Origin of the sequence: Flavobacterium azooxidireducens (assembly GCF_023195775.1) — a bacterium.
Lineage (GTDB): Bacteria > Bacteroidota > Bacteroidia > Flavobacteriales > Flavobacteriaceae > Flavobacterium > Flavobacterium azooxidireducens.
This window is the reverse complement of record NZ_CP096205.1, coordinates 1499461-1557131: the sequence shown is the minus strand read 5'-3', so window position 1 is coordinate 1557131 and position 57671 is coordinate 1499461. Positions and strand designations below refer to the sequence as shown.

General features: G+C 31.4%; 55 protein-coding genes and 1 pseudogene (2 of these 56 only partly in view). 14 read left to right on the top strand and 42 right to left on the bottom strand.

Annotation, left to right across the window (positions count from 1 at the left end; genetic code table 11):
• From porW to M0M57_RS06830, 8 genes are all read right to left on the bottom strand, one after another.
• A protein-coding gene (gene porW / locus M0M57_RS06865; protein WP_248436448.1) for a type IX secretion system periplasmic lipoprotein PorW/SprE crosses the window boundary here: on the bottom strand, nucleotides 1-1354 show its start. 1499 nt of this gene lie to the left of the window's left edge; only the first 1354 of its 2853 coding nucleotides appear in the window; it begins with the start codon at nucleotides 1352-1354; the stop codon falls past the left edge of the window.
• A gap of 163 nt (nucleotides 1355-1517) precedes the next feature.
• A complete protein-coding gene (locus M0M57_RS06860) occupies nucleotides 1518-2213 on the bottom strand; it encodes an ABC transporter ATP-binding protein (RefSeq protein WP_112085185.1) in 696 nt (231 codons plus the stop codon).
• Between the two features lie 38 nt (nucleotides 2214-2251).
• Nucleotides 2252-3724: a DUF5687 family protein gene (locus tag M0M57_RS06855; protein ID WP_248436447.1), complete on the bottom strand. Its 1473-nt coding sequence runs from the start codon at nucleotides 3722-3724 to the stop codon at nucleotides 2252-2254.
• 278 nt (nucleotides 3725-4002) lie between these two features.
• Nucleotides 4003-4143 carry a hypothetical protein gene (locus M0M57_RS06850; RefSeq protein ID WP_248436446.1) on the bottom strand — a complete coding sequence of 47 codons (141 nt, stop codon included), beginning with the start codon at nucleotides 4141-4143 and terminating at the stop codon, nucleotides 4003-4005.
• Nucleotides 4134-4763 carry a hypothetical protein gene (locus tag M0M57_RS06845; RefSeq protein ID WP_248436445.1) on the bottom strand — a complete coding sequence of 210 codons (630 nt, stop codon included), beginning with the start codon at nucleotides 4761-4763 and terminating at the stop codon, nucleotides 4134-4136. The genes M0M57_RS06850 and M0M57_RS06845 overlap by 10 nt, the downstream gene beginning before the upstream one ends.
• A gap of 19 nt (nucleotides 4764-4782) precedes the next feature.
• Entirely contained in the window at nucleotides 4783-5457 is a 675-nt protein-coding gene (locus tag M0M57_RS06840) for a hypothetical protein (protein WP_248436444.1), read from the bottom strand.
• On the bottom strand, nucleotides 5454-6089 hold the full coding sequence (locus tag M0M57_RS06835) for a hypothetical protein (protein ID WP_248436443.1): 636 nt from the start codon (nucleotides 6087-6089) through the stop codon (nucleotides 5454-5456). Before M0M57_RS06835 ends, M0M57_RS06840 begins: the two co-directional genes overlap by 4 nt.
• A 1-nt stretch (nucleotide 6090) precedes the next feature.
• Nucleotides 6091-6426 carry a PadR family transcriptional regulator gene (locus tag M0M57_RS06830; RefSeq protein WP_112085181.1) on the bottom strand — a complete coding sequence of 112 codons (336 nt, stop codon included), beginning with the start codon at nucleotides 6424-6426 and terminating at the stop codon, nucleotides 6091-6093.
• Between the two features lie 124 nt (nucleotides 6427-6550).
• On the opposite strand from M0M57_RS06830, the gene M0M57_RS06825 reads away from it, so the two are divergent.
• Together M0M57_RS06825 and M0M57_RS06820 are read left to right on the top strand one after the other, a co-directional pair.
• A complete protein-coding gene (locus tag M0M57_RS06825) occupies nucleotides 6551-7603 on the top strand; it encodes a ferredoxin--NADP reductase (protein WP_248436442.1) in 1053 nt (350 codons plus the stop codon).
• 98 nt (nucleotides 7604-7701) lie between these two features.
• Nucleotides 7702-8010: a hypothetical protein gene (locus tag M0M57_RS06820; RefSeq protein WP_248436441.1), complete on the top strand. Its 309-nt coding sequence runs from the start codon at nucleotides 7702-7704 to the stop codon at nucleotides 8008-8010.
• A 27-nt stretch (nucleotides 8011-8037) separates the two neighbouring features.
• On the opposite strand, the gene M0M57_RS06815 is transcribed toward M0M57_RS06820, so the two are convergent.
• The 4 genes from M0M57_RS06815 to M0M57_RS06800 all read right to left on the bottom strand — a co-directional run bounded on the left by M0M57_RS06815 (nucleotide 8038) and on the right by M0M57_RS06800 (nucleotide 11556).
• Nucleotides 8038-9081 (bottom strand): glycosyltransferase family 9 protein, encoded by a 1044-nt coding sequence (locus M0M57_RS06815; protein ID WP_248436440.1) that lies wholly within the window; start codon nucleotides 9079-9081, stop codon nucleotides 8038-8040.
• Nucleotides 9082-9256: 175 nt separating this feature from the next.
• Complete coding sequence (darG, locus tag M0M57_RS06810; RefSeq protein WP_248436439.1) at nucleotides 9257-10288, bottom strand: type II toxin-antitoxin system antitoxin DNA ADP-ribosyl glycohydrolase DarG; 1032 nt, start codon at nucleotides 10286-10288, stop codon at nucleotides 9257-9259.
• A gap of 3 nt (nucleotides 10289-10291) precedes the next feature.
• A complete protein-coding gene (gene darT / locus M0M57_RS06805) occupies nucleotides 10292-10915 on the bottom strand; it encodes a type II toxin-antitoxin system toxin DNA ADP-ribosyl transferase DarT (protein ID WP_248436438.1) in 624 nt (207 codons plus the stop codon).
• Between the two features lie 35 nt (nucleotides 10916-10950).
• Nucleotides 10951-11556: a DUF4254 domain-containing protein gene (locus tag M0M57_RS06800; RefSeq protein ID WP_248436437.1), complete on the bottom strand. Its 606-nt coding sequence runs from the start codon at nucleotides 11554-11556 to the stop codon at nucleotides 10951-10953.
• A gap of 69 nt (nucleotides 11557-11625) precedes the next feature.
• Between M0M57_RS06800 and upp the strand changes: the two genes are divergently transcribed.
• Complete coding sequence (gene upp / locus M0M57_RS06795; protein WP_248436436.1) at nucleotides 11626-12279, top strand: uracil phosphoribosyltransferase; 654 nt, start codon at nucleotides 11626-11628, stop codon at nucleotides 12277-12279.
• Here upp and M0M57_RS06790 read toward each other — a convergent pair.
• Nucleotides 12274-13215 (bottom strand): hypothetical protein, encoded by a 942-nt coding sequence (locus tag M0M57_RS06790; protein WP_248436435.1) that lies wholly within the window; start codon nucleotides 13213-13215, stop codon nucleotides 12274-12276. The two genes, upp and M0M57_RS06790, sit on opposite strands and share 6 nt — an antisense overlap.
• A 46-nt stretch (nucleotides 13216-13261) precedes the next feature.
• On the opposite strand from M0M57_RS06790, the gene M0M57_RS06785 reads away from it, so the two are divergent.
• On the top strand, nucleotides 13262-13492 hold the full coding sequence (locus M0M57_RS06785) for a DUF6341 family protein (protein WP_248436434.1): 231 nt from the start codon (nucleotides 13262-13264) through the stop codon (nucleotides 13490-13492).
• A gap of 18 nt (nucleotides 13493-13510) precedes the next feature.
• Here M0M57_RS06785 and purD read toward each other — a convergent pair whose 3' ends face one another.
• On the bottom strand, nucleotides 13511-14782 hold the full coding sequence (gene purD, locus M0M57_RS06780; RefSeq protein WP_248436433.1) for a phosphoribosylamine--glycine ligase: 1272 nt from the start codon (nucleotides 14780-14782) through the stop codon (nucleotides 13511-13513).
• A gap of 155 nt (nucleotides 14783-14937) precedes the next feature.
• Between purD and M0M57_RS06775 the strand changes: the two genes are divergently transcribed.
• Nucleotides 14938-16275: an AMP-binding protein gene (locus M0M57_RS06775; RefSeq protein ID WP_248436432.1), complete on the top strand. Its 1338-nt coding sequence runs from the start codon at nucleotides 14938-14940 to the stop codon at nucleotides 16273-16275.
• Here M0M57_RS06775 and M0M57_RS06770 read toward each other — a convergent pair.
• The 5 genes from M0M57_RS06770 to M0M57_RS06750 are packed head-to-tail and all read right to left on the bottom strand — an operon-like array spanning nucleotide 16272 to nucleotide 21758.
• Nucleotides 16272-17024 (bottom strand): glycosyltransferase family 2 protein, encoded by a 753-nt coding sequence (locus tag M0M57_RS06770; RefSeq protein WP_248436431.1) that lies wholly within the window; start codon nucleotides 17022-17024, stop codon nucleotides 16272-16274. The genes M0M57_RS06775 and M0M57_RS06770 overlap by 4 nt on opposite strands.
• Nucleotides 17024-18391, bottom strand: coding sequence for an undecaprenyl-phosphate glucose phosphotransferase (locus tag M0M57_RS06765; protein ID WP_248436430.1), 1368 nt, complete (start codon nucleotides 18389-18391; stop codon nucleotides 17024-17026). Before M0M57_RS06765 ends, M0M57_RS06770 begins: the two co-directional genes overlap by 1 nt.
• A gap of 3 nt (nucleotides 18392-18394) precedes the next feature.
• Entirely contained in the window at nucleotides 18395-19378 is a 984-nt protein-coding gene (locus M0M57_RS06760; protein ID WP_248436429.1) for a UDP-glucuronic acid decarboxylase family protein, read from the bottom strand.
• Nucleotides 19379-19381: 3 nt separating this feature from the next.
• Nucleotides 19382-20710: an O-antigen ligase family protein gene (locus M0M57_RS06755; protein ID WP_248436428.1), complete on the bottom strand. Its 1329-nt coding sequence runs from the start codon at nucleotides 20708-20710 to the stop codon at nucleotides 19382-19384.
• Nucleotides 20652-21758: a DUF1972 domain-containing protein gene (locus M0M57_RS06750; RefSeq protein ID WP_248436427.1), complete on the bottom strand. Its 1107-nt coding sequence runs from the start codon at nucleotides 21756-21758 to the stop codon at nucleotides 20652-20654. The genes M0M57_RS06755 and M0M57_RS06750 overlap by 59 nt, the downstream gene beginning before the upstream one ends.
• Nucleotides 21759-21925: 167 nt before the next feature.
• Here M0M57_RS06750 and M0M57_RS06745 point away from each other — a divergent pair, with 167 nt between their 5' ends.
• Nucleotides 21926-22702, top strand: coding sequence for a 2OG-Fe(II) oxygenase (locus tag M0M57_RS06745; protein WP_248436426.1), 777 nt, complete (start codon nucleotides 21926-21928; stop codon nucleotides 22700-22702).
• Nucleotides 22703-22710: 8 nt separating this feature from the next.
• The gene (locus M0M57_RS06740) at nucleotides 22711-23871 is read left to right on the top strand and encodes a glycosyltransferase family 4 protein (RefSeq protein WP_248436425.1); all 1161 of its coding nucleotides are present in this window, start codon (nucleotides 22711-22713) and stop codon (nucleotides 23869-23871) included.
• A 4-nt stretch (nucleotides 23872-23875) separates the two neighbouring features.
• Here the strand turns inward: M0M57_RS06740 and M0M57_RS06735 are convergent, their stop codons facing one another.
• The 3 genes from M0M57_RS06735 to M0M57_RS06725 all read right to left on the bottom strand — a co-directional run bounded on the left by M0M57_RS06735 (nucleotide 23876) and on the right by M0M57_RS06725 (nucleotide 27027).
• The gene (locus M0M57_RS06735; protein ID WP_248436424.1) at nucleotides 23876-25114 is read right to left on the bottom strand and encodes a hypothetical protein; all 1239 of its coding nucleotides are present in this window, start codon (nucleotides 25112-25114) and stop codon (nucleotides 23876-23878) included.
• 5 nt (nucleotides 25115-25119) lie between these two features.
• Nucleotides 25120-26370 (bottom strand): oligosaccharide flippase family protein, encoded by a 1251-nt coding sequence (locus M0M57_RS06730; RefSeq protein ID WP_248436423.1) that lies wholly within the window; start codon nucleotides 26368-26370, stop codon nucleotides 25120-25122.
• A 120-nt stretch (nucleotides 26371-26490) separates the two neighbouring features.
• Nucleotides 26491-27027: a hypothetical protein gene (locus M0M57_RS06725; protein WP_248436422.1), complete on the bottom strand. Its 537-nt coding sequence runs from the start codon at nucleotides 27025-27027 to the stop codon at nucleotides 26491-26493.
• A 110-nt stretch (nucleotides 27028-27137) separates the two neighbouring features.
• Here M0M57_RS06725 and M0M57_RS06720 point away from each other — a divergent pair, with 110 nt between their 5' ends.
• Complete coding sequence (locus tag M0M57_RS06720; RefSeq protein ID WP_248436421.1) at nucleotides 27138-28634, top strand: glucosyltransferase domain-containing protein; 1497 nt, start codon at nucleotides 27138-27140, stop codon at nucleotides 28632-28634.
• A 16-nt stretch (nucleotides 28635-28650) separates the two neighbouring features.
• Here M0M57_RS06720 and rffA read toward each other — a convergent pair whose 3' ends face one another.
• Genes rffA through M0M57_RS06705 form a run of 3 tightly spaced genes read right to left on the bottom strand, consistent with a single transcriptional unit; the run spans nucleotide 28651 to nucleotide 31383 of the window.
• Nucleotides 28651-29781, bottom strand: a complete 1131-nt coding sequence (gene rffA, locus M0M57_RS06715) for a dTDP-4-amino-4,6-dideoxygalactose transaminase (RefSeq protein WP_248436420.1) — start codon at nucleotides 29779-29781, stop codon at nucleotides 28651-28653.
• A complete protein-coding gene (locus tag M0M57_RS06710) occupies nucleotides 29778-30458 on the bottom strand; it encodes a GNAT family N-acetyltransferase (RefSeq protein ID WP_248436419.1) in 681 nt (226 codons plus the stop codon). The genes rffA and M0M57_RS06710 overlap by 4 nt, the downstream gene beginning before the upstream one ends.
• The gene (locus M0M57_RS06705) at nucleotides 30442-31383 is read right to left on the bottom strand and encodes a glycosyltransferase family 2 protein (protein WP_248436418.1); all 942 of its coding nucleotides are present in this window, start codon (nucleotides 31381-31383) and stop codon (nucleotides 30442-30444) included. The genes M0M57_RS06710 and M0M57_RS06705 overlap by 17 nt, the downstream gene beginning before the upstream one ends.
• Nucleotides 31384-31594: 211 nt before the next feature.
• Here M0M57_RS06705 and M0M57_RS06700 point away from each other — a divergent pair, with 211 nt between their 5' ends.
• Nucleotides 31595-34948 (top strand): CotH kinase family protein, encoded by a 3354-nt coding sequence (locus M0M57_RS06700; RefSeq protein WP_248436417.1) that lies wholly within the window; start codon nucleotides 31595-31597, stop codon nucleotides 34946-34948.
• 75 nt (nucleotides 34949-35023) lie between these two features.
• Here M0M57_RS06700 and rfbD read toward each other — a convergent pair whose 3' ends face one another.
• From rfbD to M0M57_RS06660, 8 genes are all read right to left on the bottom strand, one after another.
• Complete coding sequence (rfbD, locus tag M0M57_RS06695; RefSeq protein ID WP_248436416.1) at nucleotides 35024-35875, bottom strand: dTDP-4-dehydrorhamnose reductase; 852 nt, start codon at nucleotides 35873-35875, stop codon at nucleotides 35024-35026.
• Nucleotides 35869-36420, bottom strand: a complete 552-nt coding sequence (rfbC, locus tag M0M57_RS06690; protein ID WP_248436415.1) for a dTDP-4-dehydrorhamnose 3,5-epimerase — start codon at nucleotides 36418-36420, stop codon at nucleotides 35869-35871. The genes rfbD and rfbC overlap by 7 nt, the downstream gene beginning before the upstream one ends.
• 39 nt (nucleotides 36421-36459) lie before the next feature.
• Nucleotides 36460-37317: a glucose-1-phosphate thymidylyltransferase RfbA gene (rfbA, locus tag M0M57_RS06685; protein WP_248436414.1), complete on the bottom strand. Its 858-nt coding sequence runs from the start codon at nucleotides 37315-37317 to the stop codon at nucleotides 36460-36462.
• A 1-nt stretch (nucleotide 37318) separates the two neighbouring features.
• The gene (locus M0M57_RS06680; protein WP_248436413.1) at nucleotides 37319-38305 is read right to left on the bottom strand and encodes a hypothetical protein; all 987 of its coding nucleotides are present in this window, start codon (nucleotides 38303-38305) and stop codon (nucleotides 37319-37321) included.
• Between the two features lie 6 nt (nucleotides 38306-38311).
• Nucleotides 38312-40006: a DUF6909 family protein gene (locus M0M57_RS06675; protein WP_248436412.1), complete on the bottom strand. Its 1695-nt coding sequence runs from the start codon at nucleotides 40004-40006 to the stop codon at nucleotides 38312-38314.
• 42 nt (nucleotides 40007-40048) lie between these two features.
• Nucleotides 40049-40924: a carboxypeptidase-like regulatory domain-containing protein gene (locus M0M57_RS06670; protein WP_248436411.1), complete on the bottom strand. Its 876-nt coding sequence runs from the start codon at nucleotides 40922-40924 to the stop codon at nucleotides 40049-40051.
• 92 nt (nucleotides 40925-41016) lie between these two features.
• Nucleotides 41017-42504, bottom strand: a complete 1488-nt coding sequence (locus M0M57_RS06665; protein ID WP_248436410.1) for a GH3 auxin-responsive promoter family protein — start codon at nucleotides 42502-42504, stop codon at nucleotides 41017-41019.
• A 2-nt stretch (nucleotides 42505-42506) separates the two neighbouring features.
• Nucleotides 42507-43376, bottom strand: a complete 870-nt coding sequence (locus M0M57_RS06660; RefSeq protein ID WP_248436409.1) for a M23 family metallopeptidase — start codon at nucleotides 43374-43376, stop codon at nucleotides 42507-42509.
• A 170-nt stretch (nucleotides 43377-43546) separates the two neighbouring features.
• Here M0M57_RS06660 and M0M57_RS06655 point away from each other — a divergent pair, with 170 nt between their 5' ends.
• On the top strand, nucleotides 43547-43744 hold the full coding sequence (locus M0M57_RS06655) for a twin-arginine translocase TatA/TatE family subunit (protein WP_248436408.1): 198 nt from the start codon (nucleotides 43547-43549) through the stop codon (nucleotides 43742-43744).
• A 132-nt stretch (nucleotides 43745-43876) separates the two neighbouring features.
• Here M0M57_RS06655 and M0M57_RS06650 read toward each other — a convergent pair whose 3' ends face one another.
• The 7 genes and pseudogenes from M0M57_RS06650 to rpiB all read right to left on the bottom strand — a co-directional run bounded on the left by M0M57_RS06650 (nucleotide 43877) and on the right by rpiB (nucleotide 50103).
• A complete protein-coding gene (locus M0M57_RS06650; RefSeq protein WP_248436407.1) occupies nucleotides 43877-44116 on the bottom strand; it encodes a hypothetical protein in 240 nt (79 codons plus the stop codon).
• Nucleotides 44117-44355: 239 nt separating this feature from the next.
• A pseudogene (locus M0M57_RS16755) lies at nucleotides 44356-44448 on the bottom strand (S1 RNA-binding domain-containing protein); the annotation flags it as partial.
• A 30-nt stretch (nucleotides 44449-44478) separates the two neighbouring features.
• Nucleotides 44479-45168 (bottom strand): retron system putative HNH endonuclease, encoded by a 690-nt coding sequence (locus M0M57_RS06645; protein ID WP_248436406.1) that lies wholly within the window; start codon nucleotides 45166-45168, stop codon nucleotides 44479-44481.
• On the bottom strand, nucleotides 45165-46469 hold the full coding sequence (locus M0M57_RS06640; RefSeq protein ID WP_248436405.1) for an AAA family ATPase: 1305 nt from the start codon (nucleotides 46467-46469) through the stop codon (nucleotides 45165-45167). Before M0M57_RS06640 ends, M0M57_RS06645 begins: the two co-directional genes overlap by 4 nt.
• A 32-nt stretch (nucleotides 46470-46501) precedes the next feature.
• Nucleotides 46502-48625 (bottom strand): Tex family protein, encoded by a 2124-nt coding sequence (locus tag M0M57_RS06635; RefSeq protein ID WP_248436404.1) that lies wholly within the window; start codon nucleotides 48623-48625, stop codon nucleotides 46502-46504.
• A 51-nt stretch (nucleotides 48626-48676) separates the two neighbouring features.
• Complete coding sequence (locus tag M0M57_RS06630; protein WP_248436403.1) at nucleotides 48677-49582, bottom strand: cation diffusion facilitator family transporter; 906 nt, start codon at nucleotides 49580-49582, stop codon at nucleotides 48677-48679.
• Between the two features lie 89 nt (nucleotides 49583-49671).
• Nucleotides 49672-50103, bottom strand: a complete 432-nt coding sequence (gene rpiB, locus M0M57_RS06625) for a ribose 5-phosphate isomerase B (RefSeq protein ID WP_248436402.1) — start codon at nucleotides 50101-50103, stop codon at nucleotides 49672-49674.
• Between the two features lie 57 nt (nucleotides 50104-50160).
• Here rpiB and M0M57_RS06620 point away from each other — a divergent pair, with 57 nt between their 5' ends.
• Both M0M57_RS06620 and M0M57_RS06615 read left to right on the top strand, forming a co-directional pair.
• On the top strand, nucleotides 50161-50679 hold the full coding sequence (locus M0M57_RS06620) for a DUF1905 domain-containing protein (RefSeq protein ID WP_248436401.1): 519 nt from the start codon (nucleotides 50161-50163) through the stop codon (nucleotides 50677-50679).
• Nucleotides 50680-50919: 240 nt separating this feature from the next.
• On the top strand, nucleotides 50920-52071 hold the full coding sequence (locus M0M57_RS06615) for a lycopene cyclase family protein (protein ID WP_248436400.1): 1152 nt from the start codon (nucleotides 50920-50922) through the stop codon (nucleotides 52069-52071).
• 58 nt (nucleotides 52072-52129) lie between these two features.
• Here M0M57_RS06615 and M0M57_RS06610 read toward each other — a convergent pair whose 3' ends face one another.
• A complete protein-coding gene (locus M0M57_RS06610) occupies nucleotides 52130-53104 on the bottom strand; it encodes an IS110 family RNA-guided transposase (protein ID WP_248436399.1) in 975 nt (324 codons plus the stop codon).
• A gap of 1085 nt (nucleotides 53105-54189) precedes the next feature.
• Complete coding sequence (locus tag M0M57_RS06605) at nucleotides 54190-54426, bottom strand: putative signal transducing protein (protein WP_248436398.1); 237 nt, start codon at nucleotides 54424-54426, stop codon at nucleotides 54190-54192.
• A gap of 132 nt (nucleotides 54427-54558) precedes the next feature.
• Between M0M57_RS06605 and M0M57_RS06600 the strand changes: the two genes are divergently transcribed.
• Entirely contained in the window at nucleotides 54559-56025 is a 1467-nt protein-coding gene (locus M0M57_RS06600; protein ID WP_248436397.1) for a T9SS type A sorting domain-containing protein, read from the top strand.
• Between the two features lie 133 nt (nucleotides 56026-56158).
• Nucleotides 56159-57671: the 5' portion of a ribonuclease R gene (rnr, locus tag M0M57_RS06595; protein WP_248436396.1), read on the top strand. The gene runs 665 nt beyond the window's last position; the window shows 1513 of its 2178 coding nt (coding positions 1-1513); its start codon is at nucleotides 56159-56161; its stop codon lies off the right edge, out of view.

Below are 57671 nucleotides of genomic sequence, written 5' to 3'. Positions count from 1 at the left end.
TTTCTGCTCTCTCTGCTTCAATTTTGGCTAATCTTTCGGCTTCTACCTCTTTCTTTTTAAGCTTCGTAATATAATCTTCAAAAAACGCAATTTTATCTTCTTTTGAAAGTGATGCTATATTTAGAATACTGTCATTACGTTGAGCAATTCCTTCATATTTAATAACATCTTCTAAATTATCTCTTTTCTTTTTAAAAGCATTAAACTCACGAGTTCTTGGTTTTAGCAAAGCTAACGTACTATCATAATAATGTCCGGCCGTTTGGTATTTGGCTTTGTAGAAATAGATTTCTCCTAAATTTCGATAATTTGAAGCCAATAGATAATTGTCTAATGACTGTGCTTTTAGCGATTTATTATAATTTTTTACAGCGTTGTCCGGTTGTTTCAGTCGTTCGTAAACCAAGGCTTTTTGGTGATATAAAACATCCAAATACGGACGGTTTTCTCGATCTTCTAATAATTTTTTGAATTTTTCAAAAAGCACGATTGTGTCTCCTTTAACCACATCAAACTGCTGAATTTGTTTCGAATGAGCTTGGATAGTATATCGTTTTGGCGAATTTCTTTTCATATCAATCACTGATTGATAATACGCAAAAGCACTATCTTTTTCCTCAATCGATTCAAATAGTTGTCCTAAAATAAATTTGTATCGAGCTTCTTCTTCGTCTTTTTTAGTGAATTTTGTTGCTAATCTTAATCTAGAAATGGCACTGTCTTTTTGCTCCAAATTTAAAAATGCTTGAGCTAAAGTAGCATTTGCATCGGCAAAGATTTGATCTTTAAACTTAATTTCACTTAGCAGTTTAGTAAGATTGTTTACCGCCAACGCATCATTTTCCAGACGAACATTGGTTTTTTCTCTCCAAATTTTAGCTTCATAAATTTTATCGCTTGCCGGACTTTTATACAAAATATAATTGAACGCTTCTAAAGCCGGAATAAACCTTTGGTCATAATATCTTGATTTTCCGAGCAGTAAGTGAGCTTCATCCATTTGCGGATTTTTTTCGCTCCCGCCTATAAGCATCGAACGTTTTTGAATCGCTTTGGTTGCTTTTTCCTCTGCTTTTTCAAAATTGGCATTTTTGGCTTTTTGTCCGGGCAAGATTGCTTCTTCGGCAGTTTGCATGCGTTCGATTGGAAGAACATCCCAAAAATTATCGTTATAAGTGTCTCGAACTTCATTTAAACCGGCTTGAAATGCTAACTCTCCGTTAAACAAAACGTTGTATTCTGTATTAACTGCATGAAAGTTACGATTAATAAACTTATCCTTTTTGGTAGAACAAGCTATTAGAACAGTGGCGGTAAAAAAGAAAATAAAATATTTTAAAGTAATGGATTTCAAAATAAAAGCGTTTAAAGGCATAACTAAAAACTACTGATTTTAGTATATAGCAAGGGTAAAAATACGTTTCTTTTTGAAATAGAGAAAAATATTGTGCTTTTTTTGCAATGAAACATCATTTCACGAAAAAATTAACGTGAAATGATGTGTTATTTTTGATGAATTAGGCAGCAAAAAACGCTTCTAATTCTTTTAATGTTTCTGATGAAGGAACTAAATCCAGAACTACTTCGCCTTTTTGTAAAGCGACAATTCGGTTTGAAACTTCAACGGTGTGTTGCAAATCGTGACTGGAAACTAAGATGGTTACATTTGAATCATCGGCTAATTCTTTGATGATTTTTTTCAATCGGATTTGTGTGGTTGGATCTAAATTAGCAAATGGTTCGTCTAAAATAATAACTTCCGGTTCACCGATTAAAGCGGCAACAATTCCCACTTTTTTGGAATTTCCTTTTGATAAATCGCGTAAATATTTTTTGTTTTTTAAGATCTCTCCGTTGAAAAAATCTTCATATTTCACTAAAAAGCTATCAACGTCTGCTTTGTTCCATCCGCGAAGTTCGCCAATAAAATAGAAGTATTCTTCAGGTGTCAAATAACCAATTAAGAAACTTTCATCGATAAAAGCAGAAGTAAATGGTTTCCATTTTTCGCTTTGGCTAATTTGAATCGAATTACTTGTAATCATTCCGGTTGAAGGCTGAATCAAATCTAATAACAAACTGAAAAAAGTGGTTTTTCCGGCTCCGTTGTTTCCAACTAATCCAAAACTTTGACCTTTTGGAATGTCTAAATTAGTTATGTTTAAAACGGTTGTTCCGTTGTATGTTTTGGTAAGATTTTTTACTTGTATCATAATTATATGGTTATGGGTGATTGGTAATGGGTAAATGGTTAGTTTTTTTGTTTGTATGCGGCAATGGTTTCGTATTTCTGTGTTTTGTAGATATTTTCAATCCAATTGAACACTTTTGATTTAAAAGCAAATCCTAAAACTCCGGCTAAGGCGATAAATCCAAGTCCGACTACCTCATCAAACAATAAAATTCCTAAATAATATAATCCTAACGGAACAAGAATTTGTGGAATCACTAACAATAACGTTTTAAAATTGAATGCTTTTTTGTCGCCAAATGCATTTTTATTACTCATTAAATCGATTGGTGTTTTCGTAAAAGCTCCAGCCAACAAAACGATGTAGGCATTAATTCCGATGTTGTAAACCGCAGTCACTAAAATCAGCAGGTACGATTGCCATCCAAAATAAAGATAAAAACTGGCACAAACCGCTGCGATTAACGTCACAATAACCATCAACCACCATTTTGAACTCAAATATTCGCGGTATTGAATGTTTTGACTCATCATCAAATTATAATAGGAACTATCCCAACTTGGTACAAATTGTCCGAAACTGAACATAAATCCGCCGGTGACAAAAATTCCGCCAAATACTTGCCAAACCGGTCCGTCATACACTTCAATGGCTCCTGAACCGAACAAAAGTCCGTAGAAAAGAAACAAAACACTCATTATGATGACTGATTTTGCTCTTTTATTTCGGGTGATTAAACGAATATCATTTTTAAGAAATGTTCCTAATGTTCCAAATTGATCTAACCATTCGAAATTTTGCGTTTTGGCAATATCGTGTGTGGTTGATAATCCGGCATCGAGGTATAAGTTGCTTTTGAAAAAACTGTGTACGATTTTATAAACCAAAATTAATACGACAATTGGAATAATTACCATCCAAATATGGTCATACAATCCTTTGAAAAACAACACAGTATAGTTCGTTGCGTCAAATAAACCGTAATATTGCAATGCTCCTAAAGCGATGAAAATAGCAGCAACGGAATAAAAAACAACGTCTTTTTTATCGATTAAGATGTTTAAAAAATTGATTATTAACACGATGGCAGTCATTCCGATAGTCCAAGTGATAACACCAAACACATCAAAACCTTCAATCAACAAAACCACTGCAAGCGGAATAAAAAAGAACAAATGCATAATGTTGAAAAAAGACAACGCCGATTTTCCTAATGTATAATTGACAATCGTATCTTTTTTGATGTTGATGTACAACAACGGCCTGATATTCATAACCGGAGTTTTTTGCAAGAAAAATCGAAAAACCAAATCGCATACGAAATAATAAAGTATAAACCGGTTTATCAATTGAAATGGTTCAGATTCGGTAGCTTTTTCGATAATATAATAAGAACCTGCTCCTAACGCCAAGAACATTACCATAAAATACAAGGCTCCAAAAATCATTAAAATTTTAATTGCTAAATTCGTTTGAAACGATGCGGCTCTAACAAAAGACCTCCATTCGAGTGAGAGAAAACGTTTTATCATAAGTTGGTTGGTTTGGTGGTTATTTATCTACTTTGGTTTGAATGTTTGACTACACTTTTAACGTTTTGTTACAACTTAATTTGAAAAAGCATATTCGGGATAAGTTTGTTTGAGATAATCTTCTGCTTTGGAAGGGATGATTTTGGTAAGAAAATAAAATACAGATACAAACAAAAAGAACAGAAAAAATGAGTTGACATAAGTACTATCTAAAGAAATACCATTAAAATTTGTTTATTGAACATCTGATTCAAAAAGACTCATTAAAACCAAATTTTTTAATTTTTTTTCAAGACTTCTTCGATAGCATTGGAAAGATGATCGACTAATTCGGTTTGTAAATCGTAGTGTTCTACAAAATGTTCGCGGGTGAAACGGTAAAGACGATCTATTTGTTCTTGGTTTAGTTTTAGTTCCATATATGCTTATTGTTGTAGTATTTTTTGATACGATTAACATAAAATAACAGAAACATAATAGTAAGGTAAATGAAAAAATAGTTGATATAAAAATGGATCACGTTGTCTATTTGTCTTGGATTTGCAAAAAGATTTAAAATTTGTTGAAAAAGAAACAGTATCCACATCGACTGTTCTACCATAAAAAAACGTTTCTTTTTTATTAATCCAAAAAAGATTTGATGTGATAGTCCAAATAGAATAATAAAAGCCATCCAATGATAATTGAAATTTAAAACAAAATTGGCTTTGTTGATTATATTTTGAAAGTAATGAAAACTGAATATAAAAACTATTCCCAAAGGAAGATTTATTGGTTTCAATAAAAACAGTCCAAAACTCTTAATAGGTTCAAAAGATTTGAATCCACTACCGGAAAATTTTTTTAAAAGTTCTTTCTTATTCAAAATCATATAACTTTTAAAAGCATCATAAAAATCAATATTATCAACTTTCATTTTTTCTTCAACAGCAGAAGCGATATGATCCGTCAATTCCATTCGAATATCATCATAAAAAATTTCGCTTTTTTTGAGATAATTATCAATGAATTTAAGGTTTTGTGTGGTTAAAGTTTTCATTCACTCTTTCAATTAAAAATTATTGCATAAACTGTAGTTCCTTCGTTTCTTCTACAACTTTTTTTCTAATTTGCATAAAAATTAAAAAAGACAAAAAGCACATTGTAAAAAGAATTGAAAAAGTAATTTTAAATGCAAGTTCATATTTTTCAAAATTTTCTTTTCCTAAGCCTACTAAAACATTAGAAAAGTACATCCACAAAAAGACTCCATTTGAATAATAGGATAAACTTTCCATTTTAAGAACTTTTTTATTGTTGAATTTAAATAATTTTCGCTGCCTAATCCAATCGATTAAAACTAGAACTGACAAAGAAATCAATAGAACTGAAGCAATTCTTATAGGTTTTTCGAAAAGAGAAATAACGGCAAAAAAGCTAATAAATACAAAGAATGTCATAACAATTTCCGGCATTTTAAAATAGCTCTTTATCATTGCGTTATAATGCTTTCTACAGTTTTTATTTAGCTCATCTGATCGCTGTTGAATCATCGATTGAAAACCAAATTTGCCAAAATCTTGTTCCTTTGCTTTAATGATTGCTTGTTGTAATGAAATATCTTCTGTAGATAGAATTTCTTCAACACTTAAAATGATATGGTCAAGCACTTCGGCATAAACTTCAAAATATTTAATTTCGAATTTAGCCAAATACTTTTCTACTTGTTGAATTTGTTCTATCGATAATTTCATACTAAATGATATTTTTTTATACAATTTATATGGTTATAAACATAAAAACAGACGATAACAAATTGCAATGATAATAACAGTAGAAAAAAAAGTTTTAAAGAATTCATTCCATAATCAAAATAATAAATATAAAGCAACCAAAACAAAATTGATGGAGAAGATTGATTTACTAAAAACCGATAGGTTGTTGGTTGTGATTTGTAATTAATAAAAAATGATACGACAAGAAGAACAACGCCAATAGCTATTCCACTATAATTTATAAAAGAATTAAGTCTTTGATTTACTAATAAATCAAGATTAAAAGCAAACGAACAAAATGCCCAAAGTACGACTAACAACAGTATGGATAAATTCACTTTTTTTATTCTGGATTCAATTTTATTAAGCACAATTTTTGGAAATGAATAGATCAAACCAATGTGAAAACTTTTACTTTGAACAAAAAAAGGATTCCATTTTTGCTTAATTTTTTCTAGAGCTTCTTCAAAAGAACAATTTTCTAAAACAACCAACTCTTCTATCTCAATTGCAATATGATCTAATAATTCAAACTTTATATCGACTTGTTTAATTCCGGATTTACTCAAATAATCTGAAATTATTTCTATTTCTTCAACACTTAACTTCATCTTAATAACTCAATTTAGGATTCACAATATTCTGCATATTCTTGATAAATTCTTCCAACTCTGCCAATCGGTTTACGGTTTCTTTGTTGCCTTTTTCGGTGAGTTTGTAGTATTTTCGTAAGCGGTTATCTACTTTTTCTACCTCTACTTCCAACAGACCTTCGGCTTCCAATTTGTGTAATGCGGGATACAAAGCACCTTCGGTGATGTTTAATTCACCCAATGTAATGGCTTTTACTTTTTGAGTGATTTCATAACCATACATACGGCCTTTTTCTTCTAAAAGCTTCATTATTATGGTGTTAAGACTTCCTTTGTATAATGATGAGTTTTTCATTTGTAGCGAATTTGAATCACAAATATACATAACTTTCTTATACATAAAACTCTTATGTATAAATTTTTAAAAAATATGCTGTTTTCAAAAACTGTGGTTTATTACCTTTGTAAAAAATTAATCCATGTCAACTTTTTATAAATTAGCAGTAAAAGAAATCACTCGTGAAACACCGGAAGCCGTTTCTGTTCTATTTCAAGTTCCTGCTGAACTTCAAGCCAATTATCTTTTTGTGGCCGGACAATATATTAATCTAAAACTCACTTTAGACGGAAATGAAATTCGTCGTGCTTACTCCATTTGTTCCACACCGGAAAGTGGTGAGTTGCGAATTGCCATTAAATCTATCAAAAACGGTTACTTTTCTAAGTTTGCGAATGAACAATTAACGATTGGAAAAGTACTAGAAGTTGGCACTCCCGAAGGAAAATTCATTTTTGAACCCGATGCTACACGTTTAAAAAATTATGCTGCTTTTGTTGCCGGAAGCGGAATTACTCCGGTAATGTCGATTTTGCAAACTGTTTTAGAAAAAGAACCCAACAGTACTTTTGTGTTGGTTTATGGAAATAAATCGAGCAATGAAACGATTTTTTACAACCAATTGCACGATTTGCAGTTGAAATATGTTGGACGCTTTTTTGTGCATTATGTGTTTAGTCAGCAAAAAGCCGATGATCAATTGTTTGGAAGAATTGAAAAATCAACGGTGAATTTTGTCTTGAAAAACAAGCATAAAGAAAAGGAATTTGACAAATTTTACTTGTGCGGACCAGAGGAAATGATTAATAGAGTGAGTGATGTTTTGAAAGAAAACAACGTCAAAGAAAAAGATATAAAATTCGAATTATTCTCTGCTTCATCCTCAGAAAATGAAATTAAAAAATCGTTGGAAGGTCACACAAAAATTACTGTTTTGGTTGATGGTGATGAAACTTCTTTTGAAATGTCGCAAAAACAATCCTTGTTGGAAGCCGCTTTAAAACAAGGTTTAGATGCTCCGTATTCTTGTCAAGGTGGTATTTGCAGCAGCTGTATCGCTCGGATTTCTAAAGGAACTGCCGAAATGAAAAAGAACACCATTTTAACTGATGGTGAAATTGCCGAAGGGTTGATTTTAACGTGTCAAGCTCATCCGACATCGAGTGAAATTTTTGTGGATTATGATGATGTTTAACGGTTGCGAGTTGAAAGGTTGCGAGTTGAAAGGTTGCGAGTTGCGAGTTAAGGTTTAAATTTTGCTTTTGAAATTGCTATTGATTTTTGTAATTGAATATGAAAAACAAACTGGAAATATTTAAAAAAGCTCAAGATCTTTTGGATGAACCGGAAGTGCAAGAGCTTTTGGAGTATTGTGACCGTTTGGAAGACGAATTAGTGGATTTTAAGTTTGAAAAAACCAACAACAAAGAGTTGATTATGCTCGATATGATTCGCGAAGTAATCAAAGGTTGCAATGCGATGGAAAAAGAACAGCTAGAACACGAACGGTTTGGTTATGAAGCTCCTAATTATGCTGAAGCGATTTCAAATTTAAAAACGTATATTTTAGAAATTTGTAAAGACAATAAGATTTACTTGTAATCTGAAAACTGTGACTGCGACTGAAAATTAAATTCCCAGCAACGACTGAACACTGAACACTATTTTTTCCGGTAAAATACTTCGCATCACATCGTCATAACCTTCCACTTTTTTATTTCCATATATCGATGTTGGTAAAAGCGGAAATTTCTCTCTATCAGAAACAAGGCAATTTTCCAACGGTTGATTGAATGGTGAAAATCCGGCAAAAGGATGAGTAGCTCCCCAAAGTGTGATGACTTTTATACCCAACATCGCAGCGATATGAGCATTTCCGGAATCCATTGAAAGCATAACATCTAAGTTAGAAATCACTTCCAATTCTTGATTGAATTTCAATTTTCCGGCTAAGACGATTACGTTTGAATGATTATTTTGAAGTTGTTTTAATTTCTGAATTTCTTCACTTCCGCCACCAAAAAGAAAAATTTTGATTGAATTATTTTCTGCCAATTCATCAATCACTTTTTGCATTAAATCCAAAGGATAAACTTTGCTTTGGTATTGAGCAAATGGTGCAATTCCGAGCCAATCTTGAGTTTTATTCCCGGTAATTTTTAGAATTTCATCTAACAAAATTACTTTAGTTGGAAATTGTGGATTAACTAAATCAATTGAAAAACCGAGTTTTTCAAAAGTTTCAACATGTCGCTCCACCATTGGTTTTACGGGTTTAAAAACTTTGTTTTCTAATCTAGTTAGTGCTTTTTTTTCTGCTCTCCCTTTGTCTGTGAATGCTACTTTTTTTCCGCTTAAAGCGAATAAATTTCGGACAACTTTTGATCGTAAAACATTATGCAAATCGGCTACCGCATCAATTTCCAATTTTTTTAAATCCGAAAATAATCGAAGTAATCCGAAAAATCCTTTGTGGCGTTTTTGAAGATCAACTGCAAAGAAATTTACATTCGGAATTCCGTCGAAAAACGGTTTAAAAAACGGTCGGGAAACTATGGTTAGTTTTAAGTTGGGATGTTGTAGAATCAACGCTCTTAAAACCGGCACAGTCATCGCTACATCGCCCATTGCTGAGAGACGGATGACGAGGATATGTTGCGGTTTGGGAGACATTGAATTACAATTTTTTATGATTTTAAGGTAATGTTTGGCCATTCTTTTGCCATTTCAATTTATACAAATCTCTTGAAAACCAAGACTTAACAGCGGACTTATTAACAAGCCACAATGTTTTTTAACAATTTATTGGTGTTTTTTGGCCATTCTTTGGCCCTTTCCACATCAGCTGTTAAACAAATTTTGCTGTCTTAAGGTGATTAATTGAAATGCTTAAAAATCGATCATTAGAAAATAATGTACGTTTTCTTTCACTCCAATTAGTCATATATTTTTTAATATCGTTTAAATTGAATGTTTCTTCTTTTGTAGAAATATAATCAACCGTTGATAAGAGTTCAAGAGCAAAATCAGAATAAAAACCATCTAAAAACTGCTTCGTTTCTAATACTATTTTTAGTAATTCTGGTTTGGAAGAAACATATTCATTCACTTTTTCTATACCATCGGGAACTAATTGCAGAGGTTCAAATGGTTTTTTATCCATCGAACTATAGCCCATTATGTAGCTTCCATTTAAATAATTAATGACGTATTTAACTTTTCCGGAATATGGACCATAAAAGTTTGGCTTATATTCTAACTTGAAATAATCTTTGGCACCGAATCTTTGGAGAAAATAGCATATTTTTTCACATGAAAATTCAGAAACAAACTCTCCATTACTAACTAAATCATAAAGCATAAAAAGCAACATGGCTCTAGCATCAGTTAGTTGAACTCTTTCGCTTTTTAAAACCTCTTTAATTTGAGAGTTGGGCTCATATATAAATATGTCGATTGGCAGATTGGAAAGTTTGTCTTCAATCATTTTCTTTACGATTTCCCAATTCAACCCACCATTACCACTTCCTAAAGGAGGAATAGCAATAGACTTGATATTATGTTCTTCTATTTTGTTTATAAGTTGATCGAGGCCTTTCTCTATAAAACTATATTCAGATGGCTTTCTCCATGAAGTTTTAGTTGGAAAATTAATTATAGTTTTTTTTCCTGATATTAATCCATTATCATCTACAACCAATAAATCACCTATCTTAAAATCACCTTTTTTACAAACCTCTTGATATGTTTTATAATTTAAAGGAAAAGTATTTTTGAATTGTAAAGCAATACCCTTACCCATCACTCCTTGCGTGTTGACAGTATTAACTAATGCTTGGGCATCACTTTCTAAAATATTTCCAATCTTATAATATATCATAAATCAAAAATAATAATTAGGTTTTACAACAATCTTTGTCTCCTCGATTTCCATTTTAATAAGTTTATTTTTTGAAACATCACTGAAGCAGATATAACCTAAAATAGAATTGTTAGGTACATCATTTTTAACCAGAAACTCTGCCTCTTTTCGTCTTTTCAAATCCAAATCAGTGTCATCTTTCCAGTTTTTATTATATGCTGCCTTAAAATCAATTAAACTTTCAATTTCATTAATTTTTTTATCGTCATAAATTAAAGTGAAACCTTTTTTACTATTCGCGTGTCCATCTGTAAAATAAAATAAATTATTACTTATTATAATTTGCTGAACACTAGTTACACAATAAATTATATCATCGGGATTTTGTCTTTTAACTCCTTTATAACCGTTTTGAATGATGTATAACATTGGGGTTCTTATACCAAAATAGAAAGGAATGAAATCGCCAATTGTTATTGATTCACTTACATTCTCAGAACCATTAGTTACATTAATATTTGTAGAACTTCGATTATCAATTAAACTACCATCTCCAATTGAAATATAATTTGGATTTGCATTGATTGAATTACGATGCGTTATACCATGTTGTAATATATGTGGAATATTATCAACATGAGTCATTCTGTATAGGTATATTTTGTTTAAATCAACCAAACTTACTTCTTATTCTGATACAACACCGGATTCAATTCTTCATCATTGTACATTTTCATTTGTTTGTACACTTTCATAAATTTATCACCGCTTTCAATGTCTTTCAACAATTGGTCAATGGACGAAAACATATCGCTTTTTTGTTCCAATAAAATGTTTAATTTTTCTTGACATTTGGCTCTGTGTTCGGCAGAAGCTTCGATTCTATTGGCTTCTTCGCTCATGTGATAAATTTTTAAAGCCAAAATAGAAAGACGATCGATTGCCCAAGCCGGACTTTCGGTGTTAATTTTTGCTTCCGGTTTAACCGAAACAGAACTGTATTTTTGAAGAAAATAACTATCAATATATTCCACCATATCGGTGCGAACTTGATTGGACGCGTCAATTTTCCTTTTTAAGTCTAATGCAGCTACCGGATCAATTTGCGGATCGCGGATGATATCTTCAAAATGCCATTGCACGGTGTCAACCCAATTTTTTGCATACAATAAATGCTCTATTTTATCCTTTGGATAAGGATTGTTAACCGGTTGATATACATTGTCATGCACGTGATAATCGGCAATGCTTTGTTCGAAAACAGAAAAGGCAAGTTGTGAAAACATACTATTAAATTTTAAAATACAAATATACTTTTTATACCTTTATCAAACTAATTCAAAACTAAAACGTTTATGCACCTTCATTATATTTCGGAACAAAACAGCATTCTAAATCATTTTTTGGCTCAAATTCGTGATGTTTCCGTGCAAAACGACAGCATGCGTTTCCGAAAAAATATTGAACGAATTGGTGAAATTATGGCCTATGAGTTGAGTAAAACGCTTCCATATATTGATATTGAAGTTCAAACTCCGCTTGGCATCAAGAAAACAACCGCTTTAGAAGATCATGTGGTTTTGTGTTCTATTTTGAGAGCCGGTTTGGCTTTGCACACCGGTTTTATGAATATTTTTGATAATGCAGAAAACGGTTTTGTATCGGCTTATCGTCATCATCCGAACAATGATGATTATTTTGATATTTTGGTGGAATATCAAGCCGCACCTTCCTTTGAAAGTAAAACATTAATTTTAATTGATCCAATGTTGGCGACCGGTCAATCGATTGTAGCGGTTTTGAATAAATTGCATTTAGAACAAAAACCGAAAGAAATTCACATTGCCGTAGTGATTGCTGCTCCTGAAGGCATTGCTTATTTAGAAAAAAATCTTCCCGCTAATTGTCATTTGTGGGTTGCGGCTTTAGATGAGAAATTAAACGAAAAAAATTACATTGTTCCCGGTTTAGGAGATGCCGGAGATTTGGCTTACGGCGTAAAGTTATAATTGAAAAATAAAAAGCAAGATGCCGCAGGCCAAAACAGATGCGGTTATAATTTCTTTTAAAACTGTATCTTTATTCATTTCTACAAAACCTGTTGCTAAAACAGAAATCGGCATTAGTCCAAAAAGCAATAAACTGTTACTTTTTTCAGGTGAAATAATGTAAATCAACACACTTATTAAAAAAATAAAAATCACTTTTTTATACGATGCCAGCATGATTATTGGTCGCTTAGACATCGTGAAAATCATTGAAATTAAAAAAACTATCGCAAAAAGTGCATATAAAACGAGTGCTGCATTGCTTGCTGATTTTTCTAAATAATAAAATTTAAAATCTGTTCCTGTTTGGTTCCAAACTATATCTAACCATTCTTTATCAATTAATAATGAAAAGAATATAAATAGAATTCCTACCGTGAAAAAAGCGATAAACGGTAGCACCCAATTTCGATAATCGCCCGAAACGTGGAAAATGATAGATACAAAAACTATAAAAATGAACAAAATGCTCCAAAAATGAAATAACGCGGCGATAAAAATCCACAACGAAGCATCGAATATTTTTTCTTTTGGAGTGAGTAATGATTTCATCGAAATCAACCTTCGCATGGCCAACAAAATGAAAAAAGAGGATAAAATTATTTTGAAGTTATCAAAAGCCGAAGGAATAAATAACAGAAAAGAAACAAAAAAAAGTACCGAAAAACTATTGTCTTTGCTCAATCCGTTTCGTTTTGTGATAAAGTTTGTGATAAAAAGTGAAGCCACTAAAAGCACTAAAATAATACCTTTAGAAACCAATCCGCCTAATAAAAAGGACGATTCTGTAGGTGTTTCAACAAGTTGGATTTGATAAATAAAAAAGCACAAAACCAACAAAGTGGTAACTAAAATATAATTAAATGGTCTTGATTTACTAAAAACGCTTGCAATCATAAGGATATTTTATACTTTTGTGACTGTAAATATAATACTTTATACCATGAAAGCATTTTTCGAAGGAATTCAATACCTATTTGTTGATTTACTTTTTCTTCCACTTGATTTTTTCAGAGAATTAGAATTGTCAAATTGGTGGGCTGCTAATACCTTGAATTGGTTATTTGTAATCATTTGTTCGGTTGCTATTGTTTACTGGATAAAACAACTAAAATTACACAAAGCAAACAACGAAGAAAACCAAGATACAACGGCTCATTCTTTTTTTAAATAAGAGTTAGAAATTCTTATTTTAAAGATCAAAGCCAATATCTTTTCTATAATACATCTTATCAAAATGTAGTTTTTCTATACTTTGGTAAGATTTTTTTATGGCTTCTTTAAAGTCATTTCCGTAGGAAGTTATGGCAAGAACACGACCTCCGTTTGAAACGATATTTCCATTGTCAAGCTTTGTTCCGGCATGAAAAACAATCGAATCTTGTACATTTTCAATTCCGGTAATTATTTTTCCTTTTTCAAAATCTTCGGGATAACCGCCTGAAACGACCATAATTGTTGTGGCACTTCTAGAATCGATTTCAAGTGAAACTTCGTCTAATTTTTCATTGGCTACAGCCAAAAACAATTCAACTAAATCTGATTTAATTCTTGGCATAACCACTTCGGTTTCCGGATCGCCCATTCGAACATTGTATTCAATCACCATTGGTTCGCCTTTCACATTGATTAAACCGATGAACACAAAACCTTTGTATTCAATTCCGTCTTTTTGAAGACCTTCGATTGTTGGTTTAACGATGCGTGTTTCGATTTTTTCCATCAACACAGCGTCTGCAAAAGGAACGGGCGAAACAGCTCCCATTCCGCCTGTATTCAATCCTGTATCGCCTTCTCCAATTCGTTTGTAATCTTTGGCTGTGGGAAGAATTTTATAATTTTTTCCATCGGTTAAAACGAAGCAACTCAATTCAATTCCATCTAAAAATTCTTCGATAACCACTTTTGAACTGGCATTTCCAAATTTTTGATGCACAAGCATATTTCGCAATTCGGTTTTTGCTTCTTCTAAATCATTTAAAATCACAACACCTTTTCCGGCCGCTAAACCATCTGCTTTTAGAACATACGGTGGCGACAACGTTTCTAAAAATTTACATCCTTTTTCAACTGTTGAAGCTGTAAAACTATCATAAGCTGCCGTTGGTATTTTATGTTTGATTAGAAATTCTTTAGCATATTCTTTACTTCCTTCCAATTTTGCTCCCTCTTTTGACGGACCAATCACCGGAATTGATTTTAAATCGTCATCATTTTTAAAAAAATCGAAAATGCCTGCTACGAGTGGATCTTCGGGTCCAACGACAACCATTTCAACTTGTTCCTCTAAAACAAACTTTTTAATCGATTCAAAATCGGTTGGTTGCATTAAAACATTCGTCGCAATTGAAGCTGTTCCGGCATTTCCGGGAGCTACAAATAGTTTGGAGCATTTTGAACTTTGAAGCATTTTCCAAGCCAACGCATGTTCGCGACCGCCTGAACCAAGAAGTAAAATTGTCATGTTGTGTTGTTGTTTGAGCTGAACTAATTCAGTTTTAGTTTTGCAAAAATAACTCGTTTTGAACAGAAGTTAAAACGAAGTGGCAAAAAAAGTGTTCGTTTTTGGTTTTCGGTTGATGGTTTTGTTATTTTTGATTTTTTAATTGAAATTTAAAAATGATTTTTAAAAATTTATTTGTTAAAACTGTTGTTAGCTTAGGTGATAAACTTTTGGGAGCAAATTATCTATCATCTTTGCATAAGTGGAATAAATATGACCGGTTGTCTGAATCACAATTAGAAAAAATTCAAGAAGAAAATTTAAAAAAAATACTTCCTCACGCTTGTAGCACTGTTCCGTATTATCAAAAATGTTTTTTAAATAAGGATCTTTCCGAACTAAGATTGACAGACTTTCCGCAATTAACTAAAGAATTGTTAAGGGAGCAAAAAGAAAATTTAATTTCTACTAAATATAATGTTTCCGATTTACAGAAGAACTATAGTAGCGGAAGTAGCGGGGTTCAATCCTTTAGCTATAATGAGAAAAAAAGTCGTTTTTTTTTACAAGGAATTCAGAGCCATTGGTATCTATGGTCAGGATATAGAATTGGAGATTCTACTATGCAATTTGGTATGTCTCCAAAAAGGGTTTTCCCAAAAAACTTAAAAGACTTATTTTACAATATTCATTATGTAAATAGTTTTAGCTTATCTAAACCGGATCATTTGCATCTTATTAAACTATTGAAAAAGAAAAAAATCGATTACTTAATTGGATATCCTTCTGCGATAAATCAATTAGCTCAAACTTTAATCGATACTAAAAATTCGCATCCAATTAAAGGAATCGTTTCTCTGGGCGATAAACTATTTCCTCATTTTATAACTAATTTTAAAAAAGCTTTTGATTCACCCAAAATTATTGATACTTACGGATGTGCAGAAGGCTTATTGATGGCGTGCACAAATGATTTGGATTATTATTATATAATGAGCCCTCATGTTTGTATTGAAATTGTAGATGATCAAGGAAATAACGTTAAGGATGGTGAAATGGGACACGTTTTAGTCACTTCCCTTACAAATTTTGCTATGCCAATGATTCGTTATAAACTTGGTGACTTGGCTATAAAACTACCTAAAGAAAAATATCCTATTAACAGAAAGTATAATTATCCTTTATTAGAAAAAATTGTTGGAAGAGAAACAGATATTGTTAAAACATCAAACGGGAAAACCTTAATTGTTCATAGTTTTACGGGAATTGTTGAATATTTTCCCGAAATCAAACAATTCAAAATTACACAAAACTCTTTGGAAAAAATTGAATTTGAATATATTACCGATTCAAATTTTAATTTTTCAGATGAAATTTTAAAAAAGATTGAAACAAAAATCAATCTTCTCACCGAAAACAGCCTAGATATTGAATTTAAAAAAGTGGCTTTCATAAAAGCAAGCCCATCAGGAAAACCTCAAATAATTGAATCGAATTTAAAGCAAAAATCTTAATTTCGATATTTAAGAAAACCCCTGTACATCCAATGCCACATATAATATATCGATTGTAAAACCGAAAGTTTTTCTACTTCTCTATAAAACTGCCACTGGTATTTGATTAAATGCGATTTTTTTCTGGAAAGGGAATTCTTCCTGATTCGATAAATTGCTTTTGGGGCTTGAATTCCATAAGCAAAAGGAATTTCTTTTAAATATTTGAGCCACAAACCCATATCTTGTCTTTTATGAATGATGGGCATAAATTTTTTCCCAACCACTTCAACATCTAAAAAAGCGGTTAAACAACTAATTGAGTTTGTTTTTAAAATATCGGTATAGGTGACTTTTTGTGGAACTAAAAAATCAGAATATACAAACTCCAATTGTTCATTAGAACGTCTATAGGATGAAAAAACAAAAGGTATTCCTGTTTTTTGAATGGTTTTAATGCTGTTTTCTATAAAATCGGTAAACCAAATGTCATCTGCATCTAAAAAAGTTAGGTATTTTCCTTTTGCTATTTCAATGCCTTTATTTCTAGTGATTGCTGGACCCACATTTTGAATTTGTTCAATGAAATGAATTCTATGCTCTGTTTCTTGAATTCTTTTTACAACGGCTATCGTTTCATCGGAAGAACCGTCGTCAACAATAATCATTTCCCAGTTAGAATAGGTCTGATTTTGAACAGACTGAATGGTTTCTGCAATAAATTTCGCAGAATTATATGTTGGAGTTATTATGGATACCAACTCATTCATTAATATGCCTTTTCTTCTCCTTTAAAAATATTAACCACAGTTTGAATAATAATTTTTACATCTAACACAAACGACCAATTTTCGATATAAAAAACATCAAATTTAATGCGATTAATCATGTCTTCATCGGTTTCAATTTCGCCTCTAAAACCTTTCACTTGGGCTAATCCAGTAATTCCCGGTTTCACGTAATGGCGAACCATATATTTTTTTACTTTGTTGCCATAGGCTTTGTTTTGTGACCAAAGATGTGGTCTTGGGCCAACTACTGACATATCACCAACCAAAACATTAAAAAATTGTGGCATTTCGTCTAAGCTGGTTTTTCTTAAAAAACGTCCGATTTTAGTCACTCTTGGATCGTTTTTAGAAGCTTCTCTTTCTGTGGTATGATTAATTTGCATGGATCTGAATTTATAACAGAAAAATTCCTCTTCATCTAAACCGGGTCTTCCTTGTTTAAAGAAAACCGGTCCTTTTGATTCTAATTTGATCAAAATTGCAAGTATTGGCATTAACCATGACAGTAAAAAAACAATAACAAAAAGTGAAAACAGTATATCAAATGCTCTTTTAAACGCTTTGGTTGCTGGCTCATGCAACAAGGTTCGTTGCAATGAAAGAACCGGAAACATTTCGTAGTAATCTATTTTTAAATTTTTAGAAAAAATTTGTTTTGTATCAGGAATAAATTTGATGGTTTTGTTGTTTTCATCTGCAAATTCAACTAAATCTTTTAATTGTTCATTTGTTATTTCGTTTAATGAACAATAAATTTCATCTATTTTGTTTTCAATTACATAATTTTTAATGTCTGTAACTTTTCCTTTAATTTGCTCATTTACCTTTTTATCAGAAAAATATCCAAAAAAGCGGTATCCATAATCATTTCTCTTTTCAAAAAGTTCTTTTAGGTTTTTAGCTTCTTGGGTATAACCTATAATGATTGCATTTCTAAAATTACTTCCTGTAATAATTCTATATTTTTTGAGATAATAGAAAAGAAAATATTTTAATAAAACAATTAGAATGAAGCTAATTGTCATGAAAATTGCAATCGCTTTTCCGCTAAAAACAGATTCTTTAGCAAATGGAAAATAAGCAATTACAACCAACAAAAAAACGATGGATTGCTTTAATATTTTAGATAAAATTTCAACTGGTGTTGTGAATCGATAGACTTCATAAAATTCAATAAAAAAAGCGATTATAGACCAACTTATAATTAGGTACAATCCAAAGTAAATGTCATTAACATTTAACTCGTCAAAAAAAAAGACAGATAGTAATACTAAGACCAATAAGTCTAAAAAAACACTTATTGGTCTAATGAATTTTGAATATCTTCCTTTTTGAGGTGCTACCATTTTTTAATGAATGAATCCTGAGAAGTCTTTGTGTTCTTCTTTTAAAAGTTCATCTGTAGAAAGTGTTTTAAAATAATCATAGGTTATTTTCATCCCCTCTGATCTTGAAACTTTTGGTTCCCAACCTAATAATTCTTTTGCTTTTGTAATATCCGGTTGTCTTTGTAGCGGATCGTTTATAGGTAATGGATGGTAAACTACTTTTTGAGTAGTTCCGGTAAGTTTTATAATTTCTTCGGCAAAATCTTTGATGGTTATTTCGTCTGGATTACCAATGTTTACCGGTAAATTATAGTCTGATAAAAGTAATCTGTAAATTCCTTCCACTTGATCGTCTACATAGCAGAAAGAGCGTGTTTGCATTCCGTCGCCAAAAATAGTTAGGTCTTCTCCGCGTAACGCTTGACCGATAAATGCGGGAATTACGCGTCCATCATTTAATCGCATTCGCGGACCATATGTATTAAAAATTCGAACAATTCTAGTTTCTAAACCATGAAAAGTGTGGTAGGCCATGGTAATTGATTCTTGAAAACGTTTTGCTTCATCATAAACCCCACGTGGCCCAATGGTGTTTACATTGCCGTAATATTCCTCTGTTTGTGGATGAACCAGAGGATCTCCATAAATTTCAGATGTAGAAGCAATTAAAATTCGAGCTTTTTTTACTCTAGCCAATCCCAACAAATTATGGGTTCCTAATGAACCTACTTTTAGGGTTTGAATAGGAATTTTTAAATAATCAATTGGACTGGCAGGCGATGCAAAATGAAGAATATAATCTAATTTCCCTGGAACAAATACAAATTTTGTAACATCGTGGTGATAGAATTCGAAGTTCTTCTCTTTAAATAAATGTTGAATGTTTTTTAAATCTCCGGTGATTAGATTATCCATTCCGATAACATAATATCCTTCTGCAATAAATCGATCACAAAGATGCGAGCCTAAAAACCCGGCTGCTCCAGTTATAAGTATTCTTTTCATATTTTAATTTTTATTAGGGGCAAAAAAATCTTTTGCATTAAAAAGACAGTAAAGCAAACTAAAAAACATAACGCCTCGTTGTCTCCATAAAAAAGATTCTGTCAAAAATAAACTTATCATCAGAATTGCGAAAGCAATTTGCACAAAATCTTTGTTTTTTGTTGCATTTTTTAAATTTAAAACGAGTAAAACTATTAAAATCAAAAAACCAAAGAAGCCAAGTTCAGCAAAATTTTGAATATATTGGTTATGAAAGTTTTTGTTTTGATAGCCTTCTTGACTTTCATTTCCTCTAAAAACATCATATTGAATAGCTTTTTCTTCTAGTTTTTTATAGGATGCATTTAAGCCATAGCCTGTCCAAAAAACATTTTCCTCCTGAAATAGTTCAAAAAACATTCTGGCTTGATATACTCTAAAAGCTGTTCCGGGGAAAAAGTCGTTGGGGGAGAATTTTTCGTTGGTCCAAGCTTCTTTAATACTTAATACGTTTACACCTTCTAAACTTTTATCTAAATCTAAAACGGTGTGGCTAATGCTTTTTTCTGTATTTGATTGAAATTCTGCTTTAAACCTATCTTTAATTTTTCCTATAAATAAAAATGAACCGAGAATTAAACCAAGAACGATTAGATTTCGCATTCTCATTTTATGTCCGCTTTTTGAAAAAAAGAAAAACTCTATTAATATTAAAACAATAAAAACAATAATGATGTTTTTGGAAGACAAAAGAAAGATGAATACAAAAAGCAATAAAGTAATAATTGTATCTACTTTAGATTTGATTTCTTTTGTAAAAAAGTAAAAAAAGGCAATGGAAACATACACCGAAACGTGAATAGCGTTTACTTCTTTAGTCACTAATTCATGATAAAAAAACACATTTGTATCGCTAGACAATAAAAATCTCACAATAGCCTTGATTAAATAAAAAACCACATAAATTACCATGGCATAACTGTAGTATTTTATGATTTTTTGCCGTTGTTCTTTTGAAAACGGCCTCATAATCATAAAACATAGTGGAATTAGTAACAATCCAATTTCTTTGGGAATGGCTTTTAGGGTTGCCTTAGCATCAATACTCCAGAAATAAGAGATTATCATCAGCAGAAAAAGTGCAATAACCAATAAAAGTGAGTACTGAAATTTAAACGTTTTGAACTTATAAAGAACAGAAAAGAGAAATATACTTAAACAAACATTATTTATTCCTAATGGCATTGGAATGGTACAGAGTAAAAGCAAAAAAGGAATAAATGAAAAATGTTCTTTATTTTCCTGTTTTAGATCGTGCCATACATTGCTCAAAAAGACTGAGGTATTCTCCATTTATTTTATCCCAATTAAATTCGTTTACAATGGCTTCAAAGTTGTTTTGAATAAATTGCAAGTTATCATTTTTTTTGATAGTGAGCAGTAAATTTTTTACCTCTTCGGCATTAGCGAAATAATAGCCGTTTTGTTTGATTATTCCTTTGTTAAAATCATTGTTGTGAGCTAAAATCAGTGCTTTGGAAGCCATTGCTTCGAGCAAAGATGGGTTTGTTCCGCCAACAGAATGACCGTGAAAATAAAGTTTTGAAAAATAGCGTAGATTGTTAAGATGTTCTAAGTTGTAAATTGCTCCCATAAACCGTATAGAAGCATGATTTTGGTATCTATTCTTTAAGTATTCTCCGTATTTGGTATTGTGATTTCCTACAACTAAGATTGGAGTTGAATCATTGCTTTTTACTACACCGTCTAACACCATTTCTAAATTATTTTCGGGTTCAAACCGAGCCATAATCATGTTGAAATTTTCTTTTTTAACTTGATATTGTTCTAAAATTGCTTCGTTTGGATTGTTAAACGGATGGGCTCCATAAGCAATATAGGTAGAATCTTTTTTGTATCTTTTTTTCAAAAAAGTTTGAATTCCCAATGAATCAGAAATCAAATAGTCACTACTAATTGCTGCGAGTCGTTCTGCAAAACGCAGAAATTGTTGCACTGGACGACTGTATTTAGAACGTTTCCATTCGATACCATCCATATTGGTAATGATGATTGGCTTTTTTGGAAGAAGAAAATACCAAATAGAATTACTGGTGTAGCCCAATTGTAAAATAATGTCAAAATCTCTTTTACGAGAATCTTTTATGCAATTATAATCGTAAATAAACTGACCAAAAGTACCGTATTTGTATTCAGGATCGTGTTGGTGAATGATGTTTACACCATGAAATGTTTCTTCTTGAAATTTATGATTGTGCGAGTTATAGCAATATACCTCGTGCCCTTTTTGAACCAGATATACTGAAAAAAATTCTGCAAATTGTTCAAATCCTCCGTAGTAGTTTGGTATTCCTCGGGTGCCGAGTATAGCTATTTTCATTTATAAAAAAATTTCCAACGGCAAAAATAGATAAAATTGGGAGTTTCTCTTTACTTTTTGATGTTTATATATAATTTTCTACTATTGTTATAAAGAATAATGATTTTTGTCATGTTCTTATATAAACATAAATCCCTATTTTTGCTACTAATTAAAAAATGCTATCCATGATTAATTTTGAACAACTTGAAAAAAACTTAGATGCTCTCCGCATTCAATATCTTGCAGCACAACCTTTTCCTCATCTTATCATAGATGATTTTTGTGATGAGAATAAACTAGACAAAGCTTATGCTTCGGTTCCTGAGTTGAATAATAAAAGTAGAGACTATTCGTTTGCCAACAATAAGTTTGAAAAATCAAATTACAAGGAAATTTGTCCAGAATTTTTGGAACTTTATAACGATCTATCTTCCGAGAGGTTTAATAAAATATTAGCTTTTATCACGGCAAAAAAAACATTTGTTGATCCTAAAAATTTTGGTGGAGGATTACATCAAGGAAAGAAAAATAGTTTTTTAGATATGCATCTTGATTTTAATTATCATCCTATCAACAAAAACTGGTACCGTGAACTTAACTTGCTATTATACTTAAATAAAGATTGGAAACCAGAATACAAAGGTCATTTAAAAATTAAAGATTTACGAACTAACGAAGAGGCTGAATTAGAAGTTCCATTCAATAGACTTATTATTCAACAATGTGGTCCTTATACCTTGCATGGCTATGATATGACTAATTTTCCTGATGGAAGATTTAGAACATCAATTGCTACATACGCTTATCAAATTCATGAACGCTTTATTGAAACACCAAGAACGACTGACTGGTTTCCAAAAGAAGATGCTTCTGCATTTAAAAAACTGTTTGCTAAAAATTATAATCTTTTAGTAAAAACAAAAAATAAGTTTTTTGGAAGTGCTACGGCAAAGAATCAATAGTTTTTTCGATGAAAAATGTTTTAATTATCAATCAATCTGCTGAGTTATATGGTGCAGACAAAGCTCTTTTAGAATTACTTGAAAATTATCCAAAGGAATATAATCCTATAGTAGTGTTACATGAAAATGGCCCTCTAATGGAAATTCTCAAAGAAATGAACATACAAGTAATTCATACGTCTGTCATAAAAGTAAAAAGAGGTATTCTTAAACCAATTTTTTTTCTAAAACTTCCATTTGAAACGATTTTTTCAATCTATAAAATTAAAAAAGAATTAAAAGGTAAAAAGATTGCTTTTGTTCATTCTAATGCGATTTCTGTATTTATCGGAGCCTTTTTCTCATTTCTTTTAAACAAAAAGCATCTATGGCATGTTCATGAAATAATTGTGCATCCAAAAATTTTGGCTAAATGGTATCCTAAAATAGTTTGTTTTTTTTCGGATAGAATCATTTTTAATTCAAAGGCTACTTTTGAACAGTTTCACAAATATAAAAAAAACATTGACTATAAGTCATCAATTATTCATAATGGTCAAAATAGGAATTTATCGTTTTCAACAGATGAACAAAAGAAAAATTTAAGGCTAAATGAATTTAAAATTAAAAACAATTCAACTATTGTCATTGGTCTTGTTGGAAGAATTAGCAGATTAAAAGGACAACAAGTGTTGTTGAAATCATTTTTTGAATTATCAAAAAAACACTCAAATATTCATTTGGTGTATATTGGCTCTACACCCACAGGACAAGAACACTATTTGGAAAAATTAGAAGCTAAAATTTTTGATTATAAACTAGATAATCAGGTTACTATTTTGGACTTTAAAAAAGAAATTTGGAAATATTATGATGCCCTAGATATTGTTGTTGTGCCTTCCAAAGAACCTGAATCATTTGGTTTGGTTGCCACCGAGGCAATGCTTTCTAAAAAACCAGTTGTGGCATCAAACTTAGGCGGGTTAAAAGAGATTGTTGTGCATGAAGAAACCGGCTACTTGTTTGATGCAAATAATTCAGAAGAACTTAGTATATTTCTTGAAAAATTGATAGAGAGCCCTAATTTAATTTCTAGTTATGGAGAGAATGGATACAAAAGAGTGATAAAGGAATTTTCGACTGAAAAATATACTAGCCTTATTAAAAAACAATACGAAATGATGTTGTAGAAAATTATAGATCTAATTTTTTTTGTATTTCTTCCCTGTAAGCAATTAAATAGCCAATTATTATTGCTTTATTATCTACTTTAAAATAAAGTCCCATAAAAACCCAATTTGATAGAATTAGAAAAACTGCAGTTCCTAACAGCAAGTTATTTAGTTTCACAATTTCCGGGTAATTTAATTTATTTTTTCTTTGTAAATAGAAAAGAAAAATTAACATCAAAAAAACGCCTACTAAACCTGATTTTAACAAAATAGTCATATAAGAATTATGAAGTGTAGGAACGTATCTAATATACTCTCCATCATTTGTCCACATTTCTCTACCTATATCAATAAAGGAACCCAATCCTTTGCCAAACCATATTGCTCTTTGTCCTTCATAAGTAACTTGTCTTACAGTAATAATATTTTCAAAAGATCTATAATTGTCATTAAATTCTTTCCAATCGTTTTGATTAATTTTTGTTTTAAAAGGTTCAATTGGAGCAATTTTTACTTTATATAAAAAAGATTCTAAACCTCTACTATTTCTTCTTGGATTACTATGATAAATAGCTGCATAACTAAGAATTATTACAAATGAAAATGCAGTTAATATTCTAAAACTTTTAAGTGTTAGTTTAAAATAGCCCAACAGAGAAAAACATAAAATAGCTAATTGAATAAAATTTGTTCTTGCAAAATATACTAAAACAGAAAGTCCTATTATAGAGATAAAATATAATTTTCTTTTTTTGGATAATTCCACGTTTAACTTATTTGAAAACAATAGAATTACTAATCCATAAACCTCAAAATCACTAAAATAACCTCCGTAGGTTCTTATATTATTAACTGAAGAAATATTGAAAACAAAAAAACTAACAAAAAGTATTATGAAGTGAATAATTGCTAACACAAGACTTCCATAAACAATCATTAAAAAAGGATTGACTGTTTTGATCCTTTTTAATAGTTGATAACCAATTAAAAGTCCTAAAATTGGCTTAAATAAATACGTGAAATCGCGTATGATTTTGTAATCCGAATAATCATAATAAAGCGTTGATACAAATGCGATAAAAACTATGATTAATTTTATAAAAACTAGCCTTAATATACCAACAGAATATCTAAATTGTATCGTTAATAAAGCTGAAATGCTCCATGTTGCAAATGTTAATTCAAAATTATTAAAAGTTGGTATAACAACATTTATTATAAATAAAACTATAAAAAATATTTCAGATTTAATTATTTTCATGAATGTTATCTCACTTTTTTTAAGCTCGTCAAATATAAAACTATTAAAATTAATTCTGAAACAATTAAAGATACTATCACTCCAACAATTTCCAATTTAGGAGTTAATAAACACATCAACAAAATATTTAGCATAACTGTATAAATAACATATCTAACATAGTTTGTTCGTTTACCAATGATGAAATATAACATTTCTAATGCAAAAGTAATAGTGAAGATTAATGGGTAAATTAAAAAGAAATTTAACGTGTCTGAAAGTTCTCTGATAACGGAATCGTCAACTTTAAATATTTTCAATATTTCTTGAGAAAAAATATAAATTGAAATTATAAGAAATATAATTAGAATAAAATTATATAAATTAATTTTTTTCCAAAAAGACATTCCTTGATTAGAGTTTAATGCTAGTTTATAACTTAATTTTGGGTAAAAAAATCTGAAATAAACTTGAAGATAGGTTCTAATTGGCATAATAATTTGCTCAATAATTTTATAGTAACCCGCAACTTTGAAACCACTAAAATAACCAATTACAATTATTGGAGAATAATTTTTTAACGCAATAAAAAGTTGAGAAAAACAAAATGAAAAATCTTCTTTTAAGTAACTTTTAATATCATTTTTTGAAAAATCTAATAGGTTTACTTTAAAATATCTGATGATTTTTACGCTTCCAATAGTGTTGGGAATAATCAGGCCAAGGCCAAAAAAGAAGTTAACAAATACATAATCTTCAGCTTGTTTGATAAATAAAAATATAAAAACCAAATAGAGGGCTTTTGAGGAAACATTAATTAATGTAATCCAGTTATACTTTTCTAACCCTTGAAAAACCCATATTGGATTTAGTAATTGACTAATTAGTATGGTAAAGCCAAGTAATAAGGTATTTTGATTTTCTTTAAAATAGGGGATAAAAAAATAAGAAAGTGTGCTTAAAAAAATCACAATCAAAGTCAGAAAAATTTTTGATAAGAAAACTATTCTATAATAATCGCCAATTAACTTTTTATCATCTCGATTTATTGCAATGTACTTAACCCCTAAAATATCCGTTCCGTAGTCAATAAAAACTAATAAAAAAAAAGCAATCCCAAGCCCGACACCAATCTTTCCAAAATTTTCTTCGCCGCAAATTGAAATAATGTACGGAATAGCAATAAATGGTAAAATTAAATTAAAGAATTGCCCAATTCCATAAATTGAAAAATGTTGAAACTGTTTGTTATTTTTAATTGTTTGTATAATTTTCAAAATTCTTTGTTGGATTGTAAAAATACTATTTCTAAACAGGAGATAAAAATTTAAACCCCACTTTAATAAACTAAAAAAGCGGGGTTAAATATTATGTATGAAAAAAAATCAATTTACTATCTACTGATAAAGCTTAGGTAGCTCTTTAGCTTGTATAGCTTCAAGAGGATATAAAGAAGGGATTTGTCTAACACCATCTACGCTTAGTGCTTTAACTACTCCTGTTTTAGAATCAAAAGTACATTTTGTATCATCCGCTCTAAAGAAAACCCCCATTTCAAATCCTTTTATCTCTCTGCTGTTGGATCCATACTCAAAACTAATCGATTTTATAACAATATCTTGTTGTTCTGGATTCTTACCTAAGTCTAATCTTAATTGAGAAGGTTGAACTTTTTCTGGTAAAACAAAAACAATGTTTTGGTCGTTTTCATTTCCTTTTACTTCTTTCCAAATACCTTTTTCAAAATTTAATGACCCGTCTTCTGTATACAATAAACAAAAATCATCATTGTTTTTAACTACCACATTAATAGTTACTTTAAAAGTGTTGGCCACAACTTCTTGATTATTAACTTCATTTGTTTGGTTTTTTGGCTCATTTTTACAGCTTACTACAACCAAAACAAGGACAAGTAATAAAAATTTTAAATTCATTTTTTGTTTAATTAAAGTGTTTCAATATATTTACTAAATCTTGTGTAAAATAAATGATTAAATTAATAATACACAAATTTAATTTTATACCCTAATTCATAAAAATTTTTATGTTAAATTCACTGAACACTAAGGAAGAAAGTCTTATCAAATTATTTCTGTTTTCATTTTTTATTGCAATAATCACCTATGGTTTTGCTCTTACAAATTTTACATTAACTATAGATAATGAGATTCCAATTTTTCCAGATTATGGATTAGATTTAGGAAGATGGGGGCAAAACTTAATTAGGTATCATTTGTTTAAAGGACACTTGCAGTATTTTTCACTTTTACTAAGTCTTTTTTTGTTCTGTGTAGCTGCGACAAGGCTAACAAATTTATTAAAATTTCAAGGTCTGTCTGCCTATATTTTTTGTGCCTTGTTTATATCATTCCCTCAAATAGCTTATCAAGTGGTTTTTGGCATGATGGCTGATATTGCTGCTTTAGGAGTGCTTTTATCTGTTTTAAGTGTAGAACTTTTTTTGAAAAGTCATGATGAAAAATCCATTACAAAAAAATCATTTCAATTATTATCTGTAGCATTAATTTTAATGTTTACACTTTCATTGTATCAGGCCTTTATTTTTGTGCCTGCTGTTATTTATGCGATTTTATTTTTTCAAAACACTTTTAAAGAATCTTTTAGACTAAGAGATGAGTTAAAAAACATAATGCTTTTTGTTGGTGTTCTTGTTAGCTCATTGATTTTTTATTACATTTCTGTAAAAATTATTTGTCCCCCTATCGAAGGAAGTGGATATCTTTCTTCTTTTGTTTCTGGTGAATCTGATAATCATTTTTTAAATTTTTGTTCTATATGGTTAAAAAATCTTGTTGGTAGTTTTTATTATGGCGGAAAAACATTCTTTTTAGTTTCTTTATCTAGCCTTTTTCTGATTGTTCGCTTTGTTTTAGACAAGAAACATACTTTTCTTCGCATTATATCTCTTTTTTCTATTTTGTTGATACCATTTTTAATGTCATCTATTATTACAAATGGGTATCATCCTCCTCGTTTATATTTAACCTCCAGTCTTGTTTTTGCTTTTATAATTATTTTTACAATCAATTATTTCAAAATAAACAAGTTGTTATCAACAAAAATTATTTTGGTTATAGCTGTCTTTACAAACGTTTACTTTGTTACAAATCTATTCTATTCCGCAAATAAGATATATAAGCAGGATAAAAATATAGCGGAAAAAATTGATGCTGTAATTCAATCTAAATATCCTGATTTTTTTACAACTGAAAAAGTTATATATTTCTATGGTTATTTTCCTTATGAATACCACGAAAAATTTAGATTAAAGAATTCTGAAATTTTTGGAGGCTCTATATTTGTATGGGATAACGGTAATAATTATAGAATTGTAAATTTCTTTAAAGGTGCAGACGTTGCAGATTATAAAATGATTGACTCTAAAGAAAAATTTGATCAATTTAAAGACTCAATCAACACCATGCCTATTTGGCCCAACCATGAGTCTATTAAAATGTTTAACGATGTGGTGGTGGTAAAACTCGGAAATCAAAAAGGTTTGCCTCTTTACTTCGAATAACTCCAAGGAATTGAATTTATAAGTTAGATTTAACCAAAACATCAATTACTTTATCAAAGTTTAGTTCATAAAAAAGTGGTAGTCTTACTAAAGTATCTGTGAATCTATCTGTTTCTAACAATGGTTTTCCATTATATTTTAAGGAATAAAATGGACTTTTGTGAAGACTAATGTAATGAAAAACTGCTAAAATTTCTTTTTCTTTAAGGTGCTCTATTAGTTTTGTTCTCTGATTCAAATCTTTGCAAATTAGATAAAACATATGTGCATTGTTTGTTGCATAATTGGGTGTTCTTGGTAATTCTATTTGATTTTCTAATGCCCAATCTTTTAATTTTGAATAATAATTTTCCCAATGTGATTTTCTGACAGATTGAATTTTTTCCAAATTTTCAAGCTGAGCCCAAAGAAAAGCGGCAATAATTTCGGAGGGTAAAAATGAGCTCCCAATGTCAACCCAACCGTATTTATCGACTTCACCTCTAAAAAAAGCAGAACGGTTGGTTCCTTTTTCCCAGATAATTTCTGCACGTTCTACAAATTGCTCGTCATTAATGGCCAACAATCCTCCTTCGCCTGAAATAATATTTTTTGTTTCATGAAATGAAAATGCAGCTAAATGCCCAATGGAGCCCAATGCTTTTTTTACTCCATCTTTTCCGGTATAATAACTATCAACAGCCTGAGCGGCATCTTCAATCACAAAAAGATTGTATTTTTTAGCCAATGCCATAATGGCGTCCATTTCGCAAGCAACTCCCGCATAATGAACAGGAACAATCGCTTTTGTTTTGGATGTAATCAATGCTTCAAGTTTGGATTCATCTAAATTTGGATGATCTTTTCGGCTATCGACAAAAACAATCTTTGCTCCTCTTAACACAAAGGCATTGGCAGTGGAAACAAAGGTATACGATGGCATAATCACTTCATCACCTTCTTTGATGTTGATTAAAATGGCCGCCATTTCGAGAGCATCGGTGCAAGAAGTTGTGAGTAATGCTTTTTTTATTCCATAATTTGATTCAAAGAAATGTTGGCACTTTTTGGTAAAAATTCCATTTCCTGAAATTTTTCCTGATTTTACGGCTTCTTCGATGTATTTTGTTTCGTTACCGGTTAGGTAAGGTTTGTTAAATGGAATCATTTTCTCCAGTAATGGCTTATGTTAGTTGTTTCAAATTTTTTATATCCAAGCTTTTCATAAAATCCACAAGCTTGATAATTTTCTTCTTGTGTGGGAATTCTCAATTCGTAAATTCCTTTTTTTATTAATTCATTTTCAACTTTACAAAGTAATTGCTTTCCAATTCCAATTCCTTGAAATTCTTTAGAAACGGCAATTAAACCAATTGTAGCATAATCATCAACGACTTTATAACTTACAAATCCCGCTATTATTGTTTCATGTAAATTGACGAAAACTTCATCAGCAAATGATTTATTTATCGAATTTTTTACCCACAATTCGTATAATTCTTCAAATTTTCTGTTTTCAATTCTGTTATCCAGTTTAAATCGGCTATGATTTCCGCTTTCAAAAGCCAATTGATTAAGTTCCTTTATGGAATAATTTGTCTCAGAAAGTTCTATAACTTGACTATCAATTGGATTGAGATTTACTAAATTTTTAAAATAAACAACTTTGGTTTCACTATGTGTTTTTTCAAAACCGTTCAATTCAATTGTTGTTTTTTCAGTCGATTTAACATAAACTAAATCAAAATCACCAAGTTCTATTTTGTTTGAAGAATTAATAACAATTTCTCCAACCTCCAAATTAAAAAAATCAGAATCCCATTCCAGTCTATTTATCTTTGTCATTTTCAACAGTGTTAACCTTTCTTTCAATGATATAGATTGGTCTGTTTTTAACTCCTTCAAATATTTTCCCTACATATAGACCTATAACTCCTAAAGTAATTAATATACAGCCACTTAAAAACCATATACTTGTTATTAAACTGGCATATCCTGAAACTGAAACATCTCCTGATATTTTACTGTAAATAGCGTAGGCAGCCATCAGAAAAGAAATAAATGCGATAGACATTCCTAGTTTTATGATGAGTCTAAGCGGTTTATCGCTAAAGGCTAAAATAATATCTAATGCTAAATTGAGCATCTTCTTTAGGTTATAATTAGACTCACCTTGTTGTCTTGATGCGTGTTGCACATCAACATAAGCCGTTTTAAAACCAACCCATTTTACCATTGTTGGAAAATAGCGAATGCTTTCTCTAAGATTGCAAACTTCTGTAATGACATTTTTTTTATAAACTCCAAAATTAGCCACCGTTTCATCCTGTTTTGATCCGGTTAAATAGCCTAGGGTTTTATAAAATAATTTTGAAAATAATTTTTTAAGAAACGAATCTTGTCGGTTAAATCTTCTGGCTAAAACAATGTCAAAACCTTCTTTTGCTTTTTCTAATAATGCTGGAATTTCTTCCGGTTTGTCTTGCAAATCACAATCCATTACCACAACATAATCTCCACTAATCTGATCTAAACCTGCAGTAATGGCATAATGTTGACCGAAATTTCTACTTAATTTAATTCCGATAATTTCAGGGTGAATTGCCGATAAACGTTCAATTTCTTTCCATGAATTATCCTGACTAAAATCATCCACAAGAATAATCTCAAGAGCAAAAACATCTGATGGAACAGCTTTTTTTATTCTTGTAATTAGCTCTTCTAAGTCTTTTTCAGCTCTATAAACCGGAGAAACTATAGATAATTTCAAAAGTTGATTTTTTTTTATATAAAAACTAATTTCTCAAAATCAAAACATCATGATTATAATAATCACTATTAATTCTATTGTGCTCCAAATGTATTTTATATTTTCCTTTTATCCAACAAATCAAAAAAATAAAGATTGGAAATATGTAGTAAAAATCCATTTAAAAAAAATTAACTATTTTTGCAAAATACCTACTAATATCTAACCACCCATGAAATTACAAAAAACGATCTTTTTCGTCTGTTTACTATTTTTGTTTTTTAGTGTAGAAGCCCAAAACATTGTTATCAACGAAATCATTACATCCAATTCAACCGTTAACACAGATGATGATGGAAGTTATGAAGATTGGGTAGAACTTTACAACAACGGAACAGAGAGCATTAACCTTTTAGGTTACGGATTATCAGATAATGACAATCTCTTTAAATGGGTTTTTCCTAATTATTCCATTCAACCCGGAGAACATTTGCTGGTTTGGTGTTCTAACAAAAACAGAACTAATCCCGATTTTCCTCTTCACACCAATTTTGCTATCAGTGCAGGGGGAGAAACGATTTCGCTAACTTTTCCTGACGGAACCATTGCAGATCAAGTTCCTGCAATCGTGATTCCTCAAAATTTTTCTTACGGCAGAGCTCCAAGTGGCTCATCAACTTTTTTGATTTTTCAGGAACCAACGCCTGGGACATTTAATCCTAGTGAAGGTGCTGCTGATGAATTGAGTGCACCTCAATTTTCGATAAATTCAGGGTTCTACAATGATAGTTTTACACTTACAATTTCTCATCCCGACCCAGAAGTTACTATACTTTATTCCCTCGACGGATCTGAACCTAAGGCAGAAAATTTAGGCGGAAAATCATATCTCTATAAAAATCAGTATGAAGAGTTTTCAGGACAAGAAACAGGCGAATTATTAGAAGAATCATTTTCAACCTTAAATTACAATGCTCCAATTGAAATTGTTGATCGCAGTGAATTACCCAACAAAATTGCCTCAATTTCTTCCACATTTCACCAAAATCCATTTTATATTCCAGACTTTCCTGTTTTTAAAGGAACCGTAGTTAGAGCAAAAGCCATAAAGGAGGGCACTCTTTCTAGTGAAACAATTACAAAAACCTATTTCATTTCTCCCGAAGAATCAAACCGATATACCATTCCTGTAGTTTCTATTAGCCTAGATGAAGAACATTTTTTTGATTATGAAAACGGAATTTATGTTGCCGGAAAAGATTTTGATGATTGGCGTTTAGAAAATCCAACAGTAGATGCTTTGTGGTCTAATGCAAACTATAAACGCAGCGGCGATGAAACAGAAAAAAAAGCCCACTTTAGCTTTTTTGAAAATGGAAATGAAATTATTAACCAAAACATTGGTGTAAGAATTCATGGTGGTTTTACAAGAATTTCTCCAAATAAATCGCTTCGCTTATATGCTCGTTCAGAATATGGTAGTAGCACTTTTAATCACACGTTTTTTGAAAATTCATCCTACTCAAGTTTCAAACGATTAATATTAAGAAACTCCGGTAATGATGTTTCATCCACTTATTTTAGAGATGCTTTTATACAAAGAACGGTTAATCACTTAAATTTTGACACACAAGCCTATCAACCAACAATTACATTTTTAAATGGGGAATATTGGGGAATTTTAAATATGAGAGAACGCTTTGACCGTCATTATTTTGAACGTGTTTACAACATTGCAGACGGCGATTTGGATTTCTTAGAATACAACGGCTTTTTGGTTCAAGAAGGCGATTATGAACATTATGCTGCTATGTTAGGGTTTATTGAAAATAACAATCTCAATCACGTTGCAAATTATAATTATGTTGCCACTCAAATGGATACGGAAAATTATACCGACCATTTTATTGCTAATATTTATGCTCGAAATACTGATTGGCCACACAATAATATTGAATTTTGGAGAAAAAGAACTGAACAATATGAACCCGATGCTCCTTATGGTCAAGATGGCAGATGGCGATGGGTTTTAAAAGATACAGATTTTGGTTTTGGCGGCGATGGTGGATCCCAATCTTATGAACATAATACCTTAGCATTTGCAACTTCAATAGATGGTGATGAAAATACAAATCCGGAATGGTCAACGTTGATTTTACGAAAATTACTAGAAAACACTGCTTTTAAAAACAATTTTATAAATCGTTTTGCAGATTTACTAAATACAACCTATTTACCCGAAAGAGTAATCGGTATTATTAATGAAATGAAAAGCGGTATAGAAGCAGAAATTCAAGAACACAGATTTCGTTGGAGCACGATTGGTTCTATGGAACAATGGCAATCAAACATCGATGTGATGATCGAATTTTCAAACGAAAGACCGGCACATCAACGCAATCATATTCTGGAAAAATTTGAAATTGAATCAACGTTAGGTGTTCAAATCAATGTTTCCGACGAAGATCACGGCTACATCAAAATAAACACCATCGAAATCCTACCAACAACTCCTGGTGTTCAAGAAAACCCATATCCATGGTTGGGAGTGTATTTTAAAAACATTCCAATTACATTAAAAGCAATTGCAAAACCAGGTTATGTTTTCAGTCATTGGTCGGGAGCCTCTGTTAGTCCTGAAGCAGAGATTACTATCTTCCCTAAATCAAATATTCAACTTACAGCTCATTTTATTCCAAGCGAAGAAGAAGAAATTGCTCCCATTTATTTTTGGGTAATGGATAATTCTGTTCCTAATGATACCGCTTTAACGGAGATTAATTCTTCATTTGAAATGGTAGAAGATGGTTTACTTCGTTTTGAATCGTGTTTAGAGGGATATCCTTTTGACAGTTCTCATCCAAATTGGCGAAAAGCTTCAATGGAACGTAGAAACAGCCCAACTGATTTGAATTATATTCCGGAAGCAAATAACGATCTTCCATTTGAATCTGCAAATATGAGAGGTTTACAAATCAAACAACCTTTTCAGCATAATGGAATGGAAAACCAGTTGATTTTTGAGTTTTCATCGTTTGGTTATAAAGATATTTTGCTTGGTTTTGCTGCCAAAGATGAAAATGCCGCCGATGCTATCTTGGTTGATTATTCTATTTTGGAAAACACTCCTGTTTGGACAACCGAAGGGTTAGCCACAACATCTTTTGGTTTGTTTAATGAATATCAATTGTATGAAGTTGATTTTTCTTCGATTGAAGCCGTAAACAATAATCCAAACTTAAAAATTCGTCTTCGTTTTGAAGGTGAAAACATGACACAAGACAATGGTGATCGAGTTACATTCAATAACTTTAGCATTAAAGGAGTTCCAGAAACTTTTGATATTGCAGATCCAATACCAGCTCTTCAATTCAATATTTATCCCAACCCGGTTTCAGAAGAATTGTATATTGTTCATGGATACAACGAAGTTGATTATAAACTATTTTCTGTAGATGGAAAATTGGTTCAAAACGGTCTTTTACAAGGATTAAAAATAAATGTTTCCAACCTTCAAAGCGGACTTTATATTCTTCAACTGGAAGTGGATGGAAAAAAAGAAATTAAAAAGATTGTAAAAAAGTAATAAAACTAATATCAAAGAAAAGTCCAATGAAAATTATAAATCATTGGACTTTTTTAGTTTTTTAAAAAAAGAAAATTATGTGTTTTTTAAACTTTCTCCCCAATGTTTAACCTCAATTCTAAATGCATTTTTTAGTTTGGTTTTATCCAAAACACTAAAAGCAGGACGTTTGGCTGGCGTTGGAAAACTGGTGGTTGGAATGGGCTCCAAATTGATTTTAACATTGTTAAATTCAAATATTTTCTTGGCAAAATCATACCAACTGCATTGGCCTTCGTTGGAGAAGTTGTAGATACCGAAAAGGTTGGAAGATGGAAGATGGAAGATGGAAGTGCTAATCTTTACCAAAACTTCAGCTAAATCCACTGCATGTGTAGGCGTTCCGATTTGATCGTTTACAACTGATAGTTTATCTCTTTCAGAAGCTAAACGAAGCATGGTTTTCATAAAATTGTTGCCAAACTGAGAATAAACCCAAGAGGTTCGAATGATAAAATGTTTATCAAACGTTTCCTGAATCGCTTTTTCTCCATCTAATTTGGTTTGACCATAAACGCCTGTTGGGTTTGGAGTATCTTCTTCTGTGTAAGGAGAATCCTTGGTTCCGTCGAACAGAAAATCAGTAGAAATATGAAGCAAAATAGTGTCAAATTTTTTACAAGCCTCAGCCAAATTTTTTGCTCCTACAACATTGATTAAATGTGCTTTTTCGGGTTCGCTTTCCGCTTTATCAACGGCTGTATAAGCAGCTGCATTAATGCAAAAATCGGGTTTATGTTGTTTAAAATTCTGTTCAACATTGTTTAAGTTAGTTATATCCAGGCTAGTTGAATCACAAAAAACAAATTGAATTTCAGGATGGTTTGGAGCTATGAATTGAAGAGCTTGCCCTAATTGCCCATTAGCACCCGTGACTAAAACTACCATGCTTTTTTTGCGTTTTCTAATGATGGTAAATTGGTGTCTTTTTCGGAAATAATCAATTTTTCTGTTTCAAAATTCCAATCAATTCCAATGGTTGAATCATTAAAAATGATTCCTCCTTCTGATTCTTTGTTATAAAAATTATCACATTTATAAAAAAAAGTGGCGGTTTCACTTAACACTAAAAACCCGTGTGCAAATCCTCTTGGCACAAAAAATTGTTTTTGGTTTTCGGCAGATAAAATGACTGCTTCATATTGTCCAAATGTTGCAGAACCTGGTCTGATATCAACAGCTACATCCAACACTTCGCCTTGTATTACACGAACCAATTTTGCTTGTGAAAATTCACCGGTTTGATAGTGTAAACCTCTCAACACTCCTCTGGAAGAAAAAGATTGATTATCCTGTACAAAATGTACTGATTGTTCTATGGCATTTTGAAAAGTTCGTTCATTAAAACTTTCCATAAAATAACCACGTTCGTCTTTAATTATTTTTGGTTCTATAACAAAGCAACCTTTGAGTTTGGTTTCTATAAATTTCATAGTGATATGTGTCGATTTGACAATTTGTCAATGTGTCAATTAAATTAATCCCATTAAATGCGTTCCGTAACCACTTTTTAGTAACGGTTCTGCTAAGCTTTTAAGTTGATTTGAATCTATAAATCCCATTTTGTATGCGGCTTCTTCGATTGCTCCAATTTTTAAACCTTGTCGTTCTTCAATCACTTGAACAAACTGTCCGGCTTGCATTAATGATTGAAATGTTCCGGTATCTAGCCAAGCCGTTCCTCTGTCTAAAATACTAACTTTTAAATTTCCGCGATTCAAATATTCTTTGTTTACGTCAGTTATTTCTAATTCTCCGCGATGACTTGGTTTTATATTGGCCGCAATTTCTAAGACACTATTATCATAAAAATAAATTCCCGGTACAGCATAATTTGATTTTGGGTGAGATGGTTTTTCTTCGATGGAAAGCACTTTGCCGCTCGCATCAAAATCAACCACACCATAACGTTCTGGATCGTGCACATGATAGGCATAAATGATTCCGCCATCTGGATTACTATTTGCTTGAAGTAGTTCGGCCAGACCGGTTCCGTAGAAAATATTATCGCCTAAAATTAGAGCCACTTTATCATTTCCAACAAATTCTTTTCCAATAATAAAAGCTTCTGCTAAACCATTAGGGTGCTCTTGAACGGCATATTCAAACCGACAGCCTAATTTACTTCCATCACCCAAAAGCTGACGAAATAAAGGTAAATCGTGCGGTGTTGATATGATTAGAATTTCATTAATTCCTGCCCACATTAATGTTGACAGTGGATAATAAATCATTGGTTTATCGTAAATTGGCATTAATTGTTTACTAACAGCTAATGTTAATGGATGTAATCTGGTGCCCGAACCTCCGGCTAATATAATTCCTTTCATTTTAATTGTCTATTAGTTCAATTTTTGATGTTTGTTTTTTATAAAAATTTATCATTGTAGAGATTAATAAAAATAGAGTTATAAAAATAAACGGAACTATAAATTTCATTTTGCCATTTGTTCCTTTAGTATTTTTATTATTTAAAATAACACTGATTTCTTTAATAACCTTTTCATATCTAATTAAAGTTAATCTAAAATGGGATTGCTCTTTCAACAAATTATCTTTTGTAATAATTACTTCATTTAATTGAGTATTCTCATTGAAATAAATCAATTTATCACTGTGGTTAGAATTCATTCTGTTTTTGAATTGATTCAAAAGTCCATCTATTTGACTTATTGTTGTATCATTAGCTTGCATTTTGATTTGAATATTATTTAAATATTCCTTTTTCATTTGCTTAAAATAATCGCTCTCATTTAAAAAATTCAAAATCGGCAGAACGGTTTCTTCCTCAGATGTTACCTTAGATGTTTTAAAAGTAATTAAATGAAATGGATAGTTCTTACTGGTTAATTCATTTTCCACCACTTTTTCAATGTTCCCATCTTCAGCTAATAATTTAATTAAGTCGAAATTTTCTTTGTTGTTTTCAATAAATTTATAAACATCAACAATTGGTTTTATTTCAATTTTACCAAACTTTTTTGCATTTTTGATTCCAATTTTTTTAAGAAAAACGGTGTCGCCCTCATTTACTTTGGATTGTACGAGATTTATTTGGGCATACAAATAATCTATACTTCCAAAGTTTGGAGAAACAATTACCTGATGGTCATAGGATTTTACTTTTTTATCTAAATAAAATCCGATTCCTGCCCCAACAATAAAAAGAACTATGAATAAGATAATGTTCTTCTTTACAAATAAAATAAAGCGAAAAAGTTTATTTAATAAGCTGTCATAAATTCCATTTACTTTATTTGCAATTTGTGCTAAGTCTATTTCCTGATTGTCTGAATTAATTGGTGAGTTAGAGCTCATATTTAGTTATTTAGAATTAAAAATTTGTTCTAATATTTTGATTGTAATCAAATAGGTTGGCTTTACACCGGTAGTTCCTAAACCTCCAGACGCCAATGTACTTCCGGTTTCCAATGGATTATCTGAAGCATAGTAGGCATAACGAACTTTTACATTTTCTGGTATGCTTTTTCTAATTTTCGATGCCGATTGAATGGCTTTTTGGTAATAAGCTCCTTCCATTTCAAGTCCAATTACACCCCAAGTTGATTCGTGGAAAAATTTCAATAAATTCTTATTTTGAAGCGATGTTCCTAAAACGGTAACCATTGGTCCGGCAAAAACAGGAATATCATTGCCATAAAACATATTGGGTGACAATTGATTTTCAAAAGGATAATTATCGCCTGTTCCTTCATTTATATGTGCAGATGGAATCATAATATCGCCTTTTCCTCCTTGAAGAATTCCGGCTTTTCCCATAATGGAAACGGATTCAACGTTCAAAAAGGTTTGACTATTATTTTCTTCTTTGTAAGCTTTCAATAATTCATCGATTGTTTCATATGCTTGCTCACCAAAAGCATAATCCATCACGATTAAAACAGGTTGTTGTTTGGCAATTTTTGCTTTTGGAAAAGCTGTTTTAGAAAAATCTATTTTTGCCGTATCAAAAACTTGCACATCAATATTGGTTCCCGAAGTGTCCAGTAGCGAAATCATTCCGTTTTTGAGAGCCACGTCTTCCACTTTTTTACGTAATTCATTGGCTCCTGACTTACTTAGTTCTTCATAAATAAAGAAATCCGGTTTGTCTTTGAATTTCGTTTTTAAAACAGTTGTAGCAAAAATTGAATTCATCACACTGTGCATATTGGCACTAATGATATGAATCGGTCGGTTTAATAATTCATTTTCTTTCAACACGTCTTTGATGCGAGTTGCCCAAAATTCACCGTGAATATGATGGCCAAGTCGTTCTCTCAGAATCGGACTAAAAGTGATGGTTCGTTTATTGTTATCCAGCACTTCTTCGATGGCAATTTTTCCTAACCAATAAATGATGTGTAAAAATCGATCCGGCTTTTCGGTTGTTCCAAAAGCATCATAAATATCTAGTACTTCCGAAAAACTTCTTCCCAACACATTAGAAGTGTGAGAAATAGCCTTTTCTTTATCAATTTGAGATAATTTTTTTCCTTGTAAAACGTAAAACTCCAATTTTTGCCAATCGCGTGTAACCTCATACAGATTTTCATCTAATAAAACGCGGTCTTTAATTTTATGCGATTCGATGAAAATAAAAGTCAAATGCGTTAAAATATCATAAATATCAGAACGTCCTCTGGTGATTTCCACATTCATTTGTTCTTCGTCAATACGATAACAATTTCGTCTTCTTTTAGGAGGAACAATCGCTTGAAAATGCGATTTAGAATAACCTTCGTCTGAAGTTAAATTGATGTAACGGCATTCTTCGATTCCAACAGGAAGTCGTTCGATAACGTATAATAATCCGTTTAATTCTACTTTTTCTTCGGCAATGGTTCCGTATATTTCCGGACGTAGTTGTAATAATGCTTCACGTAATGTTTCGCCCGAAACTCCCATAGGTTTATAGAAACCTCGGTTGAACAAGTGTCGCATGGTAATGTATAAACGCTCAATTGCCGAAGAAGATTCTTGTGCTCTTGAACGGGATATGTTTTTAATGTCTTTCATTTATTTCTATTTTCTAACCTGCAAAGGTAGGATATTTTATTTTTAGTTGGTTAACGTAAGGTTAATAGCTGGAGTTAACACTTTGTTATCCCAAATTTTGCCATCATTTGATTTGTGAATTTTATTTTTTATCCATTTTCCTCCATAATATCGAAAAGAAATTTCTGTTTCAGAATAATTAATTACCAACGAAGGTGCATAATTAATTCGTTCGTTTTTGCTTTTTGATTTATCTATTTTATATTCAAAAATGTATTTGTTTTCATCAATAATTAACCATTCGAGTCCAACAACGATGCCTTTCTCAGAAAATTTTATATTATTTTTAGAAACATCAATCGTGTTTTTTCTCATTCCTTTTTTTACTGAAACAATTAACTCTTCATGCAACAAATCATTTGAAGGAATCGAATCATTCATCTCATAAATTCTGATTTTAATTTTTGCCTCTTTTATTTCACTTTTAGAGAAAAAAGTTATTTGTTTGATGTATGGTGTTTCGATATACTTTTCTTGAAAAGGAAATAGTTTTCCATAAATCCAAGGTTTGTCTCCAGATAAATGAGTGTGCTGAATTTTTTTAGCATCACCTATTTCTAACTCCTTTGTTTTTTTGAGATTTTCAACAATAACTTCTTCTAATTGATAAATTTTAGGATGGAGTAAAACATTTTCTAATGATGAAATTGTTTTTGTTTCGTAACCCAAAGCAGAAAAAACGATGTTTTTGTTATCGTTTAAATCCAAGTTAAAAAATCCATTTTCATTAGAAGTTGTTCCAATGTTTTCATTTTCAACCCAAATGTTTACATACGGTATGGGTTTTCCTGTTAGGCTGTCTTTCACGGTGCCGGAAATTTGGGCGGTGAGGGTTGAAATGGTGAGTAAAAGAAAAAGTAGTAGTTTGGTTTTAATCATTCGTTGTTAATTTCTTTCAATTCCTTTTTTGCCCGCAAAGCGGGAGTTTCTTATTTCGGCTTCGCCATCTTGCAGAATGACAAAAAAGCACTTTATAAACTTTTTAATTTATTCGCAATGGCACGGTCATTACTCAATCGTGGCAATTTATTTTGTCCTCCTAATTTTCCAATGGATTTCATATAATCCTGAAAACCGTTTTGAGCTACTTTTGTAATGACTAATGTTCGCAAAACTTTACCCACAATCAAATCGTCATAATACGAATTTTGTTTTCGCATCGCATCATCAATTTTCAGAGCAAAATCTTCTAGATTATCGGGTTCATTTTCAAATTCTATAAACCATTCGTGATAGGGTAATCCTGATTCTGGTGTGATTTTCGGAGCAACCGTAAACTCGTTTACTCGGATTGACGAACCTTCCATTGCTTCTTTTAACGCATGTTCTACTTCCTTACCAATGACATGTTCTCCAAAAGCGGAAATAAAATGTTTGATTCTTCCGGAAACAATCACACGGTGCGGTTTAAGCGATGTAAATTGAACAGTATCACCAATATTATAAGCCCAAAGTCCGGCATTGGTAGAAATTATCAACGCATAATTCACACCTAATTCTACTTCGCCAATAGTATATCGTTTTGGATTTTCAGAAAAAAATTCATCTGTTTTTATAAATTCATAAAACATCCCGGCATTCAGCAAAAGCAACATTCCTTTTTCATTTTGCTTGTCTTGATAGGCAAAAAATCCTTCGGAAGCCGGAAACAATTCAACCGAATCAACTTTTCGTCCAATTAAATTTTCAAATTTGGCTCGATAAGGTTCAAAATTTACTCCGCCATAGACATACAAACTGAAATTTTTAAACAACTCGCCGACTTTTTTCCCGGACTTTTCCTGAAGTTTTTCAAAATACATTTGCACCCAAGCCGGAATTCCTGAAATAACGGTCATGTCTTCGTTGATTGTTTCTTCCGTAATGGCATTTACTTTGGTTTCCCAATCTTCAATGCAATTGGTTTCCCACGAAGGCATTCTGTTTTTGAGTAAATAGTTCGGAACATAATGTGCTACAATTCCTGAAAGTCGTCCTAATTTGATGCCGTTTTTTTCTTCCAAAATCGGACTTCCTTGCAAAAAAATCATTTTCCCTTTTACAAAATCGGCATTTCCGGTTTCATAAATATAACTCAACAAAGCATTTCTGGCGGCTTGAATGTGAAATGGAATAGATTCTTTGGTCAGCGGAATATATTTTGCTCCCGACGTTGTTCCTGAAGTTTTGGCAAAATAAACCGGTTTTCCTTTCCATAAAATATTTTCTTTTCCTTGAACGACCAAGTCAACATACTTGCGTAAGGCTTCATAATCGCGAACAGGAACATGTTTGGCAAAATCTTCAAACGTTTTAATTTGGTCAAAATGATGATCTTTTCCAAACTTTGTTTTGGAGGCTTCTTTTATCAAACTTTTAAAAACCTTTTGTTGAGTTTCTATAGGATTTGAAGACCATTTTTTGGTTTCTTTATTTACTTTTTTAGCTAAAAGTTTAGCGGCTAAAACTTTAATTCGCATAATTATTCAAAATCAATAAATTGGGTTGGATCGATGGTAAATCCATCTTTCCAAAGTTCAAAATGCAAGTGAATTCCGGTTGATTCTTTTCCGGTAGATCCGGCCAAACCAATTACTTCGCCGGTTCGCACCACATCGCCTTGGGTTTTGGTTAATATTGCTGCATGTTTATAAACTGATAAAATAGCATCACGGTGTTTGATGATTATCACGTTTCCGGTAGAAGGTGTCCAATCGGCAAAAACAACGGTTCCGTTGGCAACTGATTTAATTGGCGTGTCTTTTGGAACGGCTATATCAACAGCAAAATGTTTGTTTACAGCACTGTATTTTTCAGTAATATGTCCTCTAACCGGAGGAAATAGAACCAAATTTACTTTTGATTGGGCTTTTTCAAAAAGATTGTATTTGTCTTCCAAAGCTACTTGTTCTCGAAGTTTTAGTTCTTCTTCGGAAGGATTTAATTTATCTTTTGAAACATCAACCGTTTCCGGATTTAAAATTGAATCTTTATTGAACTTAGCATACTCTAAATCGCCGGTTAGAATTTTTTTTATTGATTGAATATAGAGTTCGTTTTTCTTTACTTCCAAGGCCAAAGAATCTGATTTTACAGCAAGAATAGTAGCATCTTTTTTCAATTTATTGGATGCATAACCCGGAATAAACTCCCGTAAAGGCGTAAAAGCAATAATATAGGTTGTGATAGAAATGATTAAAATCGCCGAAATGGTTACCACCACAAAAACATTCATCAAATTGAGTTTTAATGAAAAAATCTCTTCAAATGATTCTTCATTTAAAATAACCAAACGGTTTTTGGTGAATAATTGTTTTTTAAGTCGTTGTCTTTTTAGTCTTTTTGCAGACATGTTCTAAATTTATTATACAAATATAAGAATTAAAGCTTCTTTAAAAAGTGACAATTTTATTGTTTTACATAAAGACAATCCACTTTAACGTAGTTTTTAGTTAAGAATTGCTTATATTCTGAACAACTACATTATTTTATTTTTACATTTGTAGTCTCAATTTAGATATTATGAATGCATTAGCAATATTTTTAGGTTTCATTGGTCCTTGGCAAATAGGTTTAATCATTGTAGTAATTTTGCTTTTATTTGGTGGGAAAAAAATTCCGGAATTAATGAAAGGCTTAGGAAGCGGAATCAAGGAATTTAAAAATGCCGCCAAAGAAGACCAACCGGCAGACAAAAAAGAAGAAGAAGACAAAAAATAGTACGTTTTGTTTCATACATAAAATTCCAAATACGATCATTAAACGGATTAGTATTTGGAATTTTTTATGTAAAAAAAAGTCACCGAGAAAAATTCCCGATGACTTGACAAATATATATGAAGGTTAATTATTTTATTCTTCTTTTCTTGCTTCTTTTTTGGCTTTTGCTTCGGCTGCTTTTTTTGCCTCAGCCGCTTTTAGAGCTTCAGCTTCTTTTGCCGCTTGCTCAGTTTTTTTATCTTCTGCAGTTTTTTCCTTTGTTGTTGTGGTTACTTTTTCTGTTTTTTCATTTTTTTTTTCTTCTTTCTTTGTTTCCTGTGCAAAAACAAATACTCCAGACAATAGCATTACGCTTAGAATTAACTTTTTCATTTTTCTTGGTTTTAATAGTTTATGGTTGATTAATCCTAAACAATAAAAATGCCGAATAAAAAATAAAATATAATAGCTGTTGAAATGTAGAGAATGAATTATATTAATTGATTGACTTTCAGTTGTTTAATTTTATAAAATATGAAAAGTTGTCTTTTAGATTTAAAAAACAACTTTTATAAGAATGGGTAAAATAGTTGAAATCGGGAGATGGTTTGTATAAAAATTACACGTTTTAGTTATAGAATCATAGTTAATTGAATCCTTTTTCTCACTTCATCCACCTCAACCACTTTTACTTGAACATGTTGATGCAATTTCACGACTTCATTATTTTAGTAAAAAAATTTAAATATGTAGTATTAAATATTACTTCTAATTTTTTGAATTAAAGCTGAAATAAAAGCAAAGTATTGATCCTTTTCAGAAAACATTTTTTCAAAAGCATTAAATTTTTGTTCGTCAAAATTTTCCCCAATTAAATCCTCTAAAAAAAATAAAATTTTTTTTAACTCAATAGTTCTATTTTCAACCAAATCCTCTCTATTTAAACCCAATATCTTGATAGTAGTTTCTGCTCTTTGATTAGCCGGGAAAAGTAGAAAAGTTTGAGTCAAATCGTCGTATTCAAATTTAAAAAAATCTTGCGGATTCTCATCAACTGGATGAATAAAAGGCCCATCTTCATTTTCCAAAGGAAATTTATCTCCTTTATTCGCTTTTCCATTACAAATAGAACATGATAATAAAAAATTATTCCATTCAAAACATAGTTCAGGATATTTAGATTTAGGCTTGAAGTGTTCAATCTGACCGTAATCTACATGCGTGATACGACTTTCGCAAAAAGCACATTTTTTATTAAACATCTTCTTTAAAGCCGATTTAACGTCTGTGTGATTATAGCGTTTTTCAGCTTTACCTATTGCTTTTTTGTTTGCTAATGTATTAGATTGAGTATAAACTTCTTTTGCTAATAAATACTGTTCAGTCCAATTTAAAGAATTTTGAACTAAAACATTTGGCTTTGCTGTTCTAGTTACTTTTATCATTTTAAATATTTTTCAGCGAACTTCTTTAGTTTAATATCTAATTCAGATTCCTCCTTTTTTTGTCCGTAAACTTCTTGAACTAGCGGTGTTAATGATTCTAATTTTTCTAAATCAGATTTAGCTAGGTTTTTCTTGCCTTTTAATTTGATATAGTCATCAACAGCCTTTTGAGTTTCTTTAGATCTTGGGCTTTCAACCTCAAACAAATCAGATGTCAAAATTTGATCAATTCTCCAACCTGTAACACTCTCTGGATTATTATCTATAACAACTTTATCTCCATCTTTTCTACATACTACAATATTTGCATTTCTGTCTTGAGCTGCTTGAACAATTAATGGACTGTGAGCAGTAACAATAAATTGTGCCTTTGGAAAGTGGTGCGATAGTTTATTTATAACTGTTCTTTGCCATTTAGGATGTAAGTGTAAATCAATTTCATCAATCAAAATAATTACCGGTTGTTCTAATGGGTTGTCTTTTTCTGGATATTCTTCCATCATTTTTGATGCTATATCTACTAATAAAGCTGTTATGGTTTGATAACCAAAGCTTAAGTCTCTTAGATTAATCCAATCTTTAGTATTAATTTTAACTTCTAATGAAGATTTATCATTTAAATTTTTGACTTCTTTTATTCTTAAATCAAAAACATCAGGAAGAAAATCAATTAAAATATTTTTAATAATTTCTAATTGATTTACTAATTGATTTTTAATTTCAATATCGGAGGTTTGAACAGCTAAATACTTTTGCAAATACCATTCTTCCACATTTATTAATTCAACACTTTCATCAAATAGAGATGAAAGTTTATCTTGATTAAAGGAGTTACTTGAAAAGCTTGGGTTTTTACTCATCCGTCTAGAAGCACCATAAGAAAAAAGTAATAAGTTATTCAAATCTGCGTCAAAAGTCAATTCTTTTACATTAGATCCGTCCTTATCAGAGGTAATTGATATAAAATAATGTTTTTTAGTTCTATCATTATTTAATCTGTAGCGAACAAAACTCTTACTGTTATAAATTCCATTAGGATTAGTTATAATAGTTAAAGGTTGCTTTTGGCTGTAAAATTTTTGATTGTTCTTAAACTCATTTAATATAAATGAATTTGCAATCACTTTCAATAATGTTGTCTTACCTGATCCATTATCTCCAAGTATAATTGTCCAAGGTGAATACTTCCCCTTATTATCAGACAAATCTAACTTTTGAGCCTCCTTGAAACAACCTACGCTTCCCAAATCTAACGAAATGAAATACAAGTGACTTTCTCTATTTAAATTTTTAATTTCCATTATTATAACTCTATTTAACAAAAATACGAAAATTATATTACCATCGTCAACTGAATCCGTTTCCTCACTTCATCAACTTCAACAACTTTGACTTGAACATGTTGATGCAATTTCACGACTTCATTTACATCCGAAACAAAACCTTCTTTGAGTTGTGAAATGTGAACCAATCCACTTTCTTTTAATCCAATATCTACAAAGCAACCAAAAGCAGTAATGTTATTGACAATTCCGGGTAAAATCATACCGGTTCGTAAATCAGACATTTTTTTTACATTCGGGTCAAATTCAAAAACTTTAGCCGATTTTCTTGGATCTAATCCGGGTTTTTCGAGTTCTTTTAAGACGTCTTTTATTCCTAAAATTCCAATGGTTTGGTTGGTATAATTTTCGGGTTTGATTAGCGAAATTTTTTCCTTATTTCCAATTAAATCAGATAGCGAAATTTTTAAATCTTTCGCCATTTTTTCCACAATTGAATACGCTTCCGGATGCACCGCCGAATTATCCAACGGGTTTTTTCCGTTTTGAATACGAATAAAAGCAGCAGCTTGTTGATAGGCTTTTTCGCCCAATCGTGGTACTTTTTTCAACTGTTTCCGGTCTTCAAACGGTCCGTTTTCGGAACGAAAAGCCACAATGTTTTCAGCCATTTTTTCGCCAATTCCCGATACATAACTCAATAATGATTTACTGGCGGTATTCAAGTTAACACCCACCGAATTCACACATCGAACTACAACAGTGTCTAATTCTTCTTTTAATTTGGTTTGATCTACATCGTGTTGGTATTGACCAACGCCGATGGATTTAGCATCAATTTTTACCAATTCTGCCAACGGATCCGAAAGTCGTCTTCCAATAGAAACTGAACCTCGAACTGTGACATCATAATTTGGAAATTCATCTCGTGCAATTTTGGAAGCGGAATAAACAGATGCTCCGGCTTCAGAAACTACAAAAACCTGAATCGGCTTATCGAAAGCAATTTTTTTGATGAAAAATTCCGTTTCACGACTGGCTGTTCCGTTTCCGATTGAAATTGCTTCAATGTTATACGCATTAACCATCGAACGGATTTTTTTCATCGCCATTGCATTTTCATTTTGTGGTGGATGTGGATAAATGGTTTCGTTGTATAACAAATCTCCTTTTTCATCCAAACAAACCACTTTGCAACCCGAACGATAACCCGGATCAATGGCCAAAATTCGCTTTTCACCTAAAGGCGGTGCAAGTAGTAACTGACTCAAATTCTGAGCAAAAACGTCAATGGCTTTTGCATCGGCTTTGGTTTTAAATTCTTGTAGCGTTTCGTTGGAAATAGCGGGTTCAAGCAAGCGTTTGTAACTATCTTTTATGGCTAATTTCAGTTGATGTGCCGTTTCTTTGTTGTTTTTAATTGTATTATTTTCAATGAACTCTAGAGCTTCATCCGGTTCGATTTCTACGTTCATTTTCACAAAACCTTCGGCTTCTGCACGCAACATGGCCAATAATCGATGCGATGGTGTTTTTGAAAGTGGTTCTGCCCAATCAAAATATTGGTTGAATTTTTGAGCATTTTCATCTTCTTTTTTTGATTTCACTACTTTGGTTGAAACAATCGCTTTTCGTTGAAACAATCGACGTAAATTTTTTCGGACAAAGCTGTTTTCATTGATCCATTCGGCAATAATGTCTCTTGCTCCTTGTAATGCTTCGTCTTCATTGGCTACTTTATCGTTCAAATATTTTGAAGCAATGAACTCAATATCATCGCTGTTTTGTGCCATAATAATCTTCGCTAAAGGTTCTAGTCCTTTTTCACGTGCAGCATCAGCTTTGGTTTTTTTCTTTTTTTTGTAGGGTAAGTAGAAATCTTCTATTTCTTGTAAATCAAAAGAATTTTCAATTTTCAATTTTAATTCAGGTGAAAGTTGTCCTTGCTCTACAATTGCTTTTAAAATAGATTCTTTTCGCTTTACAATTTCTTCAAATTGTTTGTTGAGCTTGAAAATTTGCTCGATTTGAACTTCATCTAAATTGCCGGTTTGATCTTTTCGGTATCGGGAAATGAAGGGAATTGTGCAGTCTTCTGAAAGAAGTTGTAACGTATTTTCAATTCCTTTAACAGGAAGTTGTGTGGCGTTTTGAATATATTGAATTTGATTCATTATAGTTATTTATATTGGTAAAATGTGATTTCTTTTTTAGTAAGAGTAGTATCAATCCTGCACAATAAAATCCTTCGGGTCCACTTTTTGAAATTCAGGTTGAATATTCACATGGTTAATGTCGAATTTTTCATAAAGCACTTCTTCAATTTCATGCAATAAATCGTTGAATTCACTCATTTTGATGTCTGCGGCACAGTCTAAATGAGCTTCTAAATGCAATTCTTCTTCGTTTAAATGCCAAACGTGAATGTGGTGTAATTTTCCAACTCCTTTGATTTGATGCACTTCTCTAACAATTTCTTTAATGTCGATGGTATCCGGTGTAAACAACATCAACATTTTGGTGGATTTTATAAATAAATCGAAACCAACAATGATTAAGTAAACAGCAATCAGCAATGTCATCACACTATCAACCCAATAAATTTGATAGAATTTCATTAATAATCCGCCGGTTAAAACCGCAACAGAAGCCATCATATCAGTAAATAAATGCAAATAAGCCGACTTCATATTCAAATTATGAGCCGCATCTTTACGAAGTAATAAAACAGAAAATCCATTGACAGCAATTCCTAAAAGTGCTAACCAAATCACTAAACTGGATTCAATTGGTTCGGGATGTGCTAATTTAATTATTGCATGATAAATCAATATAAACGCCACAACTATCAACGTAGATGCATTGATAAACGCTGCAATTAATTCAGCTCGTTTATAACCAAAAGTATGACTGATAGAAGCTTTTCGTCGGGATAATTTGTGAGCTACCAAACTAAAAATCAGCGAAAGCACATCCGAAAAATTGTGCAACGCATCCGAAATTAAAGCCAAACTACCCGAAATAATTCCACCAATCACTTGAGCAATCGTAATCAACGTATTAAGTAAAATGGATAAAATCAGATTTTTTCCGGTTACGTTGTGCTTGTGGATTTTTGGGTTGGTAGACATCTATATATTTTGTTTTTTAAACCATTAAGGAGTTAAGGTTCATTAAGTTGAATTCTTAATTTTTCTTAATTCCTTAATGGTTCAAATTGTTACGAACAACTTATTTTATTCACTCGATTCTGATGTCTTCCTCCTTCAAAATCAGTTTTCAAAAACGTTTCCACCATTTCAACCGCTTGCGGAATCGAAGTAAATCGTGCCGGAATACTAATGATATTCGCATCATTATGTTGTCTGGCCAAAGCCGAAATTTCTTTTGTCCAACACAAAGCAGCTCTAATGCCTTGGTGTTTGTTGACGGTCATAGCAATGCCGTTACCGCTGCCGCAAATCACGATGCCTAAATCGGCTTTTCCGGTTTCTACATCGGTGGCTACCGGATGACCAAAATCGGGATAATCCACACTATCTGTTGTGTTGGTTCCGTGATTAATGACTTCATGGCCTTGTTTTTCTAAAAAAGCAACGATGGCTTTTTTATAATCCGGGCCAGCGTGATCGTTTCCAATTGAGATTTTCATTTTAGTTGTGTTGTTATTTTTATCTTTACAAAAATAATCAAATTCAATCAGCTTAGGATGAAATTTAACGGTCAGGTTTGTTCATTTGATGATAATGCGTTGTATTGGGAATTACACATCCCTATTCCTCCGGCTGTTTTTGAAAAATTGCTGAAAGAAGCGAAAGACAAACGCGTGGTTTGCACACTTAACGGAAATTTTTCTTTTCATTGTGCGATGTTACCAAAAGTGACTTTTCATTATATTTTATTGAATAGAGAAATCTCTAAAAAACTGAATTTGCATTTGAATGATGATGTAAAAGTTGAATTAGTGAAAGACGATAGCAAATACGGCATGCCACTATCCGAAGAAATGGAAGAAGTTTTTTTCAGCGATCCCGAAGGAAGCGATTTGTTTCATAAACTCACACCCGGAAAACAACGAACGTTAATTCATGTGGTCAATAAATACAAAAGTTCGCAACTTCGGATTGAGAAATCATTTGTTATTTTAGATCATTTGAAAAACCGAAAAGGTGTTTTGGATTTTAAGGGGTTGAATGAGGATTTTAAGAATTTTAAGAATAGATTTTAATTTTAGACACGGATTTCACGAATTAACACGGATTTAAAATCTCAATCATAAGCTTAGTGAAATTCAGAATCCGTGTTAATTCGTGAAATCTGTGTCAAATAAAATAATCTCCCAAAAACCACATACGTTGGATGGGAGACGAGACGCTGAAAAATTTGCTTAATTTTAAGTTTTTATCATAAACTTAATCATAATAAGTAGCTTTGTGAAATTCAAAATCCGTGTTAATTCGTGAAATCCGTGTCAAAAAAATACGATTACATCATCCTAGGTTCCGGATTATCCGGTTTACTCACCGCTTTTCAAATGGCGAATGATCCGTGGTTTAATGATAAATCTATTCTAATCATCGACAAAGAAATAAAAAACCAAAACGACCGAACGTGGTGTTTTTGGGAAGAACCAAATGGCGAATTCGATTCCATCCTATCTAAAACCTGGGAAAAAGCATTTATAGGAAATCAGGATTTTCAACAATCTTTTGATATGCATCCTTATTTGTATAAAATGATTAGAAGTAGTGATTTTTACAAATTGGTATTCGATACGATTTCATCTAAATCTAATTTTGCTTTTATAAATGATGAAATCATACATTGGAAAACGATTGAAAATTCGGTTGAAATTCAAGGAAAAAATCAAACTTATACTTCAAATTTTTTATTGAATAGTTTTTTTGATGTTAATCCAATTCTCAACCAAAAGAAATATCCCTATTTAAAGCAACATTTTATCGGCTGGTTCATCAAAACCAAAGAAGCAATTTTTGATGATTCTGAAGTAAAATTTATGGATTTTACGATTGAACAAGACGGAAACACTCGATTTATGTATGTTTTACCAAATTCAAAAAGCGAAGCTTTGTTTGAATATACGTTGTTTTCTGAAGATTTATTAGAAAAATCACTATACAAAAAAGCAATTCAAAACTATCTTCAAAATTTAGGAATAACAGATTATGAAATTGTAGAAAAAGAAGCAGGAAACATTCCAATGACTTGTTTTCCGTTTCATAAACAAAATTCAGAGCGGATTTTATTTATCGGAACGGCAGGTGGTTGGACAAAAGCTAGTACAGGTTTTACTTTCTTCAACAGTAAAAAACAATCTGAAAAATTGGTGGGATTTTTAAAAACAAATCAAAACCTTTCCAAATTTCATCAAAAAAACCGCTATTGGTTTTATGATTTAATTTTGTTGGAAGTTTTACATCAAAATAATGAATTGGGAGCTCAACTTTTTGGAACACTTTTTCAAAAAAATTCCATTCAAAATATCTTCAAATTTTTGAACGAAGAAGGAACTATTTATTCTGATTTAAAAGTAATGTTAACGTTACCAAAATGGTTATTTATTAAGGCTACTTTTCGGGCTTTATGGAAGTTGGTGTAACCGTTGTTTGTTATCTGTTTTCGGTCACCGTTTACCCACAATCTTGTCATTTCGATTTCTATGATAAAACCAAATTTTTTTGATAAGGAATTTGGTTTTTAATTACTGCAAAAACCCTATGTATTATTTTGTTTCTAACTGCATTTATAACGCTCATTTTATTTTTACCTTCTTCTACTTTTCGAAGATAATAATTTCTTAAGTCATTATCATTCCTAATAGCACTCATCGCTCCTAGATGCAAGACTCTTTTAACTGTTTTATCAGCAAGCCTTGACACTCCGGGTCTTCGCTTTATTGATGTGCCTGACTGAAAATCAAAAGGAACAACTCCGCTATAACATGCCATTTTCCTTGGATCTGTTATAGTTGTAAACCCTTCCGTTTTTGCCAAAATAATCCAAGAGAGTACTTTGCCTACACCAGGAACAGATTTCATCAATTGATAATTATTTTTTAATTCTGATTCACTAGAGATAACTTCTTCTATACTTTTTTCTATGTTTTTAATTTGAATATCAATACTCTTAACAAGTTGCAAATTTAATTTCAGCAATTCCTTGTCCATATTAATTCCTTTCATCAGTTTGTAGTCATCCTGCTGGCTCGTCAATTGTTTTCTCATTTTTATTCTTGCTGCTCTTTCTGTAAGCAGTACTTTAATTTTTCTGATTGTCAAGGATGAAGGTTTCCATTGTGTAATTTCTTGATGGTTCTTCTCGATAAAATTACAAATTCGAAGTGCATCAACCTTGTCATTTTTTCCTCTTGTAAGGCCCATACTCTTCTTTAAGTGTAAGGGTGATATGATATAAACTTTAAAGTTGTGAGATTCCAAGACCTGCAACAAATTCCAATTATATTTACCTGTGTTTTCCATTGCTACAATAGGAAAGTTAGTAGAATACATTTTGAAAAAACGCTTAATGTTCTGTACTTTGTTTTCAATAGTAAAGTAGGAAACTTTCTCATCTTTAATACAAATGTCTAAAGTCTTCTTACTGATGTCAATGCCAATAATAATGTTTTTCATAACTTTGCTTTTAACGTTAAACAAGTGATTTGAGAAATTCATCATAAGCTCAACTCCTTAATAATGGGTCTGGTTCCCTAATTTCTATTTGAGTCTTTGATGAAAAAGGGAGGCAAAAGTCTTAATCAGGATATGAGTAATTAACTCTGACGAAGGAATAGTGTACTTTTGCTTCCTTTCTCAATCATAAATTTATTGATTTTTTCTAAGAAACAAATCTAAAGGACGAAGGAGGAATCTCAGTAAGTTTCGATTTGAGATTCCTCCTTCGTCGGAATGACAAAAAACTCAAGAAACCCTTTTTAATCAACTTTCCACTAAACCTTTGATAATCTTATCTTTATAATAAACTAAACGTTAAATCTTTCCATTGTTAACAGTATTTCATAATCGCTTGATAATGAGGTAACATTAAATTAACACAGATTGTTGATAAATTCAGATAGAATTTTAGAAGTATTTTGAAGAAGTATGGAAATTTTTTCTAATCAAAAATTGAAATGAATAAATCAACTTTTGTTTTGATTTTTTACTTTAAAATTATCAACTTTTTAAAGTCGGTTTTCAACAGTTTTTCACAACAAACTTATTAATAATTTAGATCAAAAATTGAATGTTAACAACTGTTAATAAAAACTAAAATTTTCTTCATTTTGAGGATTTTATCTTTTTGTAACCCTGTTAACAAGTCTGTATAACTTACGACAACTTTTAAAATCAAGTTTAATAGATAAAGTTATTGTACAAATGAACACGCTATAATAACCATCATAAATTTTAAATTAATTTAATTTTTCTTTTTGTTGTATTTAATAAATGTTGAAAACTATTTAAGTTTTGGATGGAAGCGGGAAGTTGGGAGATGGAAGAAGTTTCAAGTTTAAGGTTTCAAGTTGTGTATTCTTTTTAATTTTAAATACCTTTTTACTTCTAGTTAGGAAATCCGTTTAAATCTGCGTTTAGCGAAGCTAATCCGTTTCATCCGCGTTCCATCTATTATATAGATTTCTTAAATTTTTTAAATCTGTGTTCTTTGATAATAAAAAAGAGAATTTTGTGTTTTTCGTGCTTTCTGTGAGAAATAACTATTCTACAATCCGCAAATGACTATCTAAATTATCCAAAATTCCTCTCACAACTTCCACATCATTTCGATGCACTTTTAATTTAATTCCGCCATAAGCAATACTCGCAAATGGATCAATCGAAACAATTGTTTCATTTTCAAAAAAGTAGTGAATTCCTTCGTTTTCTAAAATCGATTTTAACACAGCAATTTCACTTGGTAAATTAAAAACCGCAACAGTAATAAAGTCTTTCATTATTTAAATTTTCATAAAGATATATTAACTTATATTTTGATTTACAAAGAAATACAAGTTTATAAATATTTTTTTTAATTAGTTTATCATAGATAAAAACATTATATTACACTCAATAAAAAAAAATATAATATGAAAATTTTTTTTACTTTACTCTTATTTCCGTTATTCAGTTTAGCACAAACTCAAATAGGTGCAGATATAGATGGAGAAGCAGCGGGTGATTACAGTGGTGCCAGTGTGAGCTTATCATTAGATGGAAACATATTAGCAATTGGAGCTCCAAATAATAACGGAAGTGGATCTAATTCCGGTCATGTTCGAATTTATGAAAATATATCAGAAGTTTGGACACAAATAGGCTCAGATATAGATGGAGAAGGAATTGGTGATTTTTCTGGTAATAGTGTAAGTTTATCAAGTGATGGAAAAATTGTGGCTATTGGAGCACTTAATAATGATGGAAATGGTTCTAATTCCGGTCACGTACGAATTTATGAAAATAATTTTGGTGTTTGGAATCAAATAGGTTCAAATATTAACGGTGAAGCTGCTGTTAATTTTAGTGGTAGGAGTGTAAGTTTATCATCTGACGGAAATGTTGTTGCTATTGGAGCTTCCGGTAACCACGGAAATGGTTCTAACTCTGGTCATGTTCGAATCTATGAAAATATATCCGGAGTTTGGACGCAAATAGGTTCAGATATTGATGGTGAAGCTGCTTTTGATTATAGTGGTTATAATGTGAGTTTATCGTCCGATGGAACTATAGTAGCAGTTGGTGCATATGGTAATGATGAAAATGGTATTGATTCCGGCCAAGTTAAAGTTTATGAAAATATATCCGGAGTTTGGACACAAATTGGATCAAATATTAATGGTGAAGCAGCGGGAGATTACAGCGGTATTAGTGTAAGTTTATCAAGTGATGGTAATATTATAGCTATTGGAGCTCCAAATAATGATGGAAATGGTTCTAATTCCGGTCATGTACGAATTTATGAAAATATATCGGGAATTTGGAACCAAATAGGCTCAGATATCAATGGTGAAGCAGTAAATGATCAAAGTGGCAGAAGTGTAAGTTTATCAGGAGACGGTACTACTGTAGTTATTGGAGCTCCTTTTAATAATGGAAATGGTTTTAGTTCCGGTCATGTACGTATCTATAAAAATATATCCGGTGTTTGGACTAAAAAAGGCCTAGATATAAATGGTGAAGCAGCTAATGATCAAAGTGGTTTTGCAATAAGTTTATCAAATGATGGTGATGTACTGGCAGTTGGAGCTTATTTAAATGATGGAAATGGTGCTAATGCCGGTCATGTACGGGTGTTTAACATAACAAATCTTTTATCCAACGATACTTTTGTACAAAATATTTTTTTAATCTATCCAAATCCTTCTAAAGAAAATGTAACCATTTTAATAGAAAATGATTTACAAATAGAAAAAGTAACAATTTATAATTCTCTAGGACAAGTAGTAAAAACTAGTGTAAATGAAGTTATTAATACATCAGAATTAGCAAAAGGAAGTTATTATTTAGAACTAACAACTAATCAAGGTAAAGCAACAAAAACATTAGTTATAAATTAATTATATTTCATATTTACTGGTAAAAGGTTGTTTTTAAAGAGAACCTGTTTTGTTATATTTTCAATAAATCTACTTTCTAAATTCCATTTTCTCCCATCTTATTCGTAATTTTCACCTTTATTAGAAAAGAATTATGAGTAAGAAACCCAGAAAATTAGGTAAAAAAAATAAAGATTTTACCGCACAGATATTTAAAATTCTGTCAAAAGAAACCAATAAATCATTCACATACAAACAGATAGCTGTTATTTTAGAATTAGATGATACTAAAAGCAGAAACGAAATTATTAGAGATTTAAAAATTTTAAAAGCTCAAGATAAAATTCACGAAGTAGAAGTTGGCAAATACCAAATGGTTTCCAAAGCCGAATATTACGAAGGAACCGTTGATATGACTTCCCGAAAAACAGGCTATTTTATTTGTGATGAATTGGAAGAAGATGTGTTCATTCCGTTTATCAATTTAAATCACGCATTAGATAACGATAAAGTAAAAGCCTACATCTACAACCGAAGAAGCTCTCGCCGACCCGAAGCTGAAGTGTTAGAAATTTTAGAACGTGCCAAAACTGAATTTGTAGGTGTGATTGACATTCAAAAGAATTTTGCGTTTGTAACAACTGCCAATGCTAAAATGTACACCGATATTTTCATCCCAAAAAATAAAATTGGCGATGCCGAACACGGTGATGTAGTTTTAGTAAAAATGGAGGATTGGCCGGTTAAAGCCGATAGTCCGTTTGGATCAGTCATCAAAGTGTTAGGAAAACCTGGTGAACACAATACAGAAATTCACGGAATTTTAGCAGAATATGGTTTACCGTATGATTTCCCGATTGAAGTAGAAGCTTTTGCAAACAAAATTGATACTTCCGTAACCGAAAAAGAAATTGCCAAACGTCGCGATATGCGAAAAGCATTAACGTTTACGATTGACCCGAAAGATGCGAAAGATTTTGATGATGCATTATCGTTTGAAAAATTAGACAATGGAAATTATGAAATTGGCATTCACATTGCCGATGTTTCCCACTATTTGCAAGAAGGAACGATTTTGGATGATGAAGCATATAAACGAGCCACATCGGTTTATTTAGTAGATCGTGTTGTTCCGATGCTTCCGGAGGTTTTAAGTAACGACGCGTGTTCTCTGAATCCACACGAGGATAAATTTACCTTCTCTGCCGTTTTTGAAGTTTCTCCCAAAGCAGAAGTAATCAATCAATGGTTTGGAAGAACCATGATTTATTCTGATCAGCGTTTTTCATATGAGGAAGCTCAGCACATCATCGAAACCAAAAAAGATATCATTCCGGCCGAAATTTCATTAACCGGAAATGATTATAAAACACCTCAAAATATTGTTGAAGCAACATTGAAATTAGATGAATTAGCTAAAATTCTTCGTCAGAAACGAATGGCAAACGGAGCGATTTCGTTTGATAAAGTGGAAGTAAAATTCAATTTGAATGAAAAAGCAGAACCGGTTGGTGTTTTCTTTAAAATATCAAAAGATGCCAATCATTTAATTGAAGAATTTATGTTGTTGGCCAATAGAAAAGTGGCCGAATTTATCGGAAAACAAAAGAAAACCTTTGTTTACAGAATTCACGATGAACCGAATGAAGATAAATTAATCAATTTAC

Coding starts and splice junctions, on each gene's coding strand:
- M0M57_RS06860 (WP_112085185.1), bottom strand. CDS start 2,213: ATGATACAAGTAAAAAATCTTACCAAAACATACAACGGAACAACCGTT.
- M0M57_RS06855 (WP_248436447.1), bottom strand. CDS start 3,724: ATGATAAAACGTTTTCTCTCACTCGAATGGAGGTCTTTTGTTAGAGCC.
- M0M57_RS06850 (WP_248436446.1), bottom strand. CDS start 4,143: ATGGAACTAAAACTAAACCAAGAACAAATAGATCGTCTTTACCGTTTC.
- M0M57_RS06845 (WP_248436445.1), bottom strand. CDS start 4,763: ATGAAAACTTTAACCACACAAAACCTTAAATTCATTGATAATTATCTC.
- M0M57_RS06840 (WP_248436444.1), bottom strand. CDS start 5,457: ATGAAATTATCGATAGAACAAATTCAACAAGTAGAAAAGTATTTGGCT.
- M0M57_RS06835 (WP_248436443.1), bottom strand. CDS start 6,089: ATGAAGTTAAGTGTTGAAGAAATAGAAATAATTTCAGATTATTTGAGT.
- M0M57_RS06830 (WP_112085181.1), bottom strand. CDS start 6,426: ATGAAAAACTCATCATTATACAAAGGAAGTCTTAACACCATAATAATG.
- M0M57_RS06825 (WP_248436442.1), top strand. CDS start 6,551: ATGTCAACTTTTTATAAATTAGCAGTAAAAGAAATCACTCGTGAAACA.
- M0M57_RS06820 (WP_248436441.1), top strand. CDS start 7,702: ATGAAAAACAAACTGGAAATATTTAAAAAAGCTCAAGATCTTTTGGAT.
- M0M57_RS06815 (WP_248436440.1), bottom strand. CDS start 9,081: ATGTCTCCCAAACCGCAACATATCCTCGTCATCCGTCTCTCAGCAATG.
- darG (WP_248436439.1), bottom strand. CDS start 10,288: ATGATATATTATAAGATTGGAAATATTTTAGAAAGTGATGCCCAAGCA.
- darT (WP_248436438.1), bottom strand. CDS start 10,915: ATGACTCATGTTGATAATATTCCACATATATTACAACATGGTATAACG.
- M0M57_RS06800 (WP_248436437.1), bottom strand. CDS start 11,556: ATGTTTTCACAACTTGCCTTTTCTGTTTTCGAACAAAGCATTGCCGAT.
- upp (WP_248436436.1), top strand. CDS start 11,626: ATGCACCTTCATTATATTTCGGAACAAAACAGCATTCTAAATCATTTT.
- M0M57_RS06790 (WP_248436435.1), bottom strand. CDS start 13,215: ATGATTGCAAGCGTTTTTAGTAAATCAAGACCATTTAATTATATTTTA.
- M0M57_RS06785 (WP_248436434.1), top strand. CDS start 13,262: ATGAAAGCATTTTTCGAAGGAATTCAATACCTATTTGTTGATTTACTT.
- purD (WP_248436433.1), bottom strand. CDS start 14,782: ATGACAATTTTACTTCTTGGTTCAGGCGGTCGCGAACATGCGTTGGCT.
- M0M57_RS06775 (WP_248436432.1), top strand. CDS start 14,938: ATGATTTTTAAAAATTTATTTGTTAAAACTGTTGTTAGCTTAGGTGAT.
- M0M57_RS06770 (WP_248436431.1), bottom strand. CDS start 17,024: ATGAATGAGTTGGTATCCATAATAACTCCAACATATAATTCTGCGAAA.
- M0M57_RS06765 (WP_248436430.1), bottom strand. CDS start 18,391: ATGGTAGCACCTCAAAAAGGAAGATATTCAAAATTCATTAGACCAATA.
- M0M57_RS06760 (WP_248436429.1), bottom strand. CDS start 19,378: ATGAAAAGAATACTTATAACTGGAGCAGCCGGGTTTTTAGGCTCGCAT.
- M0M57_RS06755 (WP_248436428.1), bottom strand. CDS start 20,710: ATGGAGAATACCTCAGTCTTTTTGAGCAATGTATGGCACGATCTAAAA.
- M0M57_RS06750 (WP_248436427.1), bottom strand. CDS start 21,758: ATGAAAATAGCTATACTCGGCACCCGAGGAATACCAAACTACTACGGA.
- M0M57_RS06745 (WP_248436426.1), top strand. CDS start 21,926: ATGATTAATTTTGAACAACTTGAAAAAAACTTAGATGCTCTCCGCATT.
- M0M57_RS06740 (WP_248436425.1), top strand. CDS start 22,711: ATGAAAAATGTTTTAATTATCAATCAATCTGCTGAGTTATATGGTGCA.
- M0M57_RS06735 (WP_248436424.1), bottom strand. CDS start 25,114: ATGAAAATAATTAAATCTGAAATATTTTTTATAGTTTTATTTATAATA.
- M0M57_RS06725 (WP_248436422.1), bottom strand. CDS start 27,027: ATGAATTTAAAATTTTTATTACTTGTCCTTGTTTTGGTTGTAGTAAGC.
- M0M57_RS06720 (WP_248436421.1), top strand. CDS start 27,138: ATGTTAAATTCACTGAACACTAAGGAAGAAAGTCTTATCAAATTATTT.
- rffA (WP_248436420.1), bottom strand. CDS start 29,781: ATGATTCCATTTAACAAACCTTACCTAACCGGTAACGAAACAAAATAC.
- M0M57_RS06710 (WP_248436419.1), bottom strand. CDS start 30,458: ATGACAAAGATAAATAGACTGGAATGGGATTCTGATTTTTTTAATTTG.
- M0M57_RS06700 (WP_248436417.1), top strand. CDS start 31,595: ATGAAATTACAAAAAACGATCTTTTTCGTCTGTTTACTATTTTTGTTT.
- rfbD (WP_248436416.1), bottom strand. CDS start 35,875: ATGGTAGTTTTAGTCACGGGTGCTAATGGGCAATTAGGGCAAGCTCTT.
- rfbC (WP_248436415.1), bottom strand. CDS start 36,420: ATGAAATTTATAGAAACCAAACTCAAAGGTTGCTTTGTTATAGAACCA.
- rfbA (WP_248436414.1), bottom strand. CDS start 37,317: ATGAAAGGAATTATATTAGCCGGAGGTTCGGGCACCAGATTACATCCA.
- M0M57_RS06680 (WP_248436413.1), bottom strand. CDS start 38,305: ATGAGCTCTAACTCACCAATTAATTCAGACAATCAGGAAATAGACTTA.
- M0M57_RS06675 (WP_248436412.1), bottom strand. CDS start 40,006: ATGAAAGACATTAAAAACATATCCCGTTCAAGAGCACAAGAATCTTCT.
- M0M57_RS06670 (WP_248436411.1), bottom strand. CDS start 40,924: ATGATTAAAACCAAACTACTACTTTTTCTTTTACTCACCATTTCAACC.
- M0M57_RS06665 (WP_248436410.1), bottom strand. CDS start 42,504: ATGCGAATTAAAGTTTTAGCCGCTAAACTTTTAGCTAAAAAAGTAAAT.
- M0M57_RS06660 (WP_248436409.1), bottom strand. CDS start 43,376: ATGTCTGCAAAAAGACTAAAAAGACAACGACTTAAAAAACAATTATTC.
- M0M57_RS06655 (WP_248436408.1), top strand. CDS start 43,547: ATGAATGCATTAGCAATATTTTTAGGTTTCATTGGTCCTTGGCAAATA.
- M0M57_RS06650 (WP_248436407.1), bottom strand. CDS start 44,116: ATGAAAAAGTTAATTCTAAGCGTAATGCTATTGTCTGGAGTATTTGTT.
- M0M57_RS06645 (WP_248436406.1), bottom strand. CDS start 45,168: ATGATAAAAGTAACTAGAACAGCAAAGCCAAATGTTTTAGTTCAAAAT.
- M0M57_RS06640 (WP_248436405.1), bottom strand. CDS start 46,469: ATGGAAATTAAAAATTTAAATAGAGAAAGTCACTTGTATTTCATTTCG.
- M0M57_RS06635 (WP_248436404.1), bottom strand. CDS start 48,625: ATGAATCAAATTCAATATATTCAAAACGCCACACAACTTCCTGTTAAA.
- M0M57_RS06630 (WP_248436403.1), bottom strand. CDS start 49,582: ATGTCTACCAACCCAAAAATCCACAAGCACAACGTAACCGGAAAAAAT.
- rpiB (WP_248436402.1), bottom strand. CDS start 50,103: ATGAAAATCTCAATTGGAAACGATCACGCTGGCCCGGATTATAAAAAA.
- M0M57_RS06620 (WP_248436401.1), top strand. CDS start 50,161: ATGAAATTTAACGGTCAGGTTTGTTCATTTGATGATAATGCGTTGTAT.
- M0M57_RS06610 (WP_248436399.1), bottom strand. CDS start 53,104: ATGAAAAACATTATTATTGGCATTGACATCAGTAAGAAGACTTTAGAC.
- M0M57_RS06605 (WP_248436398.1), bottom strand. CDS start 54,426: ATGAAAGACTTTATTACTGTTGCGGTTTTTAATTTACCAAGTGAAATT.
- M0M57_RS06600 (WP_248436397.1), top strand. CDS start 54,559: ATGAAAATTTTTTTTACTTTACTCTTATTTCCGTTATTCAGTTTAGCA.